Genomic DNA, 57,671 nt, shown 5'->3' on the forward strand with positions numbered 1-57,671 from the left:
GGCCAAGCTGCTGATCCCCGGCGTCGCGATCGCGGGCAAGACCGGCACGGCGCAGGTCCGCCGCATCACGATGGCGGAACGTCGCTCGGGCGTGCTCAAGAACGGGCAGTTGCCGTTCAAGATGCGCGACCATGCGCTGTTCATCGGTTTCGCGCCCGCCGATAATCCGCGCTATGCGCTGGCGGTCGTGCTGGAGCATAACGGCCACACCGTGCGCAACCTCGACACGCCGATGATCGCCCGCGACATCATGACCTATATGCTCGACCGCGACCGTGCGCTGAAATCGCTCGCCGAGGTCGAACCGACCTGGGGCGGCGATATCCGCACGCGCATGGCCGCGACCGCGGAGACGTACCGCAAGGCGCAGTCCGCCCCGCCCGCGGCGATCGCCACCAAGACCGACGCGATCGTGCCCAGCGACGCGCCCGCGGTGGTCAACGCCACCGACATGGCCAACGCGACGCAGGAGGCGCTCACCACGCCCGGCAGCACGGTCGCCGAGGACGATACGCGGGAACGCCAGCAATGATCCCGGATCGAATGAATCCCGACCGAATGACTCCCATCAGGCGCACGCGATGAACCGTATCGTCCCCGAACCGCTCGCCAAGCTTCCCTGGCTGGTGATCATCCTCGTCATCGCGATCGGCTGTTTCGGGCAGATCGTGCTGTATTCGGCGGCGGGCGGATCGCTGCGGCCCTGGGCGCTGTCGCAGGGCATCCGCTTCTTCGTGCTGCTCGCCGGGGCGATGGGGCTGTCCTACATCCCCGAGCGCACGTGGAAGGCCGTCGCGCTGCCCGCCTATGCGCTGATCGTGCTGTCGCTGATCGCGGTCGAGATCCTCGGCAAGGTTTCGGGCGGGTCGCAGCGCTGGCTCGACCTCGGCTTCATCCGCCTCCAGCCGTCCGAGTTCATGAAGCCCGCGATCGTGCTGGCGGCGGCGAAATTCTACGACATGCTCCCACCCGGCGAGACGCGCCGGTTCGGCGGGATCTGGCCCGCCGCGCTGCTGATCGCCGTTCCCGCGGCGATCGTGATGAAACAGCCCGATCTCGGCACCGCGCTCATGATCTGCTCGGGCGGCGCGACCGTCATGTTCCTCGCGGGCGTGCCCCTGCGGCTGTTCATGGGCGGCGCGATCGCGGCCGCGATCGCGATCCCGCTCTCGATCAATTTCCTGCTGCACGATTATCAGCGCAACCGCATCCTGATCTTTCTCGATCCCGAGAGCGACCCGCTCGGCACCGGCTATCACATCAGCCAGTCGAAGATCGCGATCGGCTCGGGCGGGATCTGGGGCAAGGGCTTCCTCCAGGGCACGCAGAGCCATCTCGACTACCTCCCCGAAGGCCATACCGACTTCGTCTTCGCGACGATGGCGGAGGAATGGGGCTTGGTCGGCGGCTGCCTGCTGATCCTCGCCTTCCTGCTGGTGATCCGCTGGGGGATCGAGGTCGGCCAGCGTGCCAACAGCCGCTTCGCCAGGCTGACCGCGGCCGGCCTCGCCACGACGATCTTCTTCTACGTCGCGATCAACCTGATGATGGTGATGGGCCTGGCGCCGGTCGTCGGCATCCCGTTGCCGCTGGTGAGCTTCGGCAGTTCGGCGCAGATGACCGTACTGCTGTGCCTCGGCATCCTGATGTCGATCGACCGCCAGAACCGCAAGACGGTCGGCTGGTAGGCGGGAAAACCGGCTTATTTCGCGAAAAAGCGGCTCGATCGACGAAAACGGACTCGGATCGACGAAAAGGGGGTTGCGGCCCCCGATGAGTCTGCTAACAGCGCGCCTCCAGCAGCGGGGCGCCACACCAGGGCGCCACTCAAAACCGCCCCGGAATGGACGCATAGCTCAGTTGGTAGAGCAGCTGACTCTTAATCAGCGGGTCCTTGGTTCGAGCCCAAGTGCGTCCACCATACTCCACATTGCCATGACATGATGTGTCTCGATGGCGGAGTTTTTCTGACGACATTTCGAACGGGGTATTCCGACAAGCTGCCGAACTGCGGCTAGCTGATGTTGGGCCACGGCGCGCGCGCGGCAGGGCTGCGGTGCTGCTGAGCGGCAGTTCGTCGCGCAGGCCAGTGGTGCCAGCGCAAACCGGGCTGCGGCAGCCTGGACGCGGCATTGTCCACGCTCCACGTCTGCGATCTTCCCGGGGCGTCTGTGATCTCCCCGGGGCCCGGAGATAGTAAGCGTGTTAAAAACCATGTTGAACATGCCCGCCAAGCTGGTGCGGGAAACGGATGACAACGACGACGACGCGCAAAACAGCGAACCGATCGCATCCGGATCGCTCGCGCAGATGGTCCAGGCGTTCAGCGCGCTCGATCCTGCCGAGGTCGAAGGTTTGGTCATCACATGCGCCGGTCGCGACCGCCCCATCACATCGGCGGAGGCACGCGATCTGCGACTGACTGCCGCCGCAGCCTGAGGCATTTGCCAAGAAGCCTGTGGCGATCCGAAAAACCGCGTTCGCTTGCCGAGGAACACGCACACAAGGCTAGCAAACCGCCTTGACCCACTTCATCGGGGGCACGTCGCTCACCTGGGTATCTGCAATACCCTGTATCGGCTGAGCTATCGCGTGTTTTTACGGGAGGTTAGCCCGCCGGCACATATCGGCGGGACGCTTCACAGCTTTTTCCAGCTCCGCAGGACTGCTGGTAGTTGGCGTGCAGGTAAATATACGCGAACATCGTGGAAAGGCAGCGGTTGGGGCACGATATCCCATCGGGACAACGTGCGGGCGGCTGGCTGCTCGACGGCTGGCGGCCTGTTGCTCGCGTCCGAACTCGGGCTCGACATCGTGCCGCACGCCCTTGCGATCGGGATGGACAAGAACGCCTTCATGCCGGGACCCGTCTGGCCAGCCACGCTTGAGGATTACAGCGGCGCAACGACATACAAGGGCGTCAAAGGTCAGCGTTTCCCCATGGGCGCGCTCCTCATACTGCCGGCCGACTTCAATGTCGATCGGCTGGGCCTCCCGGAATCGCGGGCGATTGCTCGGACATTGAAGAAATACGGCGGGTATATCGTCGATGCGACGGTCGGCTCGCTGAACTTCTATGCCGAGACCGGCAGCGGCTGGAACAAGTGCATGGTCGCGGGTAAATATACGGCCGCATTCAGTCCCGACATGCAGGCGATCAAGGCTGCATTGCGTCAGGTGATCGCACAAAGCGGCTATCTGGATCGGGACGGCAAACGTTTCACTCCTACGCCGTTCCGCGCCATGAACCTGCTGTCGATGCGCGGCCCCTGGCAGGGCTACAACGGGTCAAAGACGTTCGGCCGGTACAGCGCGGCGTCCGACCTTTACCAAGCCGAGGCGACCGCCGACGCCCGAACCATTCGCCAGCTTCTCTACACACACGCCGAGAACGATCCTGATCGCTTCAAATGGAAGAAGCAGAGTTGGAACCTGAATCCAGAACCCGGCGCGAAATACATCGTTCGCGCGATCGGTGAGGGAGATATCGTGGCTACGCTCAGCGTGAAGAAGAGCAATTACAAAGCCAATTACGGCTCGACCGGAAAGCTCGCGCCGGGACAGTCCGCAACCTTCACATGGCCTATCGACCCGGGAACCGTGACCGAGGTCAATATCGACAAGCCGAAAGGCGCCGCTGCCAGCATCCGCCTCGAACTGGTCAAAGCCTGAAACTGCAAGGTGCGGCGTCGCTCACCGCGATGAGATCGACGCCGCGCCTACCCTGCACTTTCCTTTTGCAGCCGTTGCTTACATGGGCTGCACGAAAAAGCCTGCTGTCCCGCCCCACCTCGACATTATGGCACGCGGGCTAACCCGCTACTTGCGCACATCGTTGCGACGCTGGGAGTTGTCCGCCCTACCCGGTCGGGTTTCGTCGCATCGCACCGAAAGGATGCGCGGTTCTTCGGCATGGCGATAGCAAGCTAGTTCAGGGGCCACCCAGCACTCGTAATCGTGAGGTCTGTGCCGGTAAACCAATCCCGACCCCGGATGTCGCAGGCACGACTATCCTCGATAATAGTTTGCGAACCCGACGACGCGGTGACGGCCCCGGGTCCGGTACGCCCAGACCGACAATGCGGCGCCGAGAACCGGCAACACCAGGGTCATGAGGTTTGGCACCGTCGGATCCAAGGCAACAGCGAGCACGAACGAGATGCCGCTGCCGATCGTGTAAAGTATGCAGGCCCTCATGACGCGCGTTCGGCTGGTGCGCGTGTATGCGGCAAAAGGCGCGATAGCGATCAGCGCGGCAATCCCGATCGCCAAGGGGATCAGCGCTACGATCTGGCTGCCCGCATTATACGACCGGAAACCGATCGCCGCCGAAACTAAGATCGCTAACATACAGGCGGCACGCAATAGACCCATCGGTCATTTCCTTGGACAGAACGTCATAGATCGGGAGCCGCCGCGATGAGCCGAAGCGCCGCGGCGGGTTAGCGATCACTACACGCCGCCGAATTAACAGCGGCATACCGAGCATACCCAAGCTTCCCATCTCTTGGCCACCTCGCTTTTAACGTTTTGGCGGTCACTAAAGATGCGCGCAACCACGATCAGATAAAAACTATCCTAGGATATGATACCGCAGCGGGGAGGCGTCTTGGGAATGCTCAACCCGCTGCGATGCCCAGACAATGTCACTTACCAAAACGTTAAGCAAGCGTTCGCCAATCCCAAACTGGAACAGTGCCGCGACGAGTGCGTGTGACAAGCGCGATTGAAGAAGGCTGGCCGCGACGTCAGCGGGATATCGTTATCCTGGTCGTTTGCACCTGGCGGTCCAAGGCCCGCTTCACGCAAAGATAGACCAGCGCCGTGATCGGTATCGGATACCTGGGGAGCGTCGCAGTATCTTCCGGACCTATGGTCTGGCGGGATCGTGACGGGACGAAGCCCAAACCTAGCTGCCACGGGACGATGCCGGGGTATTCCTGTCGGTAGTTCTATCGCGGTCCTCGGCGTCCCCGCCACTATCGTCTGGTCGCGCTGTGCCCCGCGCTTGTCGATCCGCGGCTATCAACCGGAGTTGCTCCGCATTCAATTCGACCGTCCGGCGTTTGTCCACGATCAACGCCGCAGCCAGAGCATCGCCTGACAGCGGATCTGCAATCCATTTCGACGAGCCTTTGCTTGCCGGACTGACCTTCGCGGTTTCGGAAGCGGAGTTACTCCGATGGAGCCCCGCCATACGCTGTGCGGAGGGCGCCTGGACCGAGGTTACCGGCCTGGTTGCAGTCGACTCGGGTGCAACCGGTTGCGTTGCGCTCTTCGGCGTCGGTGTCGGCAGGTTGGCGGATATCGAATATTTTGCAGCCCGGTCGACCGCCGGCTTGAGCGTATAGACAAGCCCGCCGAGGACCGCCCCTGCCAAAGCTACGATGACGGTGATTGCACCCGACCGATTCCGGTAAAACGCGCTTTGCTTGGTAACGAGCGTTTTTGGGGCGTAGCGGTCTCTCAGGTCGGCGGCAGCAGCGTGCGCGGGCGACGGATAAAGCCGGTCGAATGATTTGATATCCATCACTTAGGCCCCTCGCACGATACTATTTCGAGTCCTACACCCGGCGCCTTTGCGCACCTACTTCATTGATATCCAATTTCCGCGAGACCGCTCCAACCTGACGATAGGTGCGCGATATGCACCTGTGCGTCGTCAGCGCTTCTCGGCCCCCAGACGTGCGGCGACACGTTCCCATTCTGCACGGGTTCGGCATTCGACGTTCCCGGTTTTAAAACGCGTAAGGCATACCCGCTGCACATTTCGCCGGTCAGCCAGATTCTGTACTGGAAAACTGCCGTCGTCCCGCGTTCGCAGCTGATAATTATTCCCAGCAGCGGTTATCTGCCTGCTGGTGGGATAGGGCGACGACCGATTGATTTGCGCCACCGCGGGCGTGCTGGCCAATACCATAATGGCCGGCAGGACAATGTACTTCATCGACTTGGCTCCCGGGATTACGACCTTTGCTCAATGCCGGGATGTTCTATCAGTTCCGCTGCCAGCATCCCCCTGGATACCCCTCTGTAGTCGTGTCGGCCGCTGCCGGAATGTTCCAGGGGCAATGCATAGCCTTCTTCCAGCGGCACCGCGGCGTCCGACGATCTGGTGGATCATCCGCACCTTTGCCTCGCTCGTCTCACGAGACGCGCACGCGCGCCGCCGTTGCCCGCGCAGCGTCGCCTACGTGACCTTCGCTTTTCCGAACCGCCACCAGCGGCGCGGTGCTCGAAGGTCCAGGCCCCGCGAGACCGACGCGCGACCCAGATCGCGCGTGAGCGACCGCAGCTGGCGGTCGTTCAGGGCAACCGAAACGCGCGTCAGACGCCCGGCCTCATAATCCGCGGCGGTCCCGGCGACCTGGATCGTCAGCATGATCCCGTTGCTCGACGGCACCCTCTTCCAGCCAACCAGCGCACCCGTCACTTCGACCGACATAACCCTCACCCACTTATCCAAGCGCCAGCGGCAATGTCGCGGCCTGGTCTTGGAGGGGGCGATGGCTGATTGAATAAAGGATTGTCAATGCAGCGCATTCTCGTCCGACGACAGCCCAACCGATATCGTCGTGATCTCGCACCGTAAGCGGTGACAGAGGCCGCCTCGGATCCGCTGCCGACGCTCGTCGCCAGATGATCGGCGCTCGACCGCGACCGTGATGGTTCAAATTCGGACGGACGCGACGCGTACCGGGCCTATGCGAGGCCGATCGATTGAGGCAGAGCCATGCCGATGATACTCGTACCGCTCCTACTGACGCTCGCCCTAAATTCCGCCCCCCTTGCTGGCCCAGCCCCTGGTACGTCGTCGGCGAAATCGGCCTGGGAAAGCTGCCTCCAGACAGTCGCTCAGGTCGAAAGCCTCGGTACGAAAAGCGAAGCCGCAATAGCCGTCAACGCTTTGGCCGCGTGCTCCGCCGATCGAGACCGGTATATCAAGTCGTTGATACGTGATGCCAATGCGGCGCCTCAGAACGGCCAGACGGCGGTCGGCCAAGCGCAGCGGCAGGTGGCAACGGATCAGCGCGATCTGACCATCCGGTTGATAGCCTTTATCCGGCGCGCTCGCCGGGCTTGACGCGCCATGCCGTCGACCAGCGACGCCCCATCCTCGCCTGCATCGACACACGTCATCGTCGCAGCGTTGCATAATATTGGACAATGATAGCGCTCTCTTTACTGTGGTGATCAAGAATAAAACACAGGGAGAGCGGGCATGATTCGTATGTTGAGCGTCACTGCGGCCGGTAGAGACGTACGCGTCCTCTTCGCCCGGATCGGCCTGACCACCGCGATGCTGATGGCGATGCCCGTGTCCGCACAAAGCGACAAGATGGTGCCGATCGCCGTCCCCGCGCAATCGGGCGCGATCGAACTCGGCACCGGCAAGCTGCCCGGCGCGACCGCACCGGAGGCTTGGCACAGTCAATATGGCAGCGTGTTCACGCGCAACGTGACGGTCGCCACGCTGACTCCGTTCCTGCCCGATCCCGCCAAGTCTACCGGAACCGCCGTGATCGTCGCGCCGGGCGGAGGCTTCCGCACATTGTCGATGCAGAATGAAGGCGGGGACGTTGCCCGTGCGCTGGCCGCAAAGGGCGTGGCGGCTTTCGTCCTGAAATATCGGCTCAATCCCACGCCGGTCGCGATGCCTGCATTCGAACGATCGATGAGCGAGATGTTTTCGCCCGGCGCACGCCCGCCGCGGCCCCAGCCCGATGCGATGATCGCCGGCCTGGCGCCGCAGATCGCGGATGCGCGCGCCGCCTTCGCCTTGGTCCGTCAGCGGTCTGGCGAATGGCATGTCGACCCGTCGCGGATCGGCATGATCGGCTTTTCCGCCGGCGCGATGCTGACGATGGCGACCACCGTTGCGGGCGGTGATGCGAAGCCTGCGTTTATCGGCAACATCTATGGACCGTTGGCGACGATGACGGTGCCCGCCGACGCCCCGCCGATGTTCGTCGCCTTGGCCGCCGACGACCCCTTCTTCGGCAATGGCGGGTTCGGGCTGATCGAAAGCTGGCGCGCGGCGAAGCGCCCGGTCGAGTTCCATTTGTTCGAGCAGGGCGGCCATGGCTTCGGCATGTACCCGAAACCGACCACGAGCACCGGATGGTTCGATTCCTTCACCCGCTGGATGGCGATGCACGACCTTCTCAAACCGGCGCGCTGATATGCGCCCGGACGAGACGGTCTGCGGGGTTGGGCACGGTCGGCACGATTCCGACGTGCCCGCCCGTCTTTGCCGGGAACCCGACACCAGCTTCGTCGGCAGCCTGTTCGGGTGATGCGGGAGCCGGCCTGACGATCGTCAAGGACGCGCAGACCGTCGACCGGCGGCACGATTTTTCCGTTTGCCGCCAATCCCGGCAATGATCCCTTGCAGCCGCGTCGCGCTTCGGCAAGCATGCCGCAACGGGGGAGATACTCATGATCAAGGCATGTCTGATCGGTCTGGCGGCAACCGTCTCGATGGCCGCTTTTTCGATGGCGGCAACGATACCGGCGTCGGGCCAAACCAAGCCGTCCAAGACCGTTTATATCCACGCAGGAACACTGCTCGATCGCCCCGGGCAGACCCCGCGGGGCAACACGACGATCGTCGTTCGCGATGGCAAGGTCGTCGAATTGCGCGATGGCTTCGTCGCGCCCGAGCAAGGCGCCACGCTGGTCGATCTGCGCACGGCGTTCGTGCTGCCGGGGTTGGTCGACATGCACGTTCATCTCTGGGGTATCGGCGGCGATCCGATGCGCGCACGGCTCGAGGCGCTGAACCGCGATCGGTTCGATGACGAGATGACCGCGGTCGCCAATGCGCGGACGACGCTTGACGCGGGCTTCACCTCGGTCCGCGATCTTGGCGGGGACCCGCGCGGTATCCGCGCGCTGCGCGATGCGATCGACGCCGGCACGGTCGACGGGCCGAGCATCACCAACGCCGGCGAGATGATCTCGGTGACCGGCGGGCATGGCGATGGCGGCAACGGGCTCGCGGAGGAATTCGCCGACATGGTCCATTCCAGGGAGGTGAACCTGTGCGACGGTCCCGATGATTGTCGCCGTGCGGTGCGGGCGCAGGTGGCGCTGGGCGCGCGCGTGATCAAGTTCGCCGCGACCGGCGGTGTCTTGTCCAACGTCAGCGGCGGGCTGGGCCGGGCGATGACACCGGAGGAAATGCGCGCGATCATCGAAACCGCCCATGCGCTAGGCCGCAAGGTGGCCGCGCATAGTCACGCGGCGGAGGGGACCAAGGCGGCGCTGGAGGCCGGCGTCGACTCGATCGAGCATGGCACGTTCCTCGACGACGATACGATCCGGCTGTTCAAGACGAAGGGCGCCTATCTGGTGCCGACCGAGATCGCGCCGGTCGCGGCACTCGCCCAGGCCCGCGGCGGCGCCTTGCCGCCTGCCACGATCGTCAAGGCGGAGGCCGCAGCCGCCGCGATGGCCGCCAGCCACCGACGCGCCTACGCCGCCGGGGTCAAAGTCGCTTTCGGAACCGATACCGGCGTGTCGAAGCACGGCGACAATGCGACCGAATTCGCGTTGATGGTGCAGAACGGGCTGACCCCGACACAGGCGATCGCCGCGGCGACCATCGGTGCCGCCGACTTGCTCGGACGCGACGACATCGGCACGCTCGCACCCGGCAAGACCGCGGACATCATCGCCGTGGCCACGTCGCCGCTAAACGATGTCACGCAGCTTGAACGCGTGACCTTCGTCATGCACCGCGGCATCGTCGCGAAATCGGCGATCCGCGGCCTGCCCTAGCGGCATCGGCGACTAGGTAGGTGCGAACGCCGGGGCGAGAACCAGACGCCCTGCGCTCGACCATCACACCGCGCCACCGATCAAAGTGCCGATCGCCGCGGTCGCGGCCATCGCGAAGGCGCCCCAGAAGGTGACGCGGAGCGTGCCGCGCCAGACGATCGCGCCGCCGGTCTTCGCGCCGATCGCGCCGAGCAGCGCCAGGAACAGCAACGAGCCGATCCCCACCGCCCAGACGAGCAGCCCCGGCGACGCCACGAACACCGTCAGCAACGGCAAAGCCGCGCCGACGGTGAAGCTCGCCGCCGACGCGAACGCGGCCTGCACCGGCCGCGCCCGTGCCCCAAGTGGAATATCGAGTTCGTCGCGGGCATGCGCGCCGAGCGCATCCTTCGCCATCAACTGCGCAGCGACCGTCGTGGCGGTAGCCTCGCCCACCCCCCGCGCGACGTAGATCGCCGCGAGTTCGGCCCGCTCGCCGCCCGGATCATCGACCAGCTCGCGCCGCTCCCGCGCAAGTTCGGCATTCTCGGTATCCGCCTGCGCGCTGACCGAGACATATTCGCCTGCCGCCATCGACATCGCGCCGGCGACCAGCCCCGCCGTCCCCGCGATGACGATAGCGCTCGTCTGGTCCGCACCCGGTGCAGACGCCGCCGCGACGCCGATGATCAGGCTCGCGGTCGACACGATCCCGTCATTGGCGCCGAGCACCGCCGCGCGAAGCCAGCCGATCCGGTCGACGACATGACGTTCGCCGTCGCTGGCGCCGTGGCTGGAGATCGCGCGAACCATCATGCTATTTCGAGCAGGTTCTCGACCTTCACGGCGCCCGGCGCCGCCCACGCGGTGCGCTCGGCGACCATCCGGTCGTGCGGGGAATCGACCGATCCGGTGAGCCGCACCGTGCCGCCATCGACCGACACCTTGATCGTGTCGCCGTCGAAGAACCACGACCGGTGCAGCGCGGTGCGGATATCGTTGCTGACATCGGTGACGTCGACCCGCGGCTTCAGCGTGATGTGGTTTACCACGCCGACCACGCCCGCGAGCGGCCGCACCGCCGCCTCGGCCGCGTCCTTCTGGAAATGCCAGCGCACTTCGCCGCGCAGGCTGACCCAGCCGTCCTCGACCTGCGCCTTGATGCTGTCGTGCGGCACGGTCGTGTCCCAGGACAGCCGCTCGACGATCGCGCTGGCAATCGCCTCGTCGCCACGCTTGAAGCGGTCCTCCAACTGCACTTCGATCTTCTCCGCGACCGCCTTGACGCCGTCGACGCGCGCCGCGGCACGCTCGGCGGCGTATTTCGCCGCATAGCTGCCGGCGTGGCCGCTGAGCGTGACGACGCCGTTGTTCGCGGTGACGCTGATATGGCCGGCGGGCACGCTCGGATCCCAGTTGAGTTCGGCGAGTACGGCCTTCTGCAATCTTGCGTCGTGGGACATGACACTCTCCTGAAGCGACGCGGGGATGCCCGGCCGATGATCGCGAGCCTATCGATGCGACCGATCGCCGACAGTATCGGGAACTACGCATGCCTGGGGCCCTGCCGACCACCTGCGTAATTCCCGATCCTTTCGTGCCTCCGCCCGAACGCCGAAAGCTCGGCGAAAGAGGGAGACCGCGCATGACCTATTCGACCCTGATGGTGCATCTCGATGGCGGGCACCCCAACGCCGCCCTGCTCGACGTCGCGGCCACGCTCGCCGACCAATATGACGCTGCGGTGATCGGCATCGCCGCGTGCCAGCCGGTCCAGATCGGCACGTGCGACGGCTATCTCGGCGGCGACTATGCGGTGATCGAGCGCGACATCGTCGCCGGCGAACTGGCCCGGGCCAAGACCGAGTTCCACGCGCACGAACGGCTATCGCGGCACACGCTCGAATGGCGCTCGATCCCGACGCTGGCCAACATCGCGCACGTCGTCGCGGAGAATGCGCGCGCCGCCGATCTCGTCATCACCAGCGCAGGGCCAGGCTTCGCCGACCTCGCCACGCATGCCGATACCGGCGATCTGATCCTGCGCGCGGGCCGCCCGGTGCTGGTCGTGCCTGACGGCGGCGCCACCGCGACGTTCGAAACCGTGATGGTCGCCTGGACCGACACCCGCGAATGCCGCCGGGCGATCAGCGATGCGCTGCCGATGCTCCACGCCGCCGACCGCGTCGTCATCGCCGAGGTCGCGATCGACGCGATCGACGCACGGGCGCCGATCGCCGATGCCGCCGCCTGGCTCGCGCGCCACGGCATCGACGCGGACAAGATCGTCGCGCGGATGAAGGGCACCAGCATCGACACGCTCGCCGCGGTCGCCGACGAGGTAGAGGCCGATCTCGTCGTCGCAGGCGCGTATGGCCATAGCCGGATCCGCGAATGGGCGTTCGGCGGCGTCACCCGCGACCTGTTGCTGCGCGACCGGCGCTGCACCTTGTTGTCGCACTGAGCCATGACCGGGGACGGCAAGTATTTGCGGCCGTTCGCGGCGGTGAACCCAAGAATAGCGATCGGCGGGACGATATTGTCCGCAATCACGATTATCGAAGGATTATTGGCGTATAGTGGATATTTCGCTTAACATGGGTCACGTTCCGATGTCGGAGGTCGAAACCTCGACGCCCGACGGATCGGAATCGTCCGCAGGACAAGGCCCCCGTCTCAATGACTTGCCGCTTCGTGCCACGAGCAACCGCACCGCCCGCATGATCGCGTCGCAATCTCCCGACGGTACTGCTGCATCCGTCGCGCGCGGCGATGCAACGCTGGCGGAGGAACTGGGGCTGCTGATCGACGGCGCGACGACCTACGCGATCTACATGCTCGACCCGCAGGGCCGCGTGACGATCTGGAACCGTGGTGCCGAGCGGATCAAGGGCTGGGCCGAGGCGGAGATCATCGGCCGCGATGTCGCGATCTTCTACCCCGCAGACGATATCGCCGCGGGCAAGCCCGAGGCCGACCTCGCCCGCGCGCATGCTTGCGGCCGAATCGAGGAGGAAAGCTGGCGGGTCCGCAAGGACGGCTCCGAATTTCTCGCCGCGGTCACGATCACCGCGCTGCACGACGAGGCCGGCGCGCTGCGCGGCTTCGGCAAGGTCATTCGCGACATCACCCACGAAAAGGCCGCCGAGGCCGCGATCGTCCGACGCGAACATCACCTTCGCTCGATCCTCAACACCGTCCCCGACGCGATGATCGTGATGAACGAGAACGGCATCGTCGCCTCGTTCAGCGCGGCCGCCGAACTCGTCTTCGGCTACACCGCAAGCGAGGTGGTCGGCCAGAACGTCGCGATGCTGATGCCGCACACCGACGCGCGCGACCACGACGCGCACCTGCGGAAGTACCGCCATACCGGCGAGCGTCACGTGATCGGCAACGTCCGTCTCGAACGCGCGATGCGCAAAGGGGGCGAGACGTTCCCGATCGAACTGGCGGTCGGCGAGGCCCCGATCGGCGGCGAGCGGATCTTCACCGGCTTCATCCGCGACCTCACCAACCGCCACGCCACCGAGCGGCGGTTGAAGGACCTCCAGTCCGAACTCGTTCACGTCTCCCGCGTCAGTGCGATGGGGACGATGGCGTCGACGCTGGCGCACGAGATCAACCAGCCGCTGACCGCGATCGCCAATTATCTCGAGGCGACGCGGGCGATGATCGGTGACGGCGACGATCCGCTATTGGCCGACGTAGCCGAGGCGCTGGATCTGGCGGCGGCGCAGTCGTTGCGCGCGGGGACGATCGTCCGCCGGTTGCGCGCGTTCGTCGACGGCGGCGATACCGGGTTTCGCGACGAACGTCTCGACCTGCTCGTCGAGGAGGCGACCAGCCTCGGCCTGCTCGGCGCGCACGAGGCGGGCATCACGGTGACCAGGCACGTCGCACCGGGCGACGTCATGGTGCTGGTCGACCGCATCCAGATCCAGCAGGTGCTGGTCAATCTGATCCGCAACGCGATCCAGTCGATGGCGTGCTCGCCGTGCAAAGTGCTGACGATCGCCACCGCGCCCGAACGGGAGGGCTGCATGCAGATCACCGTCGCCGACACCGGCACCGGCATCGACACCGCCGTCCGTGCGCGCTTGTTCGAGGCGTTCGCGACCACCAAGGAGGACGGCATGGGCCTCGGCCTGTCGATCTGCCGGACGATCGTCGAGGCGCATGGCGGGCGGATCTGGGCGGAGGGCGTGGCGAGCGGCGGCACCGCGTTCCACTTCACCGTGCCCCTCGCCCCACTCCCTGAAGGCGAAACCCATGACTGACAAGAACCGAACGGTCCACATCGTCGACGACGACGAGGCGATCCGCCAGTCGGTAGGCTTCCTCCTGCGCAAGGCGGGCTACGCGGTCGAGACCTATCCCGCCGGCACGCACTTCCTCAAGGCCGTCACGCGCGAGACGCGGGGTTGCGTGTTGCTCGACGTCCGCATGCCCGATCTCGACGGGTTCGAGGTGCAGGCGCGCCTCGCCCAGACCGGCATCGCGCTGCCGGTGATCATGTTGACCGGCCACGGCGACGTGACGCTCGCGGTCCGCGCGATCAAGGCGGGCGCGATCGAATTCCTCGAAAAGCCGTTCGAACGCAGCGCGTTGCTGGCGGCGATCGAGTCCGCACTGGCGCACGCCGCACGATCCGATCGCGAGCACCTCGCCGCCGCCGACGCCATCGTCCGGCTCGCCGCCCTCACCCCTCGGGAACGCGACGTGCTCGACGGCATGGTGCTCGGACGCCCCAACAAGCTGATCGCCTACGACCTCGACATCGCCACCCGCACGGTCGAGGTCCACCGCGCCAATCTGATGGAGAAGCTCGGCGCGCGCAGCCTGTCGGACGTCCTGCGCATCGCGTTTTCGGCGGGGCTGGGCGAGACCGCCGAGCCCGCCTGACGCCCCCCTCGCCTTCTACGTACAGACGCGGCGCAGCACGCGTGTCATCCCCGGTCGGGACAAAGGACCGCCCGATGATTGACCAGCCCCCCTACACCCATGACGGCATCGGCATTTCGCTGGTCGACGGCGACCCCGTGATCCGCCGCGCGCGCCAAATCATGCTGGTCTCAGAACGCTACGACGTCCGCTCCTACGCGACCTGCGCCGCGCTGCTCGCCGATCCGCGCTCGCGCGACGTCTCGTGCATCGTCGTCGATGTCGCCGGTGACGGCGAAGAGGACAGCGGCGCAGAAGGCGGCGGCTTGGCCGCGCTCCACGCGATGCGCGCCTCGGGCTGGCGGGGAAAGGCGATCCTGCTCGATAGCGGACTTCCCGTGCCTGCGCTGATCCACGCCGCCGAACGCCACGGCGACCGCATCCTCGACCGCGCCACCGGCGACGCCCCCCTCCTCACCGCGATCGCCGCCTCGATCGATCACGGCTGGTCCACCTGGAATGCCGAGGGCTGAAACGAAAGGCCGGGGGAATACCCCCCGGCCTTTCCGTGCTCCACGTCGGGCGTCGCCTCAGCAGGCGAGCTTCAGCGTAAGACGAGGCCGGGCTGTCGCCTTGCGCAGCGTCGACGGCGTCGCCACGCGCTCGACCCGCAACACACGCCGCGGGATCGCCGCCACCGGTTCGGCGATCAGGCAGGGCAGTGTCGCGCCCAGTGCCGCCAGCGTCTCGCCATACAACCGCGCGAGCGTTTCATGCGCCACCCGCGCGCAAGGCCCCGCCGCGGCGTCGGCCATCGCGCGCGTAGCGTCCAGACGGCGCTGGAAATAGAGCATCTCGGTATGGATAGCGTTCATGGCGAAGTCCCCGCCGGTCCGCCCTCGCCGCCGCACGATGCGGGTATCGAAGGGCTGATCCGTATCAAGACAATAGCGCGGGCGGGCGAAGCCGTCGGGCCTCGGAAAGCACGTACTCCCTGGTTTCGTCAGCCGAGCGCGGCGGCATGGCGCGCGATCTGCGCGTCCTCCTGCGAGGGCATGATGCGGATGTCGAGCCCCGGCACCCAGGCAAGCCCCGCACGGATCGCTCGACAAGTCGCCGCATCGTTCTCGCCGATCCCGCCGGTGAGCACGACCATGTCGGCACCGCCCAACGAGGCGATCATTGCCGCGATCTGCTTACACACCGACCGCTCGAACATCCGGATCGCTAGGCCAGCCTCGTCGGTCGCGGCGGCGCGAAGAACGCGCATGTCGCCGGACAGCCCGGAGACCCCAGCCATTCCCGATGCGTGATCGACCAGCGTCGCCAAGGCCGCGGCATCCAGTCCGGTCTCGCGCAGGAGATACAGCAGCACGCCCGGATCGAGATCGCCCGCCCGCGTCGCCATCATCACGCCGCCGGACGGGGTCAGCCCCATGCTGGTGTCGATCGAGCCGCCATCAAGCACCGCAGTCACGCTCGCGCCATTGCCGAGATGCGCGATCACCAGCCGAGCGGGCCTGTCGTCGCCGAGCTGCCGGACGATCGACTCGCAGGACAGCCCGTGGAAGCCGTACCGCCGCACCCCGCCCGCCCGATACGCCCGCGGGATCGGCAGCGTGCTCGCGACGTCCGGCATCCCCGCATGGAACGCCGTGTCGAAACACGCGACCTGCGGCACGCCCGGATAGCGCCCCCCCGCCGCCCGGATCAGCGCCAGTGACGCCGGCCCATGCAGCGGCGCGAACGCACACGCCGCTTCCAGATCCGCCATCACCGCATCGTCGATCCGACAATGCGCGTCGCGATGCGGGCCACCGTGGACGATCCGGTGGCCGATCACGGTAGGTGTCGCCTCACCCTTCAACGCGGTCTCGATCGTGTCGAAGAAGCGCCCGTGATCGTCGCCATCATCGTCGGGCGTCTCGATCGTCCCACCGACAAGCAGGACCGGATCGCCATCGACCGCGTAGAGACCGTATTTCAGTGACGACGATCCGCTATTGAGCGCCAGAACTACGACCATTGCCAGTCACGCACCTCCGGCAGATCGTCGCCCTGCTCGGCGATATACAGCTTATGCCGCTCCATCGTCGTCCAATAGCGCGCCGTCTCGCGCGGCACCCGGTCCTGGAACCGCGGAATCCGCGCGATCGCATCCAGCGCCAGCCGATACCGGTCGAGATCGTTCAGCACGACCATGTCGAACGGCGTCGTCGTCGTCGTGCCCATCTCCTTGTACCCGCGGACATGAATATTCGCGTGGTTCGCCCGCCGATACGTCAGCTTGTGGATCATCGCCGGATAGCCGTGGAACGCGAAGATCACCGGCGTATCGCGCGTGAACAGCGCATCGAACTCGCGCTCGTCGAGCCCGTGCGAATGTTCGGAGCGCGGCTGCAACACCATCAGGTCGACCACGTTCACCACCCGGATACGGATGTCGGGCAGATACTCCCGCAACAGCGTCACCGCCGCCAGCGTCTCCAGCGTCGGCACGTCGCCCGCACACGCCATCACCACGTCGGGCTCGGCATCGTTGCCGGCCCACTCCCAGATCCCCGCGCCCGCGGTGCAATGCCGCACCGCCGCGTCGATCCCGAGCCATTGCCACTCGGGCTGCTTCCCCGCGACGATCACGTTCACATAGCCGCGGCTGCGCAGGCAATGATCGCCGACCGACAACAGGCAGTTCGCATCGGGCGGCAGGTAGATCCGCGTCACGTCCGCGGTCTTGTTCGCGACGTGATCGATGAACCCCGGATCCTGGTGCGACAGCCCGTTGTGATCCTGCCGCCAGACATGCGACGTCAGCAGATAGTTGAGCGAGGCGATCGGCCGCCGCCACGGAATCGTCCTGGTCGTCTTCAGCCACTTGGCATGCTGGTTGACCATCGAGTCGACGATGTGGATGAACGCCTCGTAGCACGAGAACAATCCGTGCCGCCCGGTCAGCAGATACCCTTCCAGCCAGCCTTGGCAGAGATGCTCGCTCAGCACCTCCATCACGCGTCCGTCGGGCCCGAGATGCTCGTCGACCGCATCGATCTCTGCCATCCAGACCTTGCCCGACACGTCGTACACGTCGGCCAGCCGGTTCGACGCGGTCTCGTCGGGCCCGAACAGGCGGAAGTTCACGCTCGCCAGGTTGAGCTTCATGACGTCGCGCAGATACCGCCCCAGCACCCGCGTCGCCTCCACCTTCACCGTCCCCGGCGCGTCCACCGGCACTGCAAAGCTGCGGAAGTCGGGCAGCGACAAAGGCACCATCAGCTCGCCGCCATTGGCATGCGGATTCGCGCCCATCCGCCGATGCCCGGTCGGCGCGAGCGATGCGTATTCCTCCAGGAACTTGCCGTTCGCGTCGAACAGCTCCTCGGGCCGATAACTCCGCATCCACGTCTCGAGCTGTCGCAGATGCTCGGGATCCTTGAAGTCCGCGATCGGCACCTGATGCGCGCGCCACGTTCCCTCGACCGGCTTGCCGTCGACGAACTTCGGCCCGGTCCAGCCCTTTGGCGTGCGGAGCACGATCATCGGCCAGCGCGGACGCTCGGGCGTCACTCCCTCGATCCGCGCCGCCGCCTGGATCGCCTGGATCTTCGCCAACGCCTTGTCGAGCGCCGCGGCCAGCTGCTGGTGGACCGCCGCCGGATCGCTCCCGCCGACATAATAGGGCTCATGCCCATAGCCGCGCAGCAACGCGTCGAGCTCATGCCCGTCGATCCGCGCGAGGATCGTGGGGTTGGCGATCTTGAAGCCGTTCAGATGCAGGATCGGCAGCACCGCACCGTCTCGCGCAGGGTTCAGGAACTTGTTCGAATGCCAGCTCGCCGCCAGCGCGCCGGTCTCCGCCTCGCCGTCGCCGACCACGCAGGCGACGATCAGGTCGGGATTGTCGAACGCAGCGCCGTAAGCATGCGCCAGCGAGTACCCCAGCTCGCCGCCCTCGTGGATCGATCCCGGCGTCTCGGGCGCGACATGGCTCGGGATACCACCCGGCCACGAGAACTGCCGGAACAGCCGGTGCATGCCGCTGCGGCTCCGCTCGATCGCCGGATAGCGCTCGGTGTACGAACCCTCCAGATAGGTATTCGCGACCAGCCCCGGTCCGCCATGCCCCGGCCCGATGATGTTGATCATGTCGAGATCATGCTCGACGATCAGCCGATTGAGATGGACGTACAGGAAGTTCAGTCCCGGCGTAGTTCCCCAATGGCCGAGCAGCCGAGGCTTCACGTCGGCGATCGTCAGCGGCCGATCGAGCAACGCGTTGTCGCGCAGGTAGATCTGCCCGACCGAGAGATAGTTCGCCGCCCGCCAATACGCATCCATCCGCCGCAGCATGTCCGGGGACAGCGGGTGTGTCTTTGGGTGCGTGGTGATCGGCGCCAAGGCCGACGACCGTGTCGCGAGATCGCTCATGACTGGCTTTCCTTCACTGGAACAGGACATGGACGGGACACGGTCGGGCGGACGAACGCCGTCAACGGGAAGGCGACAGCGGCGTGGAGCATACGGGTCATGTGGTTTCCTGGAGAATGTGCGATGGTCAGCGACCGATCCGGGCAATGAGTGCGGGATCGGACAGCAGTGCCTCGTCGCCGAACGCGACTTGTGCGCAGGTGCGTCGGGCCTGAGCCGAAACCTCTTGCAGATACTGGGCGGCGAAGTGCGGGCTCAGCCCCGGCACGATATTGGCAAACCGCCGATGCTCCTGCGATCGCATCCCGAAGGCGTGGACGATATACTGGTCGAACACGCTGTTCAGGCCTTGCCCCTGCCCCTGTTCGTCGAGCCAGATCTTGCTGGCCGCCGACGTCGAGAAACTGAGCAACCGCTTGCCGCCGAGCAGGTCGGTCCGCGACCGGCCTTGAAGCGCCTCGGGTTGTACGCCTGCACCGAACACCCGCTCGACATAGCCTTTCAGCATTGCCGGCGGCGTGCCGAACCAGATCGGATAGATCAGCACGAACACCGCGCAGCCGTTGATCACGGCGAGCTCGTCGAGCACATCCGGGCGATATGCGGCGGGGCGATGGGTAGGCCGCTCGGCTGCCGACAGCACCGGATCGAATCGCATGGCATACAGGTCGCGCATCACGACGCTCTGCCCCGCGGCACGGACCGCTTCGCAATAGGTGTTGGCGATCGCGTGGTTGAAACTCGACGGATCGGGATGGCACACGATCACCGCATGCCTGTGGTCGGTGGAACTACGCTCGTCGACGATCATCGCAACGTCCTTGCAGCAAAGCTTCCCGCCCGCCGCCCGCTTTGCACTGGCGGACGACGGCGGCATCTGAAGTCTCGCCGAACCTAGCGGGTAGCCCTTGGCCCCGTGACCCTCGGGAACTACGCAGTGCGCCACGAAGCGGTGCCGGGTTGGAAATCAGCGCGATATCGGGCCCACGACCACACCGGATTGCACCGAATGGCATGCGGCGATGCATTTCCAGGCTTGGCTTCGACGGCGTCGCATCATAAAGCGATCGCGACTCATCCTTGCGCATTGCGCGCCGAAAGCCTCTCTTCCATGCAGATCATCGTTCGCGACAACAATGTCGACCAAGCCCTCCGTGCCCTGAAGAAGAAGCTGCAGCGCGAAGGCGTCTACCGCGAGATGAAGCTGCGCCGGCACTATGAGAAGCCATCGGAAAAGCGTGCTCGCGAGCATGCCGCCGCCGTGAGCCGTGCGCGCAAGGCCGACCGCAAGCGGGCCGAACGCGACAATTAACCGTCGCTACCGACGGACTCGCGCCGGCGGAACACGGACGAACGGGGCTGCGTCGATTGGTGCAGCCTTATTCGCACTCGGCCTTATGCGCATTCGGACAGCGTATGACGCAACGCGTCGGCGGACGCCCGTAGCGCGGTCACCTCTTCCGTCGTCAGTTCGGGTGTCAGGATCCGGACGATCCCTGCGGCGCCGATCAGGCACGGCAGACTGAGATACACCGCATCAATTCCGTACTGGCCATCGAGCATGGCTGATACGGGCAGGACGATCCGTTCGTCACGGTGGATGGCCTCGCAGATCCGAACGATCGCGGTGGCAACGCCGAACGACGTATGCCCCTTGCCGTGACTGATCGTATAGCCGGCGCGCACGACCTCATGGGCAACGGCCGCGCGATCGAAGGCTTGTCCGGCCAGATAGCCGTCGAGATCCAGCCCGCCGATGCGAACGCTGGAATAGGCCATGACCTCGCTATCGCCATGCTCGCCCAGAACCACGCCTTCGACCGCACCGGGCGCAATTCCCAGCTGGTCCGCGACGCGCTTTCTGAAGCGATTGCTGTCGAGTAGCGTCCCGGTCCCGATCACTCGCGCCGCCGGCAGACCCGAAGTCGTCTGCGCCACCTGGGCCATGGCGTCGGCCGGGTTGGATGCGACGACCAGGATACCCTCGAACCCCGCCGCCATGGCAGCCTCCACGCAGGCTCGCACGATGACGGAACTCTTACCGGCAACCGAGGTGCGCGCCTCGCCGTCGGCCGTGGCCGCTCCGGCGGTAATCACCAGGATGCTAGCATCTCTGGTGTCGGCATAGTCGCCTGCCCAAATCCGCGCGGGCCGCGCGATAGCGTTGGCGTCGGCGATATCGGTCGCCTCCGCGGTGGCACGATCGGTATTTGTATCGATCAGCACGATCTCGGCGACCAGTCCGCGCAACATCAGAGCATAGGCGGTGGTGGCGCCGACGTTACCGGCGCCGACGATCGCGATACGGGACGAAACAGGCATCGGGGAACTCCATATGCGCGTGATCGTGCCAAACGCCCAGGTCGCCAGTGCCGATCGTCAGGTCTTGTCTGGGCTATAGTCTTGTTAGGGTCTTCTCTGGGCAACCCCTCACATCGCAACATGGACGCATGCCAGCCGCCACGGTCTGCGGAAAATTACGGGTCATTCACCGTCCTGCGGAAAATAGCCTGCGGAAATAGATCGTGTTTTCAGCGGTATCGAGGAACGTTTTAAAGCGCCTGACGCTCCTTCCCCGACAGAGGAGACGAACGATGGACGACACGCGAGTTTGGAATTTCGAGGAAAGCCTGTGGACCGGCGATGCCGCGCAGTATCACGCATTGATCGACGACGAATGCGTGATGGTACTGCCCGAACATCCTTTCATCCTGACCGGCGCTCAGGCGATCGAAACGGTGGCCGATACGCCGCGGTGGACGACCGTCACGTTCACCGAAAAACAGATCATGCGCCCGCAGGAGGGCCTCATCGCCATCGCCTACAAGGCCCAGGCCGAACGCGAAAACGCTGACGGCTATACCGCGTATTGCACGACGACGATGCGTCGCCTGGAGCACGAGGAGTGGCGGGTGGTCCAGCACCAGCAGACCCCTGCCCTGACCACTCCAGCCGTATAAAAGTTGCCGCCTAGTACAGGCGCTCTAAAGGCGGACCGATCACGAAGGGCACGCCCGTGTCGCCCTTCGTGATCATCGCAGCGGACCGCGTCGCATGCCGCTCAACGCCACTTTGGCGGCCGTCCGCGCCAATAACGAATCGAGTAGAGTGCATGCCCCACGCCAGCAATATCGTCCATTGCGACGGTCCCGATAGTCCCTACGCGCTCGACACGATCCCGATCCGGCCACGGAACGGCGAGCTCGATGCCGTATGCCCCGTGTGCAGAGGGCGTGGGCAATGGAATACGGAAATCGATCTCGTCAGCTTTCGCTGCAAGCGCATTACATGCGCCGAATGCCATGGCGCAGGCTGGGTGGAGACGGGCAGCGACCCTGTCGTGCTCCCGGACATCGTGATGAGCGAGGACGGCCACCCGCAATGGACTGTCCGCTACCAGGCCAGTAGTGGGAGCGACGCCATCGACCCCGCCAAACCGGGGCTCGCCGATCACGGGGATTAAGACGCGATACCATTACTCGGGTTCACGCAACCGTGAAGCGGGGGCGGTGACAGTCACGTTTTTTGCGTGTTGCAATGCAGCATATCATTTCTTGTTTATAGAGCAGCTTCCGGGTATTCCGCTACGGATTGACTAACATTTGGTCGGGACGAAACCCGCTTTATGGTCGTCGACAGGAACCCATCTGACTCGAAATCGTTTCGGAAGGGACAGCCGCACCGGCTGATACATGAGAGAGTGACTTATGATTAAAACTTGGATTCTCGGCGTTTCGGCCGTTGCAATGACGGCTCTTCCGGTTGCAGCAAGCGCAGCGCCTGCCGCTCAGTCGCTTTCGGTTGCATCGTCGGTTCGTACCGGCACTGCCACCACGAAGTCGAGCAAGCTTGCCGGTCTTCAGGATTCGACCATCGTTCCGCTGATCATCGGCGCTGGCGTCATCGCCGGTGTTGCATATCTGATCATCGATCACGAAGACGACAACGATTCCGACAGCAACTAAGAGAATGGGCCGGTAATTCCGGCCCATTTTTTATCCCGGCCCGGATCGACCCCGGACCGACGATGCTAAGACTTCAGCGCTTCGCCGATCGCCGATACCGCACCGGATCTTTCCAGCGTCGCCAAATGTGCGATCACCGTACCGCGCAAGCTGGGATCGGGTCGGAAAGACATCAGCCCCGAAAGCGCATCGACGCGATCCTGCGTCGTATCCGCACCACGGGCCGCGTTACAGAGCCGATCGCTGATCGGATCCTCGATCGTAAACGCCTCCCCAGAATCCGTCATACCCGATTGCCACCGCATCCAGGCGGCAACGGCCAGCGCCAATGCGTCCGCCGGCAGCCCGGCTGCGCGACGGTCCGCGATCGGCGCCAACAGCCTCTGCGGCAACTTCTGCGAACCATCCATCGCGATCTGGCGCGTGCGATGCTGTAGCGCGGGGTTGGCGAAGCGCGCCATCAACGCCGCCCGGTATTGCGTGATGTCGAGCGCGGCGGGGGGATCGAGCGTCGTCGCGCTCTCGTCCCACAGCGTTTCGACAAAGGCGCGTGCCTGAGGCTGCGCAACGACCTCGTGAACGAAGTCAAATCCGGCAAGTCCGCCCAGGTACGCGATCGCCGAATGCGCGCCGTTGAGCAGCCGCAGCTTCGCATCCTCCCACGGCGCCACCGCGTCGGTCAGTTGGACGCCGAACGCCGCCAGATCGGGCCGTTCGCCGGCGAAGCGATCCTCGATCACCCACTGGGTGAACGGCTCCGCCTTCACCATCGCGTGATCCTCGACCCCCAGCGTATCCGCCAGCGCGGCGATATCGGCGGGCGTGGTCGCGGGCACGATCCGGTCGACCATCGTCTGCGGGAACGTCACGGTGGCGGCGATCCAGTCGCGCAGGTTCGCATCGTGCGCCGCCGCCATCGCCAGCACCGCGTCGCGCAACAGCGTGCCGTTGTGCGGAAGATTGTCGCACGAGAGTATCGTCAGCGGACCGGTGCCCGCCGCGTGGCGGGCGGCAAGCCCGGCGACGAGGAACCCGGGTGCGGTCCGCGGCGCGTCGAGCGAGGCCAGGTCGTGCGCGACATCGGCATCGCCGGCCTGCAATTTGCCCGTCGCGCGGTCGAGCTTGTAGCCTTTTTCGGTGATCGTCAGCGTGACGATATGCGTCTCGGCCGATGCCAGCGCCGCGACGACAGCCGCCGGATCCTCGGGGGCGACCAGCACATCCATGACCGCACCGATGACTTGCAACCGCTCGCCCTCGCCGTCACGGACGACGAGCGTGTAGAGCCCGTCCTGCGGCGCCAACTGGTCGCGGACGCCCGCGGATCGCAGCGATACGCCGGTGATGCCCCAGCGAAGATCGCCCGCCGCCAGCGCCTGTTCGAACACCGCCGCCTGATGCGCGCGGTGGAATGCGCCGATGCCGAGATGCACTACACCGCGCTTAACGCGCGACCGGTCGTAGCTCGGCTGGACAACGTCGGCGGGTAATTGATCGAGCGTGGCGGTCGACAGCCTCACAGCCGGTAAGCCTGTTTGACGAGATCATAGGCAAGCGCACGGGCGACCGCGTGTGCTTCGTCCTCTTCGAGCCGGTGTTCGGCGACGAGCTTGGCGAGGAACGCGCAGTCCATCCTGCGCGCAACGTCGTGCCGCGCGGGGATCGAGAGAAAGGCGCGGGTGTCGTCGTTGAAGCCGACCGTGTTGTAGAAGCCGGCGGTCTCCGTTGCGCGTTCGCGGAAGCGGCGCATCCCCTCCGGGCTGTCATGGAACCACCAGGGCGGGCCGAGCCGGAGCGACGGGTAATGGCCGGCGAGCGGGGCGAGTTCGCGGGAGTAGGTGTCCTCGTCGAGCGTGAACAGGATCAGGGTCAGCGCAGGGTCGTTGCCGAACCGGTCGAGCAGTGGCTTCAGCGCGCGGACGAACTCGCCGGGGAGCGGGATGTCGCCGCCCTTGTCGCGGCCGAAGCGCGCGAGCACCGAGGCGTTGTGGCTGCGCGATACGGCGGGGTGGAGTTGCATCACCATGCCGTCCTCGACCGACATCGCCGCCATCTCGGTCAGCATCTGTGCGCGGAAGAGTTCGGACTCCGCGGCGGTCGGTTGGGCCATGACGCGCGCATAGAGCGCCTCGGCTTCGGCGGGTGTCAGATCCGCGGTTGCCGCCGAGGGGTGGCCGTGATCGGTCGAGGTGGCGCCAGCTTCGCGGAAGCGCGCGCGGTGAAAGCGATGCGCGGCGAGATAGCCCGCATAGCTGCCGACATCTTCGTTCGCGGTCTCACCAAAGCGGCGTACATTGGCGGCGAAGCCCGGCGTCTCCGGATCGACGACGGGATCGGGGCGATAGGCGGTGACGACTCGGCCGTTCCAGTCGCTCGCGCGGATCGCGGCGTGATGCTCGAGCGGATCTAGTGGACTCTCTGTAGTCGCGATCAGTTCGATGCCGAACCGGTCGAACAGTGCGCGCGGGCGGAAGGCTGGCGTCTTCAGCGCGGCGTCGATCGTGTCGTAATACAGGTCTGCGGTCGCGGGTTCGAGGCGGACGTCGATCCCGAATGCTTCGGCAAACACCCAGTCGAGCCACATCCGCGACGGCGTGCCGCGAAACAGAGGGTAGTTCGCCGCGAAGATCTGCCAGATTTTCCGCGGATCGGTTTCGGTCGGGCTGCCATCGACCGTCGGCACGCCGAGCGCGTCGAGCGGCACGCCCTGGCTGTAGAGCATCCGGAATACATAGTGATCGGGGACGATCAGCAGCGAGGCGGGATCGCTGAACGCCTCGTTCCGCGCGAACCATACCGGATCGGTATGGCCGTGCGGACTGACGATCGGCAGGTCCTTCACCCCCGAATGCAGCGCGCGGGCGATGTCGCGGGTACGAACGTCGCTGGGGAACAGGCGATCGGGGTGAAGGCGTAGCGGATGGGTCATGCGAGGCGTTCCGGATCGACGGGGGTATAGTGCGGGACGAGCAGGTGGATAACCAGCAACGCGACGAAATAGGCGCACCCGGCGACCACGAAGATCGGTCCATAGCTGCCGACGCCCGCCAGGATGGTGCCCGCGAACTTGGCCATCAGCATGCCGCCGAATGCCCCCGCCAGCCCGCCGAGACCGATCACCGATCCGCCCATGCCGCGCGGAAACAGATCGCCGGGAATCGCGTACACATTGGCGGAGAAGCCCTGGTGACAGGCGCAGGCGAGGCCGATCGCCGCGACCGCCCACCAGAGTCCGGGGGCCTGCGCGGCGAAGATGATTGGCAGCGCGAACAGCGCGCACGCGAACAACGCGGTCTTTCGCGCGCGGTTCGGCGTCTGGCCGCGTGCCAGCAGCCGCGACGAGAACCAGCCGCCCGCGACCGATCCGACATCGGCCAGCACGTACACGGCGACCAGCGGCGGCCCGAAATCGAGCATCTTCACGCCGTATTGCCGGTTGAAGAAATCGGGCAGCCAGAACAGGAACGTCCACCACACCGGATCGATCAGGAACCTGCCGAGCATGTACGCCCAGGTCTGGCGCAGGCGCAGCAGCGTGCGCCAGCGGACCGGCTTGGCGGCGGGCACCGGATCAGCCTCGATCCAGGCCAGTTCCTCGGGCGTGACGCGCGGATGCTTGCGCGGCGTGCGGTAGAAAGCGAGCCAGGCGACCAGCCAGAGCACGGTCAGCGCGCCGGTCGCGATGAACGCCATCCGCCAGCCGAACGTCACCGCGATCACCGGCACGATCAATGGCGTGAGGATCGCCCCGACGTTCGAGCCCGCGTTGAAGATGCCGATCGCGAGCGCACGCTCGCGTTGCGGAAACCATTCGTTCGCCGCGGCGAGTGCGGCCGGGAACGCCCCGGCCTCGCCGATCGCGAGCGGGATACGCGCGAAGATCATCATGCCCGCACTGGTGAACAGCGCATGCGCGACATGACCGATCGTCCACAGCGTCACCGCGACCGCGTATCCGATCTTCGCGCCGACCCGGTCGACGAACCGGCCGAACAGGACATAGGCGATGCCGTATGCGGCCTGGAACGCGATCGCGAGATCGGCATAGCCCTGCTCGCTCCAATTATAGCGCGCCTGCAATTCGGGTTTCAGCACCGGCAAGACGAGCCGGTCGATATAGCTGAGCGCGACGGCGGCGAAGAGCAGCGCGCAGACGATCCACCGCACTTTCCCGCGCGGTTTCTCGGTTGCTGGAGTAGCGGCCCCGTTCACCAGTTGCACAGCGTGCCGTCCTCGAGACGCGCAACCGGAAGATACGCGCGCTTATAGTCGTAGGTCGCGGCGAGATCCTCGTCGATGTCGATGCCGAGCCCCGGCGCCTCGCCCGGATGCATCATGCCGTCGTCGAAGCTGTAAGCATGCGGGAAGACCGCATCGGTCTCGTCGGTGTGGGGCATATGCTCCTGCACGCCGAAATTGGGCACCGACAGCCCGAAATGGAGCGCGGCGGCCATCGCCACAGGCGACAGGTCGGTCGCGCCGTGGCAGCCGGTCCGCACCTGATACAGGTCGGCGAGCGACGCGATCCGACGCAGGTGCGTGATCCCGCCGGCATGCACGACGGTCGCGCGAATATAGTCGATCAGCTGGTTCTGGATCAGGTCCTTCGCATCCCAGATCGAATTGAACACCTCGCCGACTGCGATCGGCGTCGTGGTGTGGTGGCGGATCAGCTTGAACGCCTCTTGGTTCTCGGCGGGCGTCGGATCCTCGATCCAGAAGAGGTTATACGGCTCGAGCGCCTTGCCCAGCCGCCCCGCCTCGATCGGCGTCAGCCGGTGGTGGATGTCGTGCAGCAGGTGAACGTCCCACCCCATCGCCTCGCGCGCGGCCTTGAACAGTTCGGGCACGACGCGGAGGTATTTCTCGGTCGACCAGACGCTCTCGCTCGGCAGGTCGGCATCGGCGGGCTCGTAGCGCGCGCCGTGCTTGGCGACGCCGTAGGTCGAGGCGAGCCCCGGCACGCCGCATTGCAGCCGGATCGCCTTGTATCCCTTGGCCTGCTCAGCCTTGGCGACCGCGATCGTATCCTCGATCGTCGTGCCGTTGGCATGCGCGTAGACCATGCACGCATCGCGCGCCGCACCGCCGAGCAACTGGTACACCGGCATGCCCGCAAGCTTGCCCTTGATGTCCCACAATGCCGTGTCGACCGCGGCGATCGCCGCCATCGTCACCGGGCCGCGCCGCCAATACGCGCCCTTGTAGAGATACTGCCAGACGTCCTCGATCCGGTGTGCGTCGCGGCCGATCAGGCACGGTACGACGTGATCGGTCAGGTAGCTTGCGACGCTGAGCTCACGGCCGTTGAGTGTGGCGTCGCCGAGCCCGGTGGTGCCGTCGTCGCATTCGATCTTCAGCGTGACGAAGTTACGCCCCGGACAGGTGACGATGACGCGGGCGGAAACGATCTTGGGCATCGCGGATCCTTCAGGCGATTTCGAGGATGGCGGATTTCAGCTGTGCCGAACTCGGGCCGGCCATGATCGTGAACAGGCCGGGCTCGACGACCTCGCGCATGTCGACGTCCCACAGCGCGAACGCGTCGGGGCCGAGCGTGAAGCGCAACGTCCGCCGCTCGCCGGGCGCAAGCGTCACACGTTCGAACCCCTTCAGCTCCATCATTGATCGCGCCACCGAAGAAACCTGGTCACGCACATACACCTGCACGACCTCGTCGCCGGCGCGTTCCCCGGTATTGGCGACGTCGACCTCGACCCCGACGCTGCCGGCGGTGCCGATCCTCGCCGCCGACAGCCGCGGCGCGCTGACCTCGAAGCGCGTGTAGCTAAGCCCGTGCCCAAACGGGAACAGCGGCGCCGTCTCCGCGAACAGATAGCCGCGCTGCGTCGACGGCTTGCGGTTGTAATAGAACGGCACCTGCCCGACTTCGCGCACGACGGTCACTGGCAGTTTTGCGCCCGGATTGATCCGCCCGAACAGCGCTTCGGCCATCGCCGTGCCGCCCTCCTGCCCCGGATACCAGCATTCGAGCACCGCGTTCGCCTTTGCGATCACGCTGGGCCAGCTCGGCGGACGGCCGTTGATCGCGGCGATCACGATCGGCTTACCCAGCGCATGCAGCGCGTCGAACAGCGCGTTCTGCTCGCCGAGCAGGTCGAGCGTGGTGCGGTCGCCGAGGTGGTTCGCCGAGAACCCCTCGCGGCTGGTCTGCTCGGTATCGCCGATCGCCAGGATGATCGTATCGGCCCCGCGCGCGACCTCGACCGCCTCGGCGATCAGCGCGCGGTTCTTCTGCGGGTCAGCGAGCAGCACCTCGTCCTGCGATCGGTCCTCGCTCTGGGTGATGAACGCGCCCTGCGCATGGACGATGGTCGCGCCGCCGCCGACCAGCGCGCGCACGCCTTCAAGCAGCGACACCGACTGGCGCGGAGGCGCGGAATAGCCCCCGAGCCGGGCGACCGCCGCATTCGGGCCGATCACCGCGATCCTGCCGTTGGGCGCGAGCGGCAGGGTGCCGTCGTTGGTCAGCAGGCACATCGATTTGCGCGCCGCCTCCAGCGCTACGCCGCGTGCTTCTGCGTTGCCGGTCAGGCGAGCGGCTGCGCGGGCATCGACCGCCGACTCCTCGAACAACCCGGCGCGGAACTTCAGCGCGAGCATCCGCGCGCACGCCGCGTCGACCGCCGCGATCGGCACCGTCCCCGCCCGCACCTGCGCGGGCAATGTGCGGAACGCGATCCCGTCCGGCAACGCGCTGTCCACGCCCGCCTCCAGCGCCAGCCGCGCTGCGCCGGCCACGTTGGGCGCGATGTGATGGATCGTATCAAGTTCCTCGATCGCGCCGTAATCGCTGACGATCGCGCCCGAAAAGCCCCATTCGCCGCGCAGCACGTCGCCGAGCAACCAGTGGTTCGCATGGCTCGGCACGCCGTCGATCTCGTTATAGGACGGCATCACCGCGCCGATCCCGGTGCGCGTCACGACAGCGCGGAACGGCGGGAAAAAGCTCTCGCGCAGTTCGCGCTCGCCGATCGGGGCGGGGCCGATATTGTTGCCCGCCTGGGGCTGGCCGTGGCCGGTCATGTGCTTCAGCGTCGCGAAGACCTTGCCAGGGGCGAGGGTCGTGCTGTCGCCCTGCAGCCCCTCGACGGCGGCGACCCCCATCTCGCCGCACAGATACGGATCCTCGCCGAACGTCTCCTCGATCCGCCCCCAGCGCGGATCGCGCGCGATGTCGACGACTGGCGACAGCGAGAGGTGGCTGCCGTGCGCGCGCACCTCGCGACCGATGATCACCTGCGCGCGCCGCATCAGGTCGCGGTCGAACGCACCGGCCATGCCGATCGCCTGCGGGAACATCGTCGCGTCGGGCGCCATGTAGCCGTGCAGCGATTCCTCGTGGAAGATCACCGGGATGCCGAGCCGCGTGCCGCGTGCCCAGCGCTGGACCGCGTTGACGAACGCGATCGTCGAGGCCGACCCCCGCCACGCAGCGCCGGTCCCACCGGCCGTCACCGCGATCGACGGGCCGCCGCGCTTGTCGGACGGCCGCGTGATCTGGCCGAAGCCCGCCGGATACGCCGCGGTCGCCCGCGTCGGATCGAAATCGAGCCCGCCCGGAACCATCACATCCGCCTTGGTCGCCCATAAGGAAATGGTCTGGCCAACTTTCTCCTCCAGCGTCATCCGCGCCATCAGGTCACGGACCCGGAGATCGACCGGCGCACGGGCGTCTCGGTAGACCGGCGTCGCCGCTGCGGCCTGCGCGACACCGGGAACGAGCCCCGCGATGGAGACCGAGCCGAGCAGCCCGAAAAGGTCGCGTCGCGTCGGCATCGCGGCGGGCATCACGGTCGGTACGATCCCTGCTGTCTCCGTATCGGCCACGATCATCTCCTAATATGAAACGCGGCATTGCTGTCGAAGCCGTCGTCGTGATAGCGATAACATGGCTGATCATCCGCGATCCTGTCAATGTGGCGCGGAACGGCGGGAGAGGATTATGACGCAATTCGGCCGATGGATCGGTAAGTTCGCGCTGCTGCTCGGCGCGGTAATTGGTTTGACCGGACCGGCGCAGGCCGAAGACGGCTACGACCTCTGGCTGCGCTATCACGCCCCCGCGGCGACGCCTGCGCGGAATGCCCCGACGGTCGACGCGCGCGGCGATACGCCGACGCTTCGCGTGGCGGTGGAAGAATTGCGGCGCGGCGTGGGGCTGTTCGGGACGAGCCCGCCGCCGATCCTGCTGGCCACCGCCAGCGATCGCGACGTCGTGGCACTCCGCTTGCCGCTGGCCGGGCTCGGCGACGAAGGATACCGCGTCGGACAGGTCACGATCGGCGGTCGCCGCACACTCCTCGTCACCGCGAACACCGATCGCGGAGTCCTGTACGGCAGCTTCGCGCTGCTGCGGCACCTCCAGACCGGTGGCAGCCTCGACCGGATCGCCCTGACTTCGAGGCCGCGCGTAAAACTGCGCGTGCTCAACCACTGGGACAATCTGGATGGCGTGGTCGAGCGCGGCTATGCCGGCGTGTCGCTGTGGGATTGGTGGACGCTCCCCGACTTCCGCGATCCGCGCTACACCGATTACGCGCGCGCCAACGCGTCGATCGGGATCAACGGCACCGTCCTCAACAACGTCAACGCAAAGGCCGACAGCCTGACCGCGCCGTATATCGCGAAAGCTGCGGCACTCGCCGACGTGTTTCGCCCGTACGGGATCAAAGTGTACCTCTCAGCGCGCTTCTCGGCCCCGATCGAGATCGGTGGCTTGAAGACCGCCGACCCGCTCGACCCGCAGGTCGCGGCGTGGTGGAAGGCGAAGACCGACGAGATCTATCGCAGCATCCCCGATTTCGGCGGCTTTCTGGTCAAGGCCAACAGCGAGGGCCAGCCCGGCCCGCGCGACTATCATCGCAGCCACGCCGACGGCGCCAATATGCTCGCCGCGGCGGTCGCACCGCATGGTGGGATCGTGATGTGGCGCGCGTTCGTCTATGCCGAGACCGACCCCGACGATCGCGCGAAACAGGCCTATACCGAGTTCAAGCCGCTCGACGGCAAATTCGCCAAGAACGTCATCGTCCAGGTCAAGAACGGCGCGATCGACTTCCAGCCGCGCGAGCCGTTCCACCCGCTGTTCGGGGCGATGCCGAAGACGCCGCTGATGATCGAATTCCAGATCACCAAGGAATATCTCGGCTTCGCGACGCACCTCGCCTATCTCGGGCCGATGTTCGCCGAGACGCTGGCGAGCAAGACGATGCAGACGCCCGGCGAAACCGTTGCGGACGTCGTCGACGGGTCGGTCGAAGGTCACACACTGACGGGCATGGCGGGGGTCGCCAATATCGGCCGCGACCGCGACTGGGCGGGCTCGACGTTCAACCAGGCGAACTGGTACGCGTTTGGGCGGATGGCGTGGGATCCGACGCTCGGCGCCGCACCGGTCGCGCGCGAATGGGCGGCGATGACCTTTGCCCCCTCTGCCAAGATCGTCGATCCGGTGGTCGCGATGATGATGGGATCGCGTGAGGCCGTGGTGGACTACATGACGCCGCTCGGCCTGTCGCACGTCATGGCGACGGGACATCATTATGGCCCGGCTCCGTGGGTGGCCGATCTCAAGCGCCCCGAATGGAACCCGGTCTATTATCACCGTGCCGACAAGGCCGGGATCGGCTTCGACCGGACCAAGACGGGCAGCAACGCGGTCGCGCAATACGCCCCTGCCCTCGCCCGCACGCTCGCCGATCCGGCGACGACGCCAGAGCGCGACCTGCTGTGGTTTCACCACGTCTCCTGGGACCGGCGCATGGGATCGGGGCGGACCTTATGGGCGGAGATGGTCCATGATTACGATTCCGGCGCCGGCTATGTCGCGGACATGCGCCGGCGATGGGATGCGCTGAAGCCGCAGGTCGATGCCGAACGCTGGGCGAAGACCGCGACGTATCTGGCGGTGCAGGAGCGCGAAGCGCGGTGGTGGCGCGATGCGAGCCTGGCCTATTGGATGTCGGTCAACGGCCTGCCGCTGCCCGCCGGCGCCGCCGCACCCGCACACGATCTGGCGTGGTACAAGGCGCAGCGCTTTCCCTATGCTCCCGGAAACCCGCAATGATTCCCCGGCCGCCTCCACGTGAAGCGGCCAAGCAAAAGGCTGATCGATGATGCGCGCCGACGGGCCGATACTGTGTTTCGGTGAACTGCTGCTCAGGCTCTCCCCGCCGGGGCACGGTCCCTTGTTCCGGGAGTCTCGGCTGGACGCGAATTTCGGCGGCGCGGAGGCCAATGTCGCCGTCGCGCTCGCGCGTCTTGGCAGGAGCAGCGGCGTCATTTCCGCGGTGCCCGACGACGTCGTCGGCGACGCCGCGATCGATGCGCTCCGCCGGCCCGGCGTCGATGTATCGCGGATCGCGCGCAGCGACGGGCGACTCGGCCTGTATTACCTCGCACCCGGTGCAGGGCTGCGCGCGTCGGCGATCGTCTACGACCGTCAGAACAGCGTGTTCGCGACCCGGACGGCGACCGCCTATGACTGGCCGGCGCTGCTGGCCGGCGCGGCGCGGCTGCATCTGTCGGGGATCAATCCGGCGATCGGTTCCGCGATGGCGGACATCTGTCTTGCGGCGATGACCGCCGCACGCGCGATCGGCGTACCGGTGTCGTTCGACGGCAATTACCGCGCGAGCATGTGGGCGAAATGGTGTGCGGACCCCGCCGCGATCCTTCTTCCGCTCGTCGACCGTGCCGATTTGTTGTTCGGCAATCACCGCGACATCGCATTGCTACTGCGGCGTCCGCTGGATGGCAGCACGCCACAGGGCCGACGCGAGGCGGCGTTGGCGGCGTTCGACCGGTTCCCGAACCTGCGCCACATCGCGTCCATGTCCCGCGAGGTCCGCGACGCCGGATGCAACGTCCTGCGCGCCCGTATCGACACGCCGACCGATATTATCGAGACCGACGCGATCGAAGTTTCGGGCATCGTCGACCGGATCGGCACCGGAGACGCCTTCGCCGCCGGTGTGCTCGCCGAGCTTGGCGTGGGGGGGACTGAAGGGGCGGCCGAGAAGGCAGCCCGCGCGGCGCAAACCGGGCTGGCGCTGGCGGTCTTGAAACATGCTACGCCGGGCGACCAGAGCGAGACCACGCCGCGCGATCTGGCGACGTTCCGCGAGGGCGGGTTCGACGTCCGGCGTTGATCGAGGCGGGCGGCATGTCACCAGAGCCCGGCGTCGAAAATTCGCGATGCCCCCGTTGACAGCACCTCCAAGCACGCAAATGATATCGCTATCATAATGATAAAATAGGAGAGTTCGGTGGATATCACGCGACGCGACGGGCTGGCGATGTTGGGCGGTCTCGCCGTCGCTGCGGGCACTGCAGGCGGGGCTTTGGCGCAAACTGGTGCCGCGATCCCGTCGCTGGACGGCGGTGTCGCCAGCTTGCAGTCGATCGCTGCGACCAAGGGGATGCGACTTGGGTCGTGCTTTGCCTGGGGACGGCCCGGCGCGGATCGCGGATCGTTCGCCAACCCCGCTTACGCCGCGCTGCTGACGCGCGATTGCGGGCTGCTGGTGCCGGAGAACGAGATGAAGTGGCAGGCGATCCGGCCAAGCGCGACCCGCTTCGACTTTGCCCATCTGGACGCGATGATGGCGTGGGCGAAGGCCAGCCGACTGCCGGTGCGCGGCCATAATCTGCTGTGGCATCAGCCGAAATGGATGCCGCGGTGGGAGGAAAGTCATGATTTCGGCGCGAACCCGGCACAGGCGGCGGAGCGTCTTCTGGTCGAACATATCACCACCGTCTGCCGCCGCTATGACGCGCAGATCGGCAGCTACGACGTCGTCAACGAAGCGGTGAATCCGGCGGATTCGACGCTGTACCAGACGGCCCTGTCGCGCGCGCTGGGCGGTCCCGAGGCGACGATCGATCTCGCTTTCCACACTGCACGCGCCGCCGCCCCGCATGCCCAACTTGTCTATAACGACTATATGAGCTGGGAACCCGGCAACGCCAAACACCGGGCCGGCGTGCTGAATTTGCTCGAGGGATTCAAGCGACGCGGCGTGCCCGTCGATGCGCTCGGGGTACAGTCCCACCTCGTGACGCAGGGCGCCGATACGCGCGCGGCGATCACCGCGCTTGAGGGCGAATGGCGTCGCTTCCTCGATGCGGTGGCGGCGATGGGGTATGGCCTCGTGATCACCGAACTCGACGTTCGCGACAACAAGCTGCCGGGCGACATCGCCGCGCGCGATCGCGCGGTGGCGGATTTCACACGCGGGTATCTCGATCTCATGCTGTCCTATCCGTCGGTCCGCGACGTGCTGCTATGGGGCATGTCCGATCGCTACAGCTGGATCGAAGGTTTCGAGCCTCGCCCCGACAAGGCCCGCCGCCGCCCCTGCCCATATGACGACAGGTTCGTCGCCAAGCCGATGCGTGCGGCGATCGCGGGCGCGATTGCCGCCGCCCCGCTGCGAGCGACGTCGAAGACTGTTGCCCGCGAAGGGGCGCGCCGATGAGTCGCTGGGCGATAGCGCTTCTGCCAGCCGCCCTGCTCGCGGCCAGTGCGGGCGCGCGGGATGCTGCCCACACTGCGCCTGCGCGTCATTGGATCGCGAGTTGGGGCTCGTCGCAGATGATCGCCGACGGCGACAATGCGTTGCCCGCGGATCGCGCACGCGCGGTCACGCTGCGTCAGGTGATCCGGCTGTCGGCAGGGGGCGATCACCTCCGTGTCCGCCTGTCCAACGCGTTCGGGACGCGACCGCTCACCATCGCCGCGGGGCACGTCGCGCGCAGTTCGGCGCCTCAGACTGGCGAGATCACCGGCGGGGTGCGACTGACCTTTGCCGGCCATGCCGATGCCGTCATCCCCGCGGGTGCCGAACTCTATTCGGATCCCGTCGCGATGCCGGTCGCGGCCGGCGCCGATCTCGCCGTCAGCCTGTATCTGCCCGAGGCCGCGGTTCCACAGACCGGACATCCGGGCGCGCGCGCGATCAGCTTCGCGCTCGCGGGCAATCATGTCGCCGATGCAAGCCTGGCAGGCGCTACGCAAACCCCGCATTGGTACGCACTCGCCGATCTTGAAGTATCGGGGGCGGCCAACGCGGGGTCGATCGTCGCGATCGGGGACTCGATCACCGACGGCTACGGCGTCAAGCCAAACCGCAACACGCGGTGGACCGACATTCTCGCCGAACGGTTGCGGCGCACGCCCGCCACCCGCGGTACCGGCGTCGTCAATGCCGGGATCGGTGGCAACCGTATCCTGCTCGACGGGCTGGGTCCCAACCTCATGGCGCGGTTCGACCGCGACGTCGTAGCGCGCAGCGGCGTGCGCTGGGCGATCCTGCTCGAAGGCGTCAATGATCTCGGCGTACTCACGCGGGAGGCACCAGCGACACCCGCCCAGCACGCCGCGCTCGTGACGCAGATTATCACTGCCTACACCGAACTCGTGACGCGGGCGCATGCGCACGACATCAAGGTGATTGGGGCGACGATCACGCCGTTCGGCGGGAACGACTATTATCACCCGGGACCAGCATCCGAAGCGGATCGACAGGCCATCAACACGTTCATCCGCACATCCGGCCTATTCGACGCGGTAATCGATTTCGATCGTGTCATGCGCGACCCGGCACAACCGGCAAGGCTGGATCCCGCCGTCGATTCAGGCGACCACCTTCACCCATCCGAAGCCGGCTATCGCCGGATGGGCGAGGCAGTACCATTGGCCTTGTTCGGTAGCGGGCGGCGCTGATCAGATCGCAACCGCGTACAGGGCGTGATGCGTCAGGATGAAGAGCGTTCGATTGTCGTCGCCGCCGATGACGAGCTGCAAAGGGCGTTCCGGCGTGTCGATGCGCCATCGCAACGTGCCGTCGGCGGCGTAGACGAACACCTGGCCGTTCGCGACGTAGAGTTGCCCTGCGGCATCGCGAACCGCGCTTTCGCCACCCCGGTCGGCGACGATCTTGAGGTCGGTGACACGCCCCTGATCGCCAACCAGACCGTCATAGGTCCGATTTTCCGACGCGTTGGTCAGGACGACGCGCGCGCCGGGAGCGGCGGACACCAGTCCGTACGCGTCGAGCGTGTCGGACCAGCGCCACCCCTGGTGGTCGTCGGGTCCCTGGTTCCAGACCCTGAACGCAGGCAGCGCCAGCGATCCATCGGGTGAGCGATATTCCTCGGGCTTGGGCTCTGCCATCTTGGTCGCGAACATGTCCGCCATGGTCGGGAACTGATAGGTCGTGGGATCGATACGGTCGGCGAATTCGCCGTTCGCCCAGACGTTGGCGGGAAGCAAAGTCGCCGCACCTTTTCCCCCGGCAGCAGGCGTAGGTGCGATCACCTGAACAGCTGCGGGCTTGGCGGGATCGAAGCTGTACACGGTAGCGTCGCGCCCTGCTGAGGATAGCACGAGCAGATGCCCCGACCGATCGACCGCCAGATTGACCGGATCGAGCGGCGCGTCGGCAACGATCGACAGCCCTTCGGCCTTGGTCCAGCCATGGATCCGCTGGAAATGCCGGTCGATGAAATAGAGTTTGCCGTGCGCATCGACGGCGCCACCGGCGATCGAATAAAAGCCGTCCGCCAGCTTCTTGACGTCGGTCGACACCGGGATGGCGGAGGCAAGCGCGGCGCTTGTGGCAGCAGGCGGCACGTCCAGGCGCGCAAACTCGCGTTCGCGCACCTCCTGGCGCCGCGTGATGTCCTTGATCGCGGTCTCGAACGGGTATTTGCTCGCGCGGAGATACGTGCCGCAGCCCTTCGCATCGCAGCTCGCAAACCCGCTTTCGGCGTTCACGTGGACGTTGCGAAACCGGATATCGCCCGAGTCATACAGCTTCACCGCGGCATCCATCGGCTTCATCGAGCGGGTGACGCGATAGCCGTGATAGTTGGCGAACAGGATGTTGCGCGAATGTCGGATCTCGGTCGAAATCGCATCGACCCCGTCGCGCACCTCCTGCTCGGTCTGCGGCGCCAGGAACTCCCAGTTCTCGACATGGTCGAGGACGATTTCCGCGCGGTAATGATGCTCGGCCGACAATTGGTATACATGCCCCGGCGTCTTGGTGTTCGACACATGGAAGCCCGAGGACGCGAGCGTGTTGGGCGACCAGATCGCCGCAAACGTCCCGCCGCCGCCATCGGTCACCCAGATGCTCGGCGACTGGCCGTCGAACCGCGCGCGGGGATCGCCAAAACCGATCGGGCTTCCCTTGGTCAGCGCGGTACCGCCCCCACCCTGGATCTTGACGTCGTTGACCATCGAGGCCGCGCCAGCGCGCCACAGCAATGCGGTCGCGCGCGGATTGACGCCGCCGGTCCACAGGCCGAGCCCGGAGACTATCGCGTTGCCGCCCCGGGCACTCTCGACCAACGCCTTGGGTGGGCCAACCCCGGCATAGCCCGCCGTCTGATCGACAAGGTAGAGGTGAGTGAGGCCTGGGTGCAGCGCGATCAAGACGGTATCGGCGCGCAACTTCACCGTGTCGGACACGCGGTAGCGGCCGGTCGGGAGATACAGCACGCGGTGCGTGTCGATCGCGCGTTGCAGTGCCGCCGTGTCGTCGGTGGTGTCGTCGCCCTTTACGCCCAGATCGCGGACGTTCGCCCAGTCTCCGACCGGCGGTAGCGCACGGATCGCCGGTATCGCGCGGACCGGAACGCGGGCCAACGGCGCCATCGTGACATCGGTCGCATACGCGCCGATCGTGCCGAGCGCCGGCAGCTTCAGTCCGTACGAGAAATCCGCAACCCGGTAGCGTGGCCCGGCTCCCGCGACCGTCTTGCCGCTGTCGCGGAAGCGGACGAAGGTCGGCGTATTGATCCCGACGGCGTTGTCGAAGCCGATCTGGGTGAAGACGCTGTTCTCGGCGGAGACGACGACGCCCGCCCGAGTGACGTTCTCGAACCGGACGTCCTTGCCCCACAACGAGTCGGAATGGCCGCGATCGATCTCGATGCCGACCGGCGTATCGCGGATCGCGACGTTGACGAGCGTCAGGTCGACCTCGTGCTCGCGGATCGCGGCGTCGCGCTGGCCCTGGAACTCGGAGTCAATCAGCGTGAACTGCCACGCGGGAGAGGTCTTCTCCGAGATGATTCCGTAGCGGCCACCGAAGAACCGCAAATCCTCGAATTCATTGCCAGCCTGATAGACCCCGGCGAGCCCCGAACCGATGTGGAAATCGACGTGGCGCAGATAGCCATGCTGTGCGACCCGGAAGCGCACTGCGACCGCGCCCGCATTGCCGTCGCCGATCCGGAAATCGATATTCGACAGGGCCGAATAGAAGGTACTCGAGGTCGCATCGAAGATCGCCGGGTCGTACGGCACGCTGGTGGGCGGCGGCACCGGCGCCTTGCCGACCCGGTATTGATCCTCGCCGGTGAAACTCAGCATCGCCGCGACGCCCGATGCGTAGCCCGCACTATTGTCGCCGAGGACGATCTCCGGACGCGTGGGGCCGATGCCGAAGATCCGGACGGCCGATCGAACGAAGATCGTGCGGCTGATCCGGTAGCGTCCCGACGGGAGGAACACCACGCCGCCCTTCCCGCCCGCTGCCGCAGCGTCGATCGCCTGCTGGAGCGCGGCGCTGTCGTCGGCACGCCCGTCGCCAACGCCCTTGACGGTCACCGCGCGTGGATCGTCGGGACGGGTGAGATAGACCGAATTCGTCTTCGCGAATGCCGCGACGGGGGACAGCACGGGCAGCAATGCCACACCACTCAGCAGCCATTTCATGGTCATGTCGATCCTATCCCCGATGACGGGCCGTGATTGCGGATAACGATTTCGCGGTCGCCAGCCCGGGAGCGAGATTGTCTGCTCACATATCGAGCCCGATCCCGGACACGTGCGCGCGGCTCGTGGCGCAGGTCGATCAGGCGGGGTGCAGCACCAGGGTCTGCGCGACGATCGCCACTTGCGTGCGATTGCGCACGTTCAGTTTGCGCATCAACGCGGTCATGTGGGCCTTCACGGTCGCCTCGGCGATCCCTAGGTCATAGGCGATCTGCTTGTTGAGCAACCCCGAGTGAACGCCGCGCAGGACCTTGATCTGGGTCGGAGTCAGCTGGGGAGGACGCAGCGACACTGGCGGGGCAGCATTTGCGCGCAGGGGTCGGCAAGCATCGCGAACAGTCGCTTCCATGATCATCCTCCACCGTTTCGGCTTTGACGCCGCACTCTTTCACCCCGCAGTCTGATGCCGCGGCAACAAGGCTCAAGCTCTCGGTCCCCTATTCTGCTTTTACAGATTCGGTTGGACAGGTTTATACTATGCTCCGCTGTTCGTTACCGTATCAAGCCTTTTCTAGTGGCAGTTGGCAAATACCTGTCCTACAGATCGATACCAGTCGACAGGTGAACGCGCCGTCGGATCGCAGGGAAGGATGTCGATGTCGCCACCATGCAAGCGCCTTGCCAGGTCTGAGGGTACCCGCCGATGATCGGCGGCGACCTGAGGCTGATCATCGCCGCGCTGGCGGGAATCCTGCTTGCCGTGGTGATGATCGTGCGCGGGCGACTGCACCCGTTCATCGGCCTGTTGTGCGGCGCCTTCACGGTCGGTTTGCTGGCGGGGCTGCCGCTGCCGGACGTCGCCAAGGCGGTCCAGAAGGGCGTTGGCGACATCATCGGCGGCACCGGTCTGGTCGTCGCGCTGGGGCTGTCATTAGGGGCGATGCTGCATCTGTCGGGCGCCGCCGCGTCGCTCGCCAAGGGTGCACTGAACCTGACCGGTACCCGCGCCGCGCCATGGGCGACGCTCGGCATCGCGATCGTCATCGGACTGCCGCTGTTCTTCGAGACCGGGCTGGTCCTGCTACTGCCGATCGTCGTCGCGGCTGCGGAGGAAATGTCCGCGATGACGGCAGGGACCAGCGATGCCGCGCGCGATCAGGCCAAGCTGCGGCTGATCATGCCCGCGCTAGCGGGTCTCGGCGTGGTGCATGCGCTGGTGCCACCGCATCCCGGCCCGCTGCTTGCGGTCGAGGCGCTCGGCGCGAACCTCGGGCTGACGATGCTCTACGGAATCCTCATCGCGATCCCGACGGCGATTGTCGCCGGGCCGCTGCTGGCCAAATTCACCACCCGCGGCGTGCGACTGGCATCGCCGGTGCTGCGCGATACCGGACTGGCGATCGCCACGCCCTCGCGGCTGCTGTCGCTGGTAATCGTGCTGTTACCGGTCCTGCTCATCGCAACCGGCGAACTGGGCCAGATGATCCCGACGCTGAAGGGCGCGCCCGGCCTGGTCGCGGCGAGCAATCCAGTCGTCGCGCTGCTCCTGACGAACCTGCTCGCGCTGCCGTTGCTGTTCGGGCGGCGGCTGCGCGAGGCTGCGATTCAGGATGCGGTCTGGCACGAGACGATGGGTGCGGCCGGCGCGATCCTGCTCGCGATCGGTGCCGGCGGTGCGCTGAAACAGGTGCTGGTGACCGCCGGCCTGTCCGACCTGCTCGCGCGGACGGTGATGATGTACGCGATCTCGCCGTTACTGCTCGGCTGGCTGGTGGCGGTCGCGATCCGGCTCGCCGCGGGCTCGGCGACGGTGGCCACGATTACCGCGGTCGGCATCATGCCCGGCGTCGTCGCCAGCTCGGGGGTATCGCCCGAGCTGGTCGTGCTGGCGATCGGCGCAGGGTCGGTATTCTTCAGCCACGTCAACGATCCGGGCTTCTGGCTGGTCAAGAGCTATGTCGGGACCAGTACCGCGGACACGTTCCGCACCTGGTCGCTGCTCGAGACCGCGATCTCGGTGGTCGGCCTCGCGCTGGTGATGGCGCTGAGCTATGTCGTCTGACGATGGCGGGATCAGGGTATATGCCACCGCAGGACGTGCGGTCGTGACCGAATTACGGCTCGCGGATCGCGCCTATACGGCGATCGTCCGGATCATCACCGACGACAAGCTTGCGGTCGGCGATCGGCTGCCATCCGAAGCGCAACTCGCCGCCACGTTCGGGATGTCCCGGACGATCGTCCGCGAGGCGTTGGCCCGGCTCGCGTCCGATGGCATCACCCAGGCACGGCGGGGCGCGGGATCCTACGTCAAGCGCCGCCCGTCCGAGCGGCTCGGCACGCACATGCCGATGGACGCGCTGGCGACGACGCTCGGCACCTACGAAGTGCGGTTCGTGCTGGAGGCGGAGGCCGCGCGGCTCGCGGCATCGCGCCGATCGCATCATCAGCTCGAGGCGATCGAACGGGCGCTGGAGGCGTTGCGCAGCGCGTTGCTGTCGAACGCGCCCGCGCATGACGAGGACTGGGTCCTGCACCGCGCGATCGTCGAGGCGACTGCAAACGCCGCGTTCCTGCTGGTGTTCGACCATCTCCACGAGGAGGTGATGCGGATCCTGCGTGCCGGCGTCGATATCTCCCGCTCGCGCCCGCCCGAGGTCATCGGGGCGATGATGGACGAGCATGATGCGATCGTCGAGGCGATCCGGGCACGGGACGCGGATGGCGCTGCGCTCGCGATGCGCTGGCATTTGTCGCAGGGGCGCAAACGGCTGATGCCGTGATCCGGTTCGGTGCCCACTGTCGCATTCGGCAGGCAGGTCAGCCGCGCTGTTGCTCCGATCGGGGCGCTGCGATCACGAGCCATGCCAGCACGTCGGCCACCAGCGCGTCCGGCGTCCGGCCCGCATCGAGCGTCAGTGCGTTTTCATCCGGTGCCGGCGGCTCGAGTGTGGCGAGTTGGCTGTCGAGCAGGCTTGCCGGCATGTAATGCCCGGCCCGCGTTGCCAGCCTGCGCGCGATCTCCGCGGGCGCCGTATCGAGCAGCACGAACGCCAGCGGCACGGCGGATGCCGCGGACAGACGCTCGCGGTAGCTGCGCTTCAGTGCGGAACAGGCGGCCACTGCCATGCCACCGTGCTCTGTCTGCGTCTCGAGCGCGGCGTCACCGAGCGCGGCCCCCACGCGATCGAGCCACGGCCAGCGGTCGGCATCGTCGAGCGCATGACCGGATTGCATCTTGGCGATGCTCGCCGGTGCATGAAACGTATCGCCTTCGAGTAACGGGCAACCGAGCCGTTGCGCGAGATGCGCGGCCAATGTGGATTTGCCGCTGCCGCTCACGCCCATGACGACGATGCCCCTGACAAGGCTGTCACCTGGGGTATCGCCACCCGGGTTCCCTGAAGTCTCTCGCTTTGCCTGCACCACGCGCCCTCGTCGACTGCTCCGCCATTACGCTATCGGGCGGCGGAGCGGGCTTGGCCATTACGACCTTTGTCGCAGTCGTCCTAGCCGGCACGACCGCCTATCCGGCATGATGTGCCGGAAAAACCGCGCCCACGCCGAAAAGCAACCGGCGATGACCGCCGCACATGCGATCATGCCCCTGCCTCTGACCATACCTGCGCCCGTGCCTGCGCTGGGAGCGGTGCCGCGCATGGCGCCGCCTGCCCGGCGCGGATTGCGACCTTGGTCGTAGATGCCGCGCGGCACGCGATGCGATAGACCAGACGATACACGATGGCATGACCAAGCCGGATCACCGGCACGCACCGTGGGCGGATAGGGGATCGACTGATGACAACGGCTAAGCGCGACCGGCGACTTTTCGGACGATTTGATGGTATCGTTACCAGCCTGATGGCGCTGTCGACCGCGCTGGCCTGCACGCCTGCCCTGGCTCAGACCGTCGACCCTGCCCCCGCCCCCGCCCCCGAACTCGCCGCGACCCCGCAGACGTCGCCCGCCGATCTGCCTGATACCGCGCCGACGCCTGCCTCGGTCAGCGATATCGTCGTCACCGGCACGCGCATCACGTCGAGCGGCTTCAACGCGCCGACCCCCACGACCGTGATCGGCGAGGAACAGATCCTCAAGAACGCGCAACCCAACATATTCACGACGGTGGCGCAATTGCCCTCGCTCCAGGGCTCGACCGGCGCCAACACGGGGACGTTCAGCACGTCGAGCGGATCGCAGGGGCTCAGCTCGTTCTCGCTGCGTGGTCTCGGCACGATCCGGACTCTGACGCTGCTCGACGGCCAGCGCGTCGTCGGTGCCAACGTCACCGGCGTGCCCGACATCAGCCAGTTCCCGCAATTGCTGATCAAGCGCGTTGACATCGTCACCGGCGGTGCGTCCGCCTCCTACGGTTCGGATGCGGTCGGCGGCGTGATCAACTTCATCACCGATACGAAGTTCACCGGGTTCAAGGCGAACGTCCAGACCGGCGTGACCACCTATGGCGACGACGGCCAGGTGCTGTTCCAGGCGGCGGTCGGCAAGAACTTCGCCAACGACAGGCTGCACGTCATCCTGAGCGGCGAATATGCCAAGGAACAGGGCGTCGGCCCGGGCAATTTCGGCGAAGACCTCGCCGGCAGCCGCGACTGGTACCGTGCGACGACCCTGGTCAACACCGGTATCATGAATAACGGGTCGCCGCAATATCTGGTGCGCGATCATGGCCAGGCGTACCAATACACCAAATACGGCCTGATCAGCGCCGGCCCGCTGCAGGGCACCGCGTTCGACGCCAACGGCCAGCCCTTCCCGTTCCAGTACGGATCGAACGGCGTGCCGGCCAAGGACAGGGCCGGCAACGTCAACGGTTGCTTCGTCGGCTTCTGCGTCGGCGGCGACCAGTCGGGGCATGTCGGATCGGGCACCTCGCTGCAATCCGCGATCCAGCGCCTCAACGGCTATACGCGCATCAGCTACGACGTCGCGCCCGACATGGAGGTCTATATGACCGCCAACGTCGCGCAGGTGAAGACGCACAACCAGCCCAATCCCGGCTCCGCGAAGACCGGGCTGACCGTGCAGTGCGCGAACCCCTATCTGCCCGCGTCGATCTCGGCCGCCTGCGCGGCGAACGGCATCACCAATTTCCAGTACGGCCTAAGCAACGCGATCCTGCCGAACATCAGGGTGAACACCGATCGTCGCCAATATCGCTTCGTCGGGGGCCTGAAGGGCAAGGCCGACGTGCTCGGGACGAACTGGACCTATGACGCGTCGTACGAGCACGGCATCAACATCACCGACATCGACGTCGACAACATCAGCCTGACCGGACGCTACAACCAGGCGATCAACGCGACGCGGATCAACGGTCAGATCGTCTGCGCCGACGCCGCCGCACGCGCCGCGGGCTGCCAGCCGATCAACATCTTCGGCGGCGCGACACCGTCGGCAGCGGCGCTCGCCTATGTCACGCCAGCCGCGGGGCCGTTCCAGCATACCAAGCAGACGCAGGACGCCTTCGCGGGCAGCATCTCGGGCGAGCCGATCACTTTGTGGGCGGGGCCGCTCGCGGTCGCGGCGGGGATCGAATACCGCCGAGAATTCTACCGCGTGAACGCCGATCCTTATGGTGCAGGCGTCTCCGACATCAGCCCGAACTCGACGCTGTATCCGGCCGATCCCAGCCTGAATTCGGTGAACGGCAGCAACTGGTATGCCGGCAACTACAAGAACGGAACGGGCAAGTACAACGTCCTGGAAAGCTTCCTGGAGCTGAACCTGCCGATCCTCAACTCCGACACGCTGGGTCGCGCGAACGTGAACGCGGCGGGCCGGGCGACGCGCTATTCGACCTCGGGAGTCGTCTATGCCTGGAAGGTCGGCGGTACCTGGGACACGCCGCTCGACGGGCTCCGCTTCCGCGCGGTGACGTCGCGCGACGTCCGCGCGCCGAACCTGTCCGAGCTGTTCGCGGCACCGGTGACGACAACAGTCCCCAACTTCACCGATCCGCGCCGGACGGCCGAGAACCCGAACGGCCGCCAGGTGCTCATCATCCAGAACACGATCGGCAACACGGCGCTGAGGCCCGAGATCGCGCTCAACACCGAACTCGGCGTCGTCTATGCGCGGCCGAAATGGCTGCCCGGGCTCAGCCTGTCGTTCGACTATTACAAGATCAAGCTGAACGACGTGATCTCCAGCCTGTCCGCACAGCAGGTCGTCAACCTCTGCCTCGTGGATAACATCCCCGACACCTGCGGGGCGTTCGACCTCGACAGCGATTCCAAATTCGTCAACGTCCAGTCGTTCAACCTGGCGTCGATCAAGACCGATGGGTTCGATATCGAGGCGAGCTATCAGTGGCGCAAACCGCTGGGGATCGACGGCAATTTCACCCTGCGCGGGCTGACCACGCACGTGATCAAGTACGTCACCGATCCGGGCCTGCCCGGCACGATCCCGGTCGATTCCGCGGGCGCGAACACCGGCGCGACGCCGAACTGGAAATGGCTCGTCACCGAGAGCTACGACAACGACGCGTTCAGCATCACGCTGCAGCAGCGCTGGTTCAGCGACGGCGTGTACGGGAACCAGTATGTCGTGTGCTCGGCCGGCAACTGCCCGGTCTCGACCAGCAACAACCCGACGATCGACAACAACACGATGAAGGGCGCGTTCTACTTCGACGTCGGCGGTGCACTGAACGTCACCAAGCAGGTGAGCATGTTCTTCAAGGTCGACAATCTGTTCGATCACGATCCCGAGCCATCGCCACAGACCAATACGGGGCTCGACGTGAACCCGGCATTGTACGACACATTGGGCCGGTTCTACCGGATCGGCGTGCGCGCGCGGTTCTGACGGGTCCGGATCGCCTATCCTTCCAAACGCCGGGATGCTCTTTCATGGATTTTGCACGACGCGATATCATCCTGTCCGCCGCCGCACTGGCGCTGAGTTCGGCGGCGTGCGGCGCAGGGCGGCCCGACCGCAAGCTCGGCTATGCGATCGTCGGGCTCGGCTCGTACGGGCTCGACGTCATCATACCCCAGTTCGCCAATTGCACGCACAGCCGGCTGGCCGCCGTGGTCAGCGGCGATCCCGTCAAGGCGAAGCGGGTCGCCGCCGAGCACGGCCTGCCCGCCAGCGCGGTCTATTCCTACGCCAATTTCGACTCGATCCGAAACAATCCGGATGTGGACATCGTCTATGTCTGCCTGCCCAATGCGCTACACGCGGAGTACACGATCCGCGCGGCGAAGGCGGGCAAGCACGTGATGTGCGAAAAGCCGATGGCGGTCTCGGTCGCGGAATGCGAGGCGATGATCGCCGCGTGCAAGACCGCGAACCGCAAGCTGATGATCGGCTATCGCTGCCATTTCGAGGCCTATAACCTGGAGGCGATGCGGCTGGCGCATACCGGTGCGGCGGGGAAAATCCGTTATGTCCGGTCCGAGCATGGGTTCGTTCAGGGCGACCCATCGAAATGGCGGCTGAAACGCGCGCTGTCGGGTGGCGGGTCGCTGATGGACATGGGCATCTACAGCCTCCAGGCGGCGCGCTACATGACCGGCGAGGAACCGATCGCGGTGACCGCACGCGAATCCACCGACCGCCGCGATCCGCGCTTTACCGAGGTCGAGGACATGATCGACTGGACGCTGGAATTCCCCTCGGGCGCGATCGCCGGATGCCAGTCGATGTACAGCGCCAACCAGAACCACATCCTGTTGATGGGCGACGCCGGCCGGATCGAGCTCGAGCCGGCAACGCGCTATGACGGCAACCACATGTGGGTCGGCAAGGACGGCCGCGAGCGCGCGGTCACACCGCCGCCCGGCCCCGGCAAGACGCAGTTCGCGGGGCAACTCGATCACCTCGTCGACTGCGTCCGCACCGGGCGCGAGCCGATCGTATCGGGCGAAGAGGGCCTGCGCGACATGCGCATCGTCGAGGCGATCTACCGTTCCGCGCGCGAAGGGCGGACCATCCGCCTGGACGGTCGCGCATGATCGCGCGTCTGGTGGCTGTTGCCCTCGCGCTCGTGTCGGTTGCTGCAACGGCGCAGACCACGGATCCCACTGCCTTCGCATCGGGTGCCGACGTGACCTCGCAGGTCGCGGCGATGGCGAAGGGCATGAAACCCGGACAGGGCTTTGCGTGGCAGCCCTTGGTGCGCGACGGCGAAACGGTGGCCGCGCTCGAATATTGGAAGACGCCGGGACGCCCGGCAGTGCATCCGGACCAGGCCGAATACGCGATCGTCATCGCTGGCGCCGGAATGCTGATCTCCGGCGGAACGCTCGAGGCGGCGAAACCCGTCAAGCCCGACCTCATCGAAGGCGACCGCATCGTCGGCGGCACTACGCGCGTGCTGAAGCCGGGCGACGTCATGCTGATCCCGGCGGGCGTCCCGCACCGGTTCGGCATCACCGGCGGCCGCCTCGTACTGCTCGGCACGAAGCTGCCCGTGCGGCGGTAACGGGCCTTCTAATCCTCACCCGCCAGGGGGAGGTGGCAGGCGCAGCCTGACGGAGGGGGAGGAAGGGTAACGTCTGTTGCGTCGCCCCCCCCCTCCGTCGCTTCGCGCCACCTACCCCTGGCGGGGGAGGATTCAGGACTCAAGGTCACCCCCACCAACCGCGGCGCAGCGGCACGCGCAGGACGCGGTCGTTCGCAGTCAGGTACAGCGCCCTCCCCCGCTCGCCGAACGCGCAATTGGCGATCGGCGCCCCGGTCGAGATCAGCCCAAGCGGTTCGGCCTCGGGCGTCAGGATCATCATCCCGCCGGGCACCGAGCACACCAGCGTGCCATCGCGCGCCACCTTCATGCCGTCGGGCAGCCCCGCGCCACCGCGCGCCTGCATCGGTTTCGCATCGAGCCAGACCCGCGCGTTGCCAGGCCGCCCCGCGGAATCCAGGTCATAGACCATGATCCGTGGCGCGGTTTCGTCCGATACCGACACGTAGAGCCGCCGCTCGTCGGGCGACAGCGCGATCCCATTGGGGCGCGTCTGGCCGCCGTCGAGCAGCTCGACACCACCGTCCCGCGTCCAGCGATACACGCCGTTGACCGTCATCTCCTTGTCCGGCGCGGCGTCGCCATCGACCAGTCCATAAGGCGGATCGGTAAAGTAGATCGCACCGTCGCGGGCGACGTGCAGGTCGTTCGGACTGTTGAAGCGATTACCGCGATACCGGTCGATCAAGACCGTGCGGCGGCCGGTGGCAAGGTCGACGCGGTCGATCGACCGGCCGCCACTGTTGGCAATCAGCAGCTTGCCCGTCCGGTCGAGCGCCAGTCCGTTGGCACCGGGCTCGCGGACGCGCTTTGGATCGGTTCCGCCCGCCCCCGAGGGATCGAGGAACGGCGTCGCAGGCCCCCCCTTGCGCCACCGCCTGACGATATTGGCCGCCGGATCGGAGAACAGCAGATACTGCCCGGCCTCGACCCACAAAGGCCCCTCTGCCCAGCGTATCCCGGTAGCGAGCGTCTCGATAACCGCGTCGGGCGCAATCATCCGATCGAGTGTCGGCGACAATCGTGCGATCCGCGGCACCACCGCACCCACCTTTGCCTCGCCCGCCTCTGTGGCGCGCACCACTGCCCCGCGCGCCGCCGCTCCCCCAGCGATGCCGAGCAGTGCAAGTCCGCCGATCAGCATGCCGCGCCGATCCAGCACAGCGCCGTGGCGAAGGTCGGGCGCCGAATGGTCGTGTCCGGTCGGTTCCAAAATCATGCCAGCATCCCCCCGCGTTGCACTTGGTAGCGCTATCGCTCAAAGTGCGGTGATAAAAGCGAGGGGATGACGGTGTCGATACCAAAATGGGGATGCGCTGCGGCGTTGGGATTGAGCGCCATCGTATCCAGCCCGGTGTCGGCGGCCATCGCCGCGCGGACGATCGCGGTGGATGTACGCGCACCGTCGACGCCGCGCGACCGCATGGCCGAGCTTTCCATCGGCGCCGATTTTCCCGGCACGCTGCAACGCGAAGACAGCCTCGCGCAACTCGGGCTCGTCCGGAAAGACCTGCGCTTCCGCTACATCCGTTTCCACAACGTCTTTGCGGACCAATTGGGCGTGTACCGCGAGGTCAACGGCAAGCCGGTCTATGATTGGCGAAAGCTCGATCGGCTGTACGACCGGCTGCTCGGCATGGGGCTCAAGCCGTTCGTCGAACTCGGCTTCACGCCCGACGCGATGAAAACGTCCGACCAGACGATCTTTTATTGGAAGGGCAACACGTCGCATCCTCAGCCGGAGAAATGGACCGCGCTGGTCGATGCGTTCACGCGCCACATGATCGACCGCTATGGCGCCAAGGAAGTCCGCAGCTGGTATTTCGAATTCTGGAACGAACCCAATCTCGCCGGCTTCTGGGAAGGCGCCGACCAGGCCGCCTATTTCGACTATTACAAACGCACCGTGCGCGCGATCAAGGCGATCGATCCCGCGCTGCGCGTCGGCGGGCCGGCGACCGCAGGCGCTGGCTGGGTGCCCGAATTTCTCGCGTATGCGAAAGCCAATGCGCTCCCGGTCGATTTCGTCAGCACGCATACCTACGGCGTCGAGGGCGGATTTCTCGACGAGAAGGGCGAAGGCGATAACAAACTGTCGCGCGATCCCGATGCCGTCGTGAAGGACGTCCGCGCGGTGCGCGCGCAGATCGATGCCGCCGGCCGCCCCGGACTGCCGCTGTTCTTCACCGAATGGAGCACCAGCTACAATCCGCGCGATCCGATCCACGACGACTATCTCGGCGCGGCCTATGTGCTCTCCAAGCTGCGACGCACCGAGGGGCTGGCGCAGGGCATGAGCTACTGGACGTTCAGCGACCTGTTCGAGGAACCCGGGCCGCAGGCCAAGCCGTTCGAGGGCGGCTTTGGGCTGATGACGCCGCAGGGTGTGCGGAAAGCGACGTGGTTCGCCTATAAATACCTCGCCGAGCTGGGCGACCGTGAAGTGCCGACCGGCGACGCCCAGAGCATCGCCGCGATCAAGGGCCGGACGATCCAGCTGCTCGCATGGCGCGACGTCCTGCCCGACCAGCCCGTGAGCAATCGCCCGTTCTTCACCAAAATCCGCGTTCCCGCCGCCGCGGCGCCGCTCGATATCAAGCTCGGCAGCCTGAAGCCGGGGTCGTACCGCGTCACGGTACGCCGCACCGGCTTTCGCCAGAACGACGCCTATACCGCGTATCTCGAAATGGGCAGGCCAGCGGTGCTGACCGAGACGCAGCTTGCGCAGCTGCAGGCGGCGACGCGGGATTTGCCGACCACCAGCACGCTTCGGGTCCGCGCCGATGGCAAGGCGACGATCGACCTGCCGATGCGCGATCACGATGTGGTGATGATCGAGCTGACACCGGCCTGAACCGAGCACGGCCTGGCCGGAACAGTCGGACACTTTCGTCGCGTTCGAGGATTGGAGCACCACCCCGCACAGACCACAGGACACCGTCATGCTCATCGATCTTACCGGCAAGACCGCGCTCGTCACCGGCTCTACCGAAGGCATCGGCTTCGGGATCGCGCAAGGGCTCGCACGGGCGGGCGCGACCGTCATCGTCAATGGCCGTGCGCAGGCGAAGGTCGATACCGCGGTTGAGAAGATCGGCGGCAATGCGCGCGGGGTGGCCGCAGACCTCGGCAACGCCGACGGTCATGACGTACTCGTCGCCGCGGTGCCGCACGCCGATATCGTCGTCAGCAATCTCGGCATCTTCCAACCCGCCGACTTTTTCGACGTCGACGACGCGACCTGGGACCGGCACTGGCAGGTCAACGTGATGGCCGGCGTTCGACTGGCGCGTGCCTACCTGCCAGGCATGGCGACGAACGGCTGGGGGCGCCTCGTGTTGCTGTCATCCGAATCCGCCTTCAACATTCCCGTCGAGATGATCCACTACGGCGTCAGCAAGACTGCCGACGTCGCGCTCGCACGGGGCCTCGCCAAGCGGATGGCGGGCACCGGCGTGACGGTGAATTCGGTGCTGCCCGGCCCGACCTTGTCCGAAGGCGTCGAGGCGATGCTCGAGGACGAACGCGTCAAGACCGGCAAGCCGATCGACGAGGTCGCCGCTACGTTCGTGCAGACGCATCGACCAAGCTCGATCATCCGCCGTGCCGCCACGGTCGAGGAGGTGGCGAACATGGTCGTCTATCTGGCCTCGCCGCTTGCCTCCGCCACCACCGGGGCGGCGATGCGCGTCGATGGCGGCGTGATCGACACGCTCTGATACGGCACCGGTGGATCCGTTTCTCGCTGCGCTCGACCGGTTGCCGACCGGCTATAGCGAGGGTCTGTTCGCTGGCCGTCGCTGGGGCGTCACGGTCGATCTTTCGGCGGATCGTCGGCGGTGCTGGGTCTGGGGCGAAGAACTGGGCGGCAACGCACGGATCAGTTTCAACCTTTACAGGTTGGCGGACCGGCCCGTGCTACGCCCCTGCGAGATGCCCGCCGAGACCGTGATCGCCTTCATACTCGGCTATACGCCCGATCCGGCGCGGCTCACGCCACCGCCGTCGCGTGGATAGGCAGGAGTGCCGCACCGATCGTCGCGGCGGCACCCTCCAGCGTGGACACCGAGATGATCGGCAGGCCGCTGACATGATCGCCGATGTGCATCGCGCCGAAGTCGATATGCTCGACCAGCGCGCGCAGGATGCGGTTTGGCAGTGGGCTTGAGATCACGAACTCGCCCGGATCGATCCACGCCAGCCCCCAGTTTATGATCGGCGCGATCTGGCTGGCCGCGCGGCGGACCCAGGCATCGACGACATCCTCATACCCCGCGACCACCGCCTCGAAATCGACCAGCGAGTGGATATCGCAACCGGCCGCGCGAAGCGTGATTAACAGGTCGAGCGTCGAGGGGCGTGGCCGGTCGTTGGGATAGAGGCAGCCGATCTCCCCCGCGCTCGCCATCGCTCCGCGCAGGATCCGCCCCTCGACGATGATCCCCGCGCCGATCCCATGGCCGAGCAGGATCACCACCGCGGTCGAGCAGCGGCGCATCAGCCCGCCGACATAATATTCCGCCAGCGCCGCCGTATTGGCATCGTTCTCGATCCAGATCCGGTGGCCGATATGCTCCTCGAAAAGCGTCTTCAGATCGATCCCGCGCCATGCCCCAAGACTGTCGACCGTCCAGCGCCGGTTCCCCTCGGGCGACAGCGACGAGCCCGGAACGCCGATCCCGACGCCCAGCAGTCGCCGCCCGAGCAGCCGGTTCTCGATCGCCATGTCGTGCATCGATTCCGTGACGCGCGCGGCGAAAACGCGTGGATCGGGATCGTCGAACGGCTGCGAGCTGTGCGCGATCACCCCGCCCGCATAGTCGACGAGCGCCACCTCCATCAGCCCGCGGTGAAGCATCGCACCGACCGCATAGCCGGCATCGGGCGATATCCGCAGCGGCACGGCGGGCCGACCGGGCGTCACCGGCTCCGAACTCGGACATTCCTCGATCAGTCCGTGCGCGAGCAGGTTGCTCGACAGCCGCGTCAGCTTCGACGCACTCATCGCGAGATCGCCGGCGAGCTGCTTGCGAGATCGCCCACCGACCGAGCGCAGGACCTGCATGATCCGCCGCTCGTCATCGTCCAGTCTCAGCTTCGCATAGGCCATCGCCCACTCCCTCGCCGATCCCGATAGTCGATTAGTTTATTTCGTGAAATTAATTAAAATCGTCATATTCCACGTCCAGCGGCGTGGCATCGAACAGGGCTGGGGACGAACAGATGACCAAATTTGGCTTGCGCACGGGTTGCGCCATTCTCGCGTTGAGCATCGCCGCGCAGTCGCCGGCCTGGGCCCAGACCGCCCCCACCACGCCGCCTGCCGCCACGCCCCCGGCCGATACGGTCCCGGCCGATACGGTCCCGGAAGCATCCGCACCCGACGCCGCGGCGCCTGACGCGGGCGGCGGCGACATCATCGTTACCGGCTCGGCTCGCCAGCAGCGCCGCTTCGACGTCTCCTACGCGGTCAACTCGCTGAGCAACGCCGACATCCAGAAGCTCGCGCCGATCAACTTCGCCGATCTGCTCGGCAAGCTCCCCGGCTTTGCAGTCGAGAATACCGGCGGCGAGGTCCAGAACATCATCCGCCTGCGGGGCCTGCCGAGCGACGGCGGGCTTGTCACTTTCCAGCAGGACGGACTGCCGATGTTCCACGAGAATGACGGCAATTTCTTCCGCGGCGACAGCATCAACCGGTTCGATCTGATGACGCAGCGCGTCGAGGTGGTGCGCGGCGGCCCTGCCCCGGTTTATGCCAGCTATGCCGCGGCGATCGTCAACAACATCACCGTGTCGGGCACCGACACGACGCGCGGCAAGGCGCAGGTGACGCTCGGCGATACTGGGCTCTACCGGCTCGATGCGTACCAGGCGGGCCCGATCGACGACTCGACCTATTACGCGATCGGCGGGTTCCTGCGCCGCCACGACGGCTACCGCGACAACGGCTTCCCCAACGATCGCGGGGGCCAGGTCCGCGCCAACATCAAGCACGACTTCTCGAACGGATCGCTGCGCGTGTCCGGCAATTACCTGAACGACCACAACGTCTTCTATCTGCCGATCCCGACCGCGGACCCGCGCGATCCGAGCAAGTCGCTCAACCAGTATATCGACTTCTTCAGCGGCACGATGAACTCGCCCGCGCTGCGCAACGCGAACATCCGTTTCCGCGAGGCCGACGGCACGACGCGCAACGTCGACGCCGATCTCGGCAATGGTCGCCACACCCAGTTCGGCAATGTCGGCGTCCAGTACGATGCGGACTATGACGGCTGGAAGGTCGCGGCGAAGGGCGGCGTCAGCGTCGGCAAGCTCCATTTCAACGCGCTGTATTCGACCACCAACCCCTCGGACGCCAACGCCTATGCCGCCAGCAACCTCGGCGCGGCACGGACCGCGTTCGGCGCGGGCGTGACCCGGCTCGGCTATGCGATCGCAGGCACCAACGGCGCCGAAGTCTATGACCCCAACGCCGCCTCCGGCCTCGTCGTCCCCGCGCAGTTCCGCGACGTCGTCTCGAAATATTATTCGACGCAGGGCGACCTCAGCGTCACGCGCTCGATCGCAACCGGCTTCGGCACGCACGATCTCCGCGTCGGCGTGTATGGCAGCCTGTACGGCGAGACCAACGAGGTCGCGTATCAGGACTATCTGCTCGAGGTGAAGGGCAAGCCGCGGACGCTCGATCTGATCGCGTACAACGCCGCGGGCCAGGCGGTCGGTTCGATCACCGACAACGGCGTGCTGCGCTATACGACCACGCTCAACCGCGGCAACACCGACGCGAAGATGTACGCGCTCTACGCCAACGACACTTGGGAACTGACCAAGGGCCTGACGCTCGACGGCGGTGTCCGCCACGAACGTTACAGCTTCAACGGCTATGCCTTCGCGACGACCTCCGCAAACCTTGGCGACCCGACCACGCTCGCCGACAACGCGGTCCGCGCATTCACCGGGCAGATTATCAATTCGAAGCTGAGCCCGAGCATCACCAACTGGACCGGCGGGATCAACTACGACGTCACGCAGCATCTCGGCGCGTACGCCCGCGCGTCGCATCTCGAAACGCCGCCGTCGACGCAGGTTACCTACCAGATCAACCCGACGATCATCACGTCGAAGGCGAACCAGTATGAGGTCGGGCTGAAGGCCGCATTCGGCCGGTCGTATCTGTACCTGATCGGCTTCTACACGCGCTACAATCCGCTCAACGCGTCGTTCGTCGCGCTCGACCCGGTCACCGGCCGCAACGACCAGTCGGTGCCATTCGTCGGCAAGGCGGAGATCAAGGGCATCGAGATCGACGGCAACCTCGCGCTGCCGCACGGTTTCGCGGTCACCGGCGCGCTGACGATCAGCGATCCGCAGTATAAGAGCCTCGTCAACGCCAACGGCGCGAGCGCGGGCGACGTCGAGGGCAACCAGATTGTCCGCGAGCCGAAGGTCTATGGCAATATCCGCCCCTCGGTCGACTTCGACGTCGCGGGCAACTCGGTGCAGCTGTACGGCCGCTACGAATATACCGGCAAACGCTATGTCGACTTCTTCAACAACACTGCCCTGCCTTCGTATCAGACGGTCGGCGCTGGGCTCACGCTGACGCACGACACGTGGCAGATGCAGGTCGTCGGCGACAATCTGTTCAATGCCAAGGGCTTGACCGAGGGCAACACGCGCACCGATCAGTTGAGCGGCCAAGGTACCGCGGATGCGATCTACGGCCGCCCGATCTTCGGTCGCAACGTCCGCCTCGTGGTCAGCAAGTCCTGGTGACGGGCTTGCGTTTGATACTCGCGGCGTTGGCGATGACGGCGGCGGCTCCGGTGTGGGCGGAAACGTCCGCACCGGTGGCGGTCAGCGATACGGTCGTCGACACCTTGTCGGAGCGGCTGTTTCCGATGCTCGGCGCGCTGGGGCGGTTGCCGGCTGGCGCGCTCGATACGCGGGCGGGACGGATTGCCGCGTGCGTTGGCGTACCCGCCTGCGTGATCGAGGCGACGATTTGGACCGATCAGGACCGGGCGATGATGGCGGAAAGGCTGGCCAAGACCGGCGCTTTGCGGTCGATCACGACGAATGCGGATCTGCCAGTTGCAGTCGGTATCGATCAGGAGCTCGAAGCGCTGAACGTGGTGCTGCGAGTCTACGGCCTCGGCTTGCCCGGACGCTATCCCAAGATCGACGGACCGATCTTCCCGACCGGCACGCCGTTCTTCACCGATAGCGTAAAGGTCGCGATCGATACCGCGCGCACCGCGTCGGATTCGCCGCCCGCGACGATCTCGGCCAGCGTGCGGTTGGCTGTGGCGTTGCTCGATGCCAATGATGCGACGGCGGCGACGCGGTTCGAACCGCTCGACCAGCGCGAAAATGCAGGCGCACGCACACTTGCCGCGCGGACCGATTGGAAGGCCTTCCGCTACTCGCTGCTGATCGTGCCCGGCGTCGGTCCTGAAGATACGGGCACTGAACTCAGCCCACGCAGCAAGCTCCACGCGCTGCTCGCGGCGCAACGCTATCGCCAGGGTCTCGCACCGTTCATCCTCGTCTCGGGCAGCGCGGTGCATCCGCGCGGCACGCGGTTCGTCGAAGCCGTCGAGATCCGCCGCGCACTGGTCGAGCGCTACGGCATCCCCGCCGACCGCGTCATCCTCGAGCCGTACGCGCGGCACACGACCACCAACCTGCGCAACGCGACGCGGCGGATGGTGGCGCTCGGTATCCCGCTCGATCGTCCGACGCTGATCGTCACCGACGCCGAGCAGAGCAAATACATCGAGAGCCCGACCTTCACCGACCGCAACCGCACGGAACTGGGGTATCTGCCGGGCGCGGTCGGGCGGCGGCTGTCAGTGTACGATCTCGAATTTCAGGCGTCGCGGCTATTCATGCGCCACGATCCGCGCGATCCTCTCGATCCATGAACGATTATTTCAGGCACGCATTGTCCAGCACGACAAACACCCCTGCCTCCACCCCGGCGAAGGCCGGGGCCCAATTGGGGGACGGCCATAACCGGGGATCGCGCTCCGTCACGTCGACCTTTCCAATTGTGCCCCGGCCTTCGCCGGGGTGGTTGAAATATCCGCTGCTTCTCGTCCTGTTCGCGACCCCCGCCGCCCTCACCGCGCAAGAAACCCCCGCCGACCTGGTCGACCCCTTCGTCGGCACCCTCGCCGATTTCGGCCAACTCTCCCCCGCCGCAGTCGCACCGTTCGGCATGATGCAGCTCGGCCCCGACACCAGCCCCGCCAACCACGCCGGCTACGACCATGCCGCGACCACATTGCTCGGCTTCTCGCACACCCGCGGCGTCGGAGTCGGCTGCGGCGGCGCAGGCGGCGACCTGATGATCTCGCTGCGCTATGCTGGCCAGACCGGC

The 57,671-nt window shown here is 66.1% G+C and carries 50 protein-coding genes and 1 tRNA gene (2 of these 51 only partly in view); 30 read left to right on the forward strand and 21 right to left on the reverse strand.

Annotated elements, in window-relative coordinates:
• The 5 genes from mrdA to SPHN_RS05515 form a co-directional block, all read left to right on the forward strand.
• Positions 1-532 carry the end of a penicillin-binding protein 2 gene (mrdA, locus tag SPHN_RS05495; protein ID WP_248522385.1) on the forward strand. 1,511 nt of this gene lie to the left of the window's left edge, so only the last 532 of its 2,043 coding nucleotides appear in the window; its start codon lies beyond the left edge, outside the window; it ends in the stop codon at positions 530-532.
• Positions 533-581: 49 nt separating this feature from the next.
• Entirely contained in the window at positions 582-1,688 is a 1,107-nt protein-coding gene (gene rodA, locus SPHN_RS05500) for a rod shape-determining protein RodA (RefSeq protein ID WP_248521814.1), read from the forward strand.
• Positions 1,689-1,845: 157 nt separating this feature from the next.
• A tRNA-Lys gene (locus SPHN_RS05505) sits at positions 1,846-1,921 on the forward strand.
• Between the two features lie 302 nt (positions 1,922-2,223).
• Complete coding sequence (locus tag SPHN_RS05510; protein ID WP_248521816.1) at positions 2,224-2,439, forward strand: hypothetical protein; 216 nt, start codon at positions 2,224-2,226, stop codon at positions 2,437-2,439.
• A gap of 345 nt (positions 2,440-2,784) precedes the next feature.
• Complete coding sequence (locus SPHN_RS05515) at positions 2,785-3,672, forward strand: hypothetical protein (protein ID WP_248521818.1); 888 nt, start codon at positions 2,785-2,787, stop codon at positions 3,670-3,672.
• A 336-nt stretch (positions 3,673-4,008) separates the two neighbouring features.
• On the opposite strand, the gene SPHN_RS05520 is transcribed toward SPHN_RS05515, so the two are convergent.
• The 4 genes from SPHN_RS05520 to SPHN_RS05535 all read right to left on the reverse strand — a co-directional run bounded on the left by SPHN_RS05520 (position 4,009) and on the right by SPHN_RS05535 (position 6,454).
• Positions 4,009-4,350: a hypothetical protein gene (locus SPHN_RS05520; protein WP_248521820.1), complete on the reverse strand. Its 342-nt coding sequence runs from the start codon at positions 4,348-4,350 to the stop codon at positions 4,009-4,011.
• Between the two features lie 559 nt (positions 4,351-4,909).
• Positions 4,910-5,533, reverse strand: a complete 624-nt coding sequence (locus SPHN_RS05525) for a hypothetical protein (protein WP_248521822.1) — start codon at positions 5,531-5,533, stop codon at positions 4,910-4,912.
• A 129-nt stretch (positions 5,534-5,662) separates the two neighbouring features.
• Positions 5,663-5,947, reverse strand: coding sequence for a hypothetical protein (locus SPHN_RS05530; protein WP_248521824.1), 285 nt, complete (start codon positions 5,945-5,947; stop codon positions 5,663-5,665).
• A 243-nt stretch (positions 5,948-6,190) separates the two neighbouring features.
• Complete coding sequence (locus SPHN_RS05535) at positions 6,191-6,454, reverse strand: hypothetical protein (RefSeq protein ID WP_248521826.1); 264 nt, start codon at positions 6,452-6,454, stop codon at positions 6,191-6,193.
• Positions 6,455-7,300: 846 nt separating this feature from the next.
• On the opposite strand from SPHN_RS05535, the gene SPHN_RS05540 reads away from it, so the two are divergent.
• On the forward strand, positions 7,301-8,182 hold the full coding sequence (locus SPHN_RS05540; protein ID WP_248522387.1) for an alpha/beta hydrolase: 882 nt from the start codon (positions 7,301-7,303) through the stop codon (positions 8,180-8,182).
• Between the two features lie 257 nt (positions 8,183-8,439).
• A complete protein-coding gene (locus SPHN_RS05545; protein WP_248521828.1) occupies positions 8,440-9,783 on the forward strand; it encodes a metal-dependent hydrolase family protein in 1,344 nt (447 codons plus the stop codon).
• A gap of 63 nt (positions 9,784-9,846) precedes the next feature.
• On the opposite strand, the gene SPHN_RS05550 is transcribed toward SPHN_RS05545, so the two are convergent.
• Both SPHN_RS05550 and SPHN_RS05555 read right to left on the reverse strand, forming a co-directional pair.
• Positions 9,847-10,578, reverse strand: coding sequence for a VIT1/CCC1 transporter family protein (locus SPHN_RS05550; protein WP_248521830.1), 732 nt, complete (start codon positions 10,576-10,578; stop codon positions 9,847-9,849).
• On the reverse strand, positions 10,575-11,225 hold the full coding sequence (locus SPHN_RS05555) for a BON domain-containing protein (protein WP_248521832.1): 651 nt from the start codon (positions 11,223-11,225) through the stop codon (positions 10,575-10,577). The genes SPHN_RS05550 and SPHN_RS05555 overlap by 4 nt, the downstream gene beginning before the upstream one ends.
• Positions 11,226-11,407: 182 nt before the next feature.
• Here SPHN_RS05555 and SPHN_RS05560 point away from each other — a divergent pair, with 182 nt between their 5' ends.
• The 4 genes from SPHN_RS05560 (at position 11,408) to SPHN_RS05575 (ending at position 15,179) form a co-directional block, all read left to right on the forward strand.
• Positions 11,408-12,226: a universal stress protein gene (locus SPHN_RS05560; RefSeq protein ID WP_248521833.1), complete on the forward strand. Its 819-nt coding sequence runs from the start codon at positions 11,408-11,410 to the stop codon at positions 12,224-12,226.
• A 115-nt stretch (positions 12,227-12,341) separates the two neighbouring features.
• Positions 12,342-14,042 (forward strand): PAS domain-containing sensor histidine kinase, encoded by a 1,701-nt coding sequence (locus SPHN_RS05565; protein WP_248521834.1) that lies wholly within the window; start codon positions 12,342-12,344, stop codon positions 14,040-14,042.
• Complete coding sequence (locus SPHN_RS05570) at positions 14,035-14,667, forward strand: response regulator transcription factor (RefSeq protein WP_248521835.1); 633 nt, start codon at positions 14,035-14,037, stop codon at positions 14,665-14,667. Before SPHN_RS05565 ends, SPHN_RS05570 begins: the two co-directional genes overlap by 8 nt.
• 74 nt (positions 14,668-14,741) lie before the next feature.
• Positions 14,742-15,179, forward strand: coding sequence for a histidine kinase (locus SPHN_RS05575; RefSeq protein WP_248521836.1), 438 nt, complete (start codon positions 14,742-14,744; stop codon positions 15,177-15,179).
• A gap of 57 nt (positions 15,180-15,236) precedes the next feature.
• Here SPHN_RS05575 and SPHN_RS05580 read toward each other — a convergent pair whose 3' ends face one another.
• From SPHN_RS05580 to SPHN_RS05595, 4 genes are all read right to left on the reverse strand, one after another.
• The gene (locus tag SPHN_RS05580) at positions 15,237-15,521 is read right to left on the reverse strand and encodes a hypothetical protein (protein ID WP_248521837.1); all 285 of its coding nucleotides are present in this window, start codon (positions 15,519-15,521) and stop codon (positions 15,237-15,239) included.
• A gap of 128 nt (positions 15,522-15,649) precedes the next feature.
• Positions 15,650-16,672 (reverse strand): acetate/propionate family kinase, encoded by a 1,023-nt coding sequence (locus SPHN_RS05585; protein WP_248521838.1) that lies wholly within the window; start codon positions 16,670-16,672, stop codon positions 15,650-15,652.
• Positions 16,663-19,071 carry a phosphoketolase family protein gene (locus tag SPHN_RS05590; protein WP_432715056.1) on the reverse strand — a complete coding sequence of 803 codons (2,409 nt, stop codon included), beginning with the start codon at positions 19,069-19,071 and terminating at the stop codon, positions 16,663-16,665. Before SPHN_RS05590 ends, SPHN_RS05585 begins: the two co-directional genes overlap by 10 nt.
• 127 nt (positions 19,072-19,198) lie before the next feature.
• The gene (locus SPHN_RS05595) at positions 19,199-19,882 is read right to left on the reverse strand and encodes an NAD(P)H-dependent oxidoreductase (protein ID WP_248521839.1); all 684 of its coding nucleotides are present in this window, start codon (positions 19,880-19,882) and stop codon (positions 19,199-19,201) included.
• Positions 19,883-20,182: 300 nt separating this feature from the next.
• Here SPHN_RS05595 and rpsU point away from each other — a divergent pair, with 300 nt between their 5' ends.
• The gene (gene rpsU, locus SPHN_RS05600) at positions 20,183-20,383 is read left to right on the forward strand and encodes a 30S ribosomal protein S21 (RefSeq protein WP_031393196.1); all 201 of its coding nucleotides are present in this window, start codon (positions 20,183-20,185) and stop codon (positions 20,381-20,383) included.
• Positions 20,384-20,466: 83 nt separating this feature from the next.
• On the opposite strand, the gene SPHN_RS05605 is transcribed toward rpsU, so the two are convergent.
• Positions 20,467-21,393 (reverse strand): L-lactate dehydrogenase, encoded by a 927-nt coding sequence (locus SPHN_RS05605; protein ID WP_248521841.1) that lies wholly within the window; start codon positions 21,391-21,393, stop codon positions 20,467-20,469.
• A 272-nt stretch (positions 21,394-21,665) separates the two neighbouring features.
• On the opposite strand from SPHN_RS05605, the gene SPHN_RS05610 reads away from it, so the two are divergent.
• The 3 genes from SPHN_RS05610 (at position 21,666) to SPHN_RS05620 (ending at position 23,036) form a co-directional block, all read left to right on the forward strand.
• The gene (locus tag SPHN_RS05610) at positions 21,666-22,031 is read left to right on the forward strand and encodes a DUF4440 domain-containing protein (protein ID WP_248521843.1); all 366 of its coding nucleotides are present in this window, start codon (positions 21,666-21,668) and stop codon (positions 22,029-22,031) included.
• Positions 22,032-22,183: 152 nt separating this feature from the next.
• Positions 22,184-22,534, forward strand: coding sequence for a hypothetical protein (locus SPHN_RS05615; protein WP_248521845.1), 351 nt, complete (start codon positions 22,184-22,186; stop codon positions 22,532-22,534).
• Positions 22,535-22,778: 244 nt separating this feature from the next.
• A complete protein-coding gene (locus SPHN_RS05620) occupies positions 22,779-23,036 on the forward strand; it encodes a hypothetical protein (protein WP_248521846.1) in 258 nt (85 codons plus the stop codon).
• A 65-nt stretch (positions 23,037-23,101) separates the two neighbouring features.
• Here the strand turns inward: SPHN_RS05620 and SPHN_RS05625 are convergent, their stop codons facing one another.
• The 5 genes from SPHN_RS05625 to SPHN_RS05645 are packed head-to-tail and all read right to left on the reverse strand — an operon-like array spanning position 23,102 to position 30,836.
• Positions 23,102-24,556 (reverse strand): mannitol dehydrogenase family protein, encoded by a 1,455-nt coding sequence (locus tag SPHN_RS05625; RefSeq protein WP_248521848.1) that lies wholly within the window; start codon positions 24,554-24,556, stop codon positions 23,102-23,104.
• On the reverse strand, positions 24,553-25,965 hold the full coding sequence (uxaC, locus tag SPHN_RS05630; protein WP_248521850.1) for a glucuronate isomerase: 1,413 nt from the start codon (positions 25,963-25,965) through the stop codon (positions 24,553-24,555). The genes SPHN_RS05625 and uxaC overlap by 4 nt, the downstream gene beginning before the upstream one ends.
• Positions 25,962-27,251, reverse strand: coding sequence for an MFS transporter (locus SPHN_RS05635; RefSeq protein ID WP_248522391.1), 1,290 nt, complete (start codon positions 27,249-27,251; stop codon positions 25,962-25,964). The genes uxaC and SPHN_RS05635 overlap by 4 nt, the downstream gene beginning before the upstream one ends.
• Positions 27,245-28,456 (reverse strand): D-mannonate dehydratase ManD, encoded by a 1,212-nt coding sequence (manD, locus tag SPHN_RS05640; RefSeq protein WP_248521852.1) that lies wholly within the window; start codon positions 28,454-28,456, stop codon positions 27,245-27,247. Before manD ends, SPHN_RS05635 begins: the two co-directional genes overlap by 7 nt.
• Positions 28,457-28,466: 10 nt before the next feature.
• Positions 28,467-30,836, reverse strand: a complete 2,370-nt coding sequence (locus SPHN_RS05645) for a glycoside hydrolase family 3 N-terminal domain-containing protein (RefSeq protein WP_248522393.1) — start codon at positions 30,834-30,836, stop codon at positions 28,467-28,469.
• Between the two features lie 166 nt (positions 30,837-31,002).
• Between SPHN_RS05645 and SPHN_RS05650 the strand changes: the two genes are divergently transcribed.
• The 4 genes from SPHN_RS05650 to SPHN_RS05665 all read left to right on the forward strand — a co-directional run bounded on the left by SPHN_RS05650 (position 31,003) and on the right by SPHN_RS05665 (position 36,786).
• Positions 31,003-33,126, forward strand: a complete 2,124-nt coding sequence (locus SPHN_RS05650; protein ID WP_248521854.1) for an alpha-glucuronidase family glycosyl hydrolase — start codon at positions 31,003-31,005, stop codon at positions 33,124-33,126.
• A 49-nt stretch (positions 33,127-33,175) separates the two neighbouring features.
• Complete coding sequence (locus tag SPHN_RS05655; protein WP_248522395.1) at positions 33,176-34,210, forward strand: sugar kinase; 1,035 nt, start codon at positions 33,176-33,178, stop codon at positions 34,208-34,210.
• Positions 34,211-34,327: 117 nt separating this feature from the next.
• Positions 34,328-35,539, forward strand: coding sequence for an endo-1,4-beta-xylanase (locus SPHN_RS05660; protein WP_248521856.1), 1,212 nt, complete (start codon positions 34,328-34,330; stop codon positions 35,537-35,539).
• Positions 35,536-36,786, forward strand: a complete 1,251-nt coding sequence (locus tag SPHN_RS05665) for an SGNH/GDSL hydrolase family protein (protein WP_248521857.1) — start codon at positions 35,536-35,538, stop codon at positions 36,784-36,786. The genes SPHN_RS05660 and SPHN_RS05665 overlap by 4 nt, the downstream gene beginning before the upstream one ends.
• On the opposite strand, the gene SPHN_RS05670 is transcribed toward SPHN_RS05665, so the two are convergent.
• The gene (locus SPHN_RS05670; protein ID WP_248521859.1) at positions 36,787-39,795 is read right to left on the reverse strand and encodes a glycosyl hydrolase family 28-related protein; all 3,009 of its coding nucleotides are present in this window, start codon (positions 39,793-39,795) and stop codon (positions 36,787-36,789) included. It abuts the gene before it with no gap.
• Between the two features lie 133 nt (positions 39,796-39,928).
• On the reverse strand, positions 39,929-40,198 hold the full coding sequence (locus SPHN_RS05675; protein WP_248521861.1) for a helix-turn-helix domain-containing protein: 270 nt from the start codon (positions 40,196-40,198) through the stop codon (positions 39,929-39,931).
• Between the two features lie 294 nt (positions 40,199-40,492).
• Here SPHN_RS05675 and SPHN_RS05680 point away from each other — a divergent pair, with 294 nt between their 5' ends.
• Both SPHN_RS05680 and SPHN_RS05685 read left to right on the forward strand, forming a co-directional pair.
• The gene (locus SPHN_RS05680; protein WP_248521863.1) at positions 40,493-41,851 is read left to right on the forward strand and encodes a GntP family permease; all 1,359 of its coding nucleotides are present in this window, start codon (positions 40,493-40,495) and stop codon (positions 41,849-41,851) included.
• 43 nt (positions 41,852-41,894) lie between these two features.
• The gene (locus SPHN_RS05685) at positions 41,895-42,572 is read left to right on the forward strand and encodes a FadR/GntR family transcriptional regulator (RefSeq protein WP_248521865.1); all 678 of its coding nucleotides are present in this window, start codon (positions 41,895-41,897) and stop codon (positions 42,570-42,572) included.
• Positions 42,573-42,609: 37 nt separating this feature from the next.
• Here the strand turns inward: SPHN_RS05685 and SPHN_RS05690 are convergent, their stop codons facing one another.
• Positions 42,610-43,218, reverse strand: a complete 609-nt coding sequence (locus tag SPHN_RS05690; RefSeq protein WP_432715057.1) for a gluconokinase — start codon at positions 43,216-43,218, stop codon at positions 42,610-42,612.
• Positions 43,219-43,587: 369 nt separating this feature from the next.
• On the opposite strand from SPHN_RS05690, the gene SPHN_RS05695 reads away from it, so the two are divergent.
• From SPHN_RS05695 to SPHN_RS05705, 3 genes are read left to right on the forward strand one after another with little or no spacing between them, the layout of a single operon-like run.
• Positions 43,588-46,620 (forward strand): TonB-dependent receptor plug domain-containing protein, encoded by a 3,033-nt coding sequence (locus SPHN_RS05695; protein WP_248521867.1) that lies wholly within the window; start codon positions 43,588-43,590, stop codon positions 46,618-46,620.
• A gap of 44 nt (positions 46,621-46,664) precedes the next feature.
• On the forward strand, positions 46,665-47,771 hold the full coding sequence (locus SPHN_RS05700; protein ID WP_248521869.1) for a Gfo/Idh/MocA family protein: 1,107 nt from the start codon (positions 46,665-46,667) through the stop codon (positions 47,769-47,771).
• The gene (locus SPHN_RS05705; protein ID WP_248521870.1) at positions 47,768-48,241 is read left to right on the forward strand and encodes a cupin domain-containing protein; all 474 of its coding nucleotides are present in this window, start codon (positions 47,768-47,770) and stop codon (positions 48,239-48,241) included. Before SPHN_RS05700 ends, SPHN_RS05705 begins: the two co-directional genes overlap by 4 nt.
• Positions 48,242-48,386: 145 nt before the next feature.
• Here the strand turns inward: SPHN_RS05705 and SPHN_RS05710 are convergent, their stop codons facing one another.
• On the reverse strand, positions 48,387-49,499 hold the full coding sequence (locus SPHN_RS05710; protein ID WP_248521872.1) for an SMP-30/gluconolactonase/LRE family protein: 1,113 nt from the start codon (positions 49,497-49,499) through the stop codon (positions 48,387-48,389).
• A gap of 111 nt (positions 49,500-49,610) precedes the next feature.
• On the opposite strand from SPHN_RS05710, the gene SPHN_RS05715 reads away from it, so the two are divergent.
• From SPHN_RS05715 to SPHN_RS05725, 3 genes are all read left to right on the forward strand, one after another.
• Positions 49,611-51,134: a GH39 family glycosyl hydrolase gene (locus tag SPHN_RS05715; protein WP_248521874.1), complete on the forward strand. Its 1,524-nt coding sequence runs from the start codon at positions 49,611-49,613 to the stop codon at positions 51,132-51,134.
• Between the two features lie 88 nt (positions 51,135-51,222).
• Complete coding sequence (locus tag SPHN_RS05720) at positions 51,223-51,999, forward strand: SDR family NAD(P)-dependent oxidoreductase (RefSeq protein ID WP_248521875.1); 777 nt, start codon at positions 51,223-51,225, stop codon at positions 51,997-51,999.
• Positions 52,000-52,009: 10 nt separating this feature from the next.
• Complete coding sequence (locus tag SPHN_RS05725) at positions 52,010-52,297, forward strand: hypothetical protein (protein WP_248521876.1); 288 nt, start codon at positions 52,010-52,012, stop codon at positions 52,295-52,297.
• On the opposite strand, the gene SPHN_RS05730 is transcribed toward SPHN_RS05725, so the two are convergent.
• A complete protein-coding gene (locus tag SPHN_RS05730) occupies positions 52,272-53,390 on the reverse strand; it encodes an ROK family transcriptional regulator (protein WP_248521877.1) in 1,119 nt (372 codons plus the stop codon). The genes SPHN_RS05725 and SPHN_RS05730 overlap by 26 nt on opposite strands.
• A 113-nt stretch (positions 53,391-53,503) precedes the next feature.
• Here SPHN_RS05730 and SPHN_RS05735 point away from each other — a divergent pair, with 113 nt between their 5' ends.
• The 3 genes from SPHN_RS05735 to SPHN_RS05745 form a co-directional block, all read left to right on the forward strand.
• Positions 53,504-56,062 (forward strand): TonB-dependent receptor, encoded by a 2,559-nt coding sequence (locus SPHN_RS05735; protein ID WP_248521878.1) that lies wholly within the window; start codon positions 53,504-53,506, stop codon positions 56,060-56,062.
• A 5-nt stretch (positions 56,063-56,067) separates the two neighbouring features.
• Entirely contained in the window at positions 56,068-57,213 is a 1,146-nt protein-coding gene (locus SPHN_RS05740) for a YdcF family protein (protein WP_248521879.1), read from the forward strand.
• A 152-nt stretch (positions 57,214-57,365) separates the two neighbouring features.
• Positions 57,366-57,671: the start of a glycoside hydrolase domain-containing protein gene (locus tag SPHN_RS05745; RefSeq protein ID WP_248521880.1), read on the forward strand. 1,779 nt of this gene lie beyond the right edge of the window; 306 of the gene's 2,085 nt are visible here — the first part of the coding sequence; the start codon lies at positions 57,366-57,368; the stop codon falls past the right edge of the window.

Origin of the sequence: Sphingomonas faeni, assembly GCF_023195535.1 — a bacterium.
Taxonomy (GTDB): Bacteria; Pseudomonadota; Alphaproteobacteria; order Sphingomonadales; family Sphingomonadaceae; genus Sphingomonas; species Sphingomonas faeni_B.

What these genes read in the sequence shown, in the direction of transcription:
- rodA (WP_248521814.1), top strand. Translation starts at nt 582, where the DNA reads ATGAACCGTATCGTCCCCGAACCGCTCGCCAAGCTTCCCTGGCTGGTG.
- SPHN_RS05510 (WP_248521816.1), top strand. Translation starts at nt 2,224, where the DNA reads ATGCCCGCCAAGCTGGTGCGGGAAACGGATGACAACGACGACGACGCG.
- SPHN_RS05520 (WP_248521820.1), bottom strand. Translation starts at nt 4,350, where the DNA reads ATGTTAGCGATCTTAGTTTCGGCGGCGATCGGTTTCCGGTCGTATAAT.
- SPHN_RS05530 (WP_248521824.1), bottom strand. Translation starts at nt 5,947, where the DNA reads ATGAAGTACATTGTCCTGCCGGCCATTATGGTATTGGCCAGCACGCCC.
- SPHN_RS05540 (WP_248522387.1), top strand. Translation starts at nt 7,301, where the DNA reads ATGCTGATGGCGATGCCCGTGTCCGCACAAAGCGACAAGATGGTGCCG.
- SPHN_RS05545 (WP_248521828.1), top strand. Translation starts at nt 8,440, where the DNA reads ATGATCAAGGCATGTCTGATCGGTCTGGCGGCAACCGTCTCGATGGCC.
- SPHN_RS05550 (WP_248521830.1), bottom strand. Translation starts at nt 10,578, where the DNA reads ATGATGGTTCGCGCGATCTCCAGCCACGGCGCCAGCGACGGCGAACGT.
- SPHN_RS05555 (WP_248521832.1), bottom strand. Translation starts at nt 11,225, where the DNA reads ATGTCCCACGACGCAAGATTGCAGAAGGCCGTACTCGCCGAACTCAAC.
- SPHN_RS05560 (WP_248521833.1), top strand. Translation starts at nt 11,408, where the DNA reads ATGACCTATTCGACCCTGATGGTGCATCTCGATGGCGGGCACCCCAAC.
- SPHN_RS05570 (WP_248521835.1), top strand. Translation starts at nt 14,035, where the DNA reads ATGACTGACAAGAACCGAACGGTCCACATCGTCGACGACGACGAGGCG.
- SPHN_RS05575 (WP_248521836.1), top strand. Translation starts at nt 14,742, where the DNA reads ATGATTGACCAGCCCCCCTACACCCATGACGGCATCGGCATTTCGCTG.
- SPHN_RS05580 (WP_248521837.1), bottom strand. Translation starts at nt 15,521, where the DNA reads ATGAACGCTATCCATACCGAGATGCTCTATTTCCAGCGCCGTCTGGAC.
- SPHN_RS05585 (WP_248521838.1), bottom strand. Translation starts at nt 16,672, where the DNA reads ATGGTCGTAGTTCTGGCGCTCAATAGCGGATCGTCGTCACTGAAATAC.
- SPHN_RS05590 (WP_432715056.1), bottom strand. Translation starts at nt 19,071, where the DNA reads ATGAGCGATCTCGCGACACGGTCGTCGGCCTTGGCGCCGATCACCACG.
- SPHN_RS05595 (WP_248521839.1), bottom strand. Translation starts at nt 19,882, where the DNA reads ATGATCGTCGACGAGCGTAGTTCCACCGACCACAGGCATGCGGTGATC.
- rpsU (WP_031393196.1), top strand. Translation starts at nt 20,183, where the DNA reads ATGCAGATCATCGTTCGCGACAACAATGTCGACCAAGCCCTCCGTGCC.
- SPHN_RS05605 (WP_248521841.1), bottom strand. Translation starts at nt 21,393, where the DNA reads ATGCCTGTTTCGTCCCGTATCGCGATCGTCGGCGCCGGTAACGTCGGC.
- SPHN_RS05610 (WP_248521843.1), top strand. Translation starts at nt 21,666, where the DNA reads ATGGACGACACGCGAGTTTGGAATTTCGAGGAAAGCCTGTGGACCGGC.
- SPHN_RS05615 (WP_248521845.1), top strand. Translation starts at nt 22,184, where the DNA reads ATGCCCCACGCCAGCAATATCGTCCATTGCGACGGTCCCGATAGTCCC.
- SPHN_RS05620 (WP_248521846.1), top strand. Translation starts at nt 22,779, where the DNA reads ATGATTAAAACTTGGATTCTCGGCGTTTCGGCCGTTGCAATGACGGCT.
- uxaC (WP_248521850.1), bottom strand. Translation starts at nt 25,965, where the DNA reads ATGACCCATCCGCTACGCCTTCACCCCGATCGCCTGTTCCCCAGCGAC.
- manD (WP_248521852.1), bottom strand. Translation starts at nt 28,456, where the DNA reads ATGCCCAAGATCGTTTCCGCCCGCGTCATCGTCACCTGTCCGGGGCGT.
- SPHN_RS05645 (WP_248522393.1), bottom strand. Translation starts at nt 30,836, where the DNA reads ATGCCGACGCGACGCGACCTTTTCGGGCTGCTCGGCTCGGTCTCCATC.
- SPHN_RS05650 (WP_248521854.1), top strand. Translation starts at nt 31,003, where the DNA reads ATGACGCAATTCGGCCGATGGATCGGTAAGTTCGCGCTGCTGCTCGGC.
- SPHN_RS05655 (WP_248522395.1), top strand. Translation starts at nt 33,176, where the DNA reads ATGCGCGCCGACGGGCCGATACTGTGTTTCGGTGAACTGCTGCTCAGG.
- SPHN_RS05665 (WP_248521857.1), top strand. Translation starts at nt 35,536, where the DNA reads ATGAGTCGCTGGGCGATAGCGCTTCTGCCAGCCGCCCTGCTCGCGGCC.
- SPHN_RS05670 (WP_248521859.1), bottom strand. Translation starts at nt 39,795, where the DNA reads ATGACCATGAAATGGCTGCTGAGTGGTGTGGCATTGCTGCCCGTGCTG.
- SPHN_RS05675 (WP_248521861.1), bottom strand. Translation starts at nt 40,198, where the DNA reads ATGGAAGCGACTGTTCGCGATGCTTGCCGACCCCTGCGCGCAAATGCT.
- SPHN_RS05680 (WP_248521863.1), top strand. Translation starts at nt 40,493, where the DNA reads ATGATCGGCGGCGACCTGAGGCTGATCATCGCCGCGCTGGCGGGAATC.
- SPHN_RS05695 (WP_248521867.1), top strand. Translation starts at nt 43,588, where the DNA reads ATGACAACGGCTAAGCGCGACCGGCGACTTTTCGGACGATTTGATGGT.
- SPHN_RS05700 (WP_248521869.1), top strand. Translation starts at nt 46,665, where the DNA reads ATGGATTTTGCACGACGCGATATCATCCTGTCCGCCGCCGCACTGGCG.
- SPHN_RS05705 (WP_248521870.1), top strand. Translation starts at nt 47,768, where the DNA reads ATGATCGCGCGTCTGGTGGCTGTTGCCCTCGCGCTCGTGTCGGTTGCT.
- SPHN_RS05710 (WP_248521872.1), bottom strand. Translation starts at nt 49,499, where the DNA reads ATGATTTTGGAACCGACCGGACACGACCATTCGGCGCCCGACCTTCGC.
- SPHN_RS05720 (WP_248521875.1), top strand. Translation starts at nt 51,223, where the DNA reads ATGCTCATCGATCTTACCGGCAAGACCGCGCTCGTCACCGGCTCTACC.
- SPHN_RS05730 (WP_248521877.1), bottom strand. Translation starts at nt 53,390, where the DNA reads ATGGCCTATGCGAAGCTGAGACTGGACGATGACGAGCGGCGGATCATG.
- SPHN_RS05735 (WP_248521878.1), top strand. Translation starts at nt 53,504, where the DNA reads ATGACCAAATTTGGCTTGCGCACGGGTTGCGCCATTCTCGCGTTGAGC.